Raw genomic sequence first — 56,093 nt, forward strand, 5'->3', positions numbered from 1 at the left:
CGGGCCCGCGTACACCTACGACACCGCGCTGGTCCCGGCCGGCGCGACCGTCGAGGTGACCAGCGCCGCGGCCGACGGTGGCACGACCACGACCCTCCGTGTCTCCGGCCTCCAGCCGAACCGGACCTACGGCGCGCACGCGCACACGAAGCCGTGCACGCCGGCCGCGGGCGCCGACGCGGGCCCGCACTACCAGTTCAGGCCGGACCCGGTCAGCCCGAGCGTCGACCCGGCCTTCGCCAACCCGCAGAACGAGATCTGGCTCGACGTCACGACCGACGCGAGCGGCGCCGGCGAGGCCACCAGCACGGTCCCGTGGACGTTCCCGCCGGACCGGCGCGCCGCCTCGGTGGTCCTGCACGAGAAGGCGACCGCCACCCACGCCGGGCACGCGGGCACCGCAGGCGCGCGGCCTGCCTGCGTGACCGTCGGCTTCTGACCGCGGCGGGCGGGGCCACCCGCGAGACCCGGGCCTGGGACAATCGTCGTCGTGACGATCGTGCAGGACCGGGTCCGCGGTGAGCGGACGGACACCTCCGCCCGCGGCGGACGCGTGCTGCCGCCGCTGCGGATCGGCCCGTACACCGTCGACACGCCGGTGGTGCTCGCCCCGATGGCCGGCATCACCAACCCGGGTTTCCGGCGGCTGTGCCGCGAGCAGGGCGCCGGCTACTACGTCTGCGAGATGATCACCGCGCGCGGGCTGGTCGAGAAGAACCCGCTGACGTTCCGCATGATCGCGTTCGACGACGACGAGCGGCCCCGCTCGATGCAGCTCTACGGCGTCGACCCCGAGTCGATGCGGCTCGCCGCGCGGATGGTCGTCGAGCGCGACCTCGCCGACCACATCGACATGAACTTCGGCTGCCCCGTTCCGAAGGTCACCCGGCGCGGCGGCGGTGCGGCCCTGCCGTTCAAGCGGAAGCTGTTCGAGCGGATCGTGCGGGCGGCCGTCGACGGCGCCGGGGACCGGCCGGTCACGGTCAAGATGCGGATCGGGATCGACGACGACCACCGGACCTACCTCGACGCCGCGCGGATCGCCGTCGACGCGGGCGCCGTGGCCGTGGCGCTGCACGCCCGCACCGCCGCCCAGCGTTATTCCGGCGCGGCCGACTGGAGCGCGATCGCGCGGCTGCGGGACGCGGTGCCGGCGCACGTCCCGGTGCTGGGCAACGGCGACATCTTCTCCGCCCGGGACGCGCTGGACATGGTCGCCCGCACCGGGTGCGACGGCGTCGTGGTCGGCCGCGGCTGCCTCGGCCGGCCGTGGCTGTTCGGCGACCTGGAGGCCGCCTTCGCCGGGCGCGAGCTCCCGCCCCCGCCGGACCTGGGCCAGGTCGCGGCGACGCTGCGCCGGCACGCCGTGCTGCTCTGCGAGCACATGGGCGACCACAAGGGCATCCGCGACGTCCGCAAGCACATCGCCTGGTACCTGAAGGGCTTCCCGGTCGGTCCCGAGCTGCGGCGCAGCCTCGGGATGGTCGAGTCGATCGACCACCTCGACGAGCTGCTGTCCCAGCTGGACCCGGACGAGCCGTTCCCGGCCGACGCCGACGGCCCGCGCGGTCGGCAGGGTTCACCCGGCCGGGTCGTGCTCCCCGAACACTGGCTGGACGACCCGGACGACCCGTCCGTCCCCTTCGGTGCGGACGTGGAGCACTCCGGCGGCTGAGCGGTGCCACGCACACCGCGTTCACGGGTCCCCGACCCGGGCGATCCGGACCCGCCGAACGGGTACCGCGGCCCCGCGGGCCTCAAGCGTCGCCTGTGATCCACCGATGTCCGGTGATGACGGGAGGTGGATGATGACCGACACGGTCTGGACGGTGCGTGACGTCGAGCGTGCCGCGCGTTCTGCCGGCCCCGTCGTCGCCGGCGGCGTCGAGCCCACGGACCCCGCCGCCCGCGCCGCGCTGCACACGGCCGCCGCCGAGCGGCTCGCCGAGAACCAGCGCTTCGAGCAGGCCTACCTGCACCTGCGCGAGGCCGTCCGGCTGCTGAACGGGGGCGCGGGGACGACCGTCGAGGACGAGCTCGACCGGCTGCGTCGCGAGCACGCCGAGGCCCGCGAGCAGAGCAGGCGGGACAGCCTCACCGAGTCCTACAACCGGCGCTACCTCGACGAACGCCTCGCGGACCTGCTCGACGGCACCAGCGGCCGCCGGGTCTGCCTGGCGCTTGCCGACATCGACCACTTCAAGCAGGTCAACGACACCCACGGGCACCCGTTCGGGGATCGCGTCCTGCAACGGATGGTCCACGAGCTGGAGCGCGGGCTGCCCCGCGGCGCGTTCTGCGCCCGCTACGGCGGGGAGGAGTTCGCGCTGGTGCTCCCCGACCTCGGGGCGGACGACGGCGTCGCGGCGTGCGAGGCGGCCCGCGAACGGGTGGCGGCGCACGACTGGACCGCGCTGCACCCCGACCTGCGGATGACGATCAGCATCGGGGTGGCCGACGCGGCGCCGGGCGACGGCGTCGAACCGCTGGTCGCCGAGGCCGACCTCCTGCTGTACGCGGCGAAGCAGGCCGGGCGCAACGCCGTCGCCCACCGGGCCGGTGACGGGCGCGTGCTGCTCGCCGGTGCCGCCTCCGGGCGCCGCTCGATCCCCCAGCTGGGCGCGGGACGCGGCCGCCCCGGGGCCGCGGCGCCGGTCTCGGCCGAATAGACTGCGCCCCGCGGGATCCGGTCGTTCGCGTCCCCCCGCCCTGCGCGATCCCCCGACACGCGCACGGCCACCGCGCGACCGGGAACGGACCCGCCACGAGGAGGCCCGGTGCACGACGACGATGCGCGCCGCCCGCGGCGTACCCGTCGCCGGGCCGCCGACGATGCGGTGCCGCCCGCGCCGGCGGCCCCCCGCCGCTCCGCGGAGCAGGCCCGGCCCGACACGCCACCCACCGGACCGGCGTCCGGTCCGCAGGCGCGGCCGGACGCGCCCCACAACTCCGGCCCGCACGCCCGTCCCGACGGGCTCCATGACTCCGGCTCGCAGCCGCGGCCGGCGCACCCGGGCCTCCCTGCCCCGCCGACCGGGGTGCGCCGCGTGCGCGGCGGCCGGGTGCCACGCCACCCCGGTGGTCCGGCGCCCACCGATTCGCCGCGCCCGGCCGAACCGCCGGCCCACCCGCCGGGGCCGCCCCGGCCACCGCACCACTCGGGCGAGACCGCGCGCCCGGCCGTGCCGTGGCCCCCGGCCGACGGGTCCGCCCCGGCCTGGCATCCGAACGGGCCATCGGAGCCGCCCCACCCCACCGACTCGGCCCGGCCGGCCGCACCGCGGCGCCGCGGCGAGCCCGCCGAACCCACCGGGCGCCCCGACCCGGCCGGCCGCGCGCCGACCGGCGGGCACCTCGCGCCCGCGCCACACCATCACCCCCCGACCGGCGGGCACCCCGCGCCCGGGCCACACGACCGGCCCCCGAACGGCGGCCCCCCGGCGCCGGGCCCGCACGAGCCCCGGACCGGCGGGCACCCTGCGTCCGGCCCTCACGACCCGCCCCCGACCGGCGGGCACCCCGCGCCCGCGCCGGGCGACCGGTCCCCGAACGGCGCGCGCCCGGACAACGCACCGGAGCCGGCTACGGGAATCGCCCAGGACCCGGCGCCCCGTTTCGGTCGCCGGGCAGCGAGCCGCGGTCACGCCGACTCCCGGATGACCGAGGTCGTCGGCGCGCTCGTCCCGCGCCGGCGCCGCTGCGCCGGTGAGCCCGATCCGGAACCGGCCGAGCCGGCGGCCGGCGACGCACCGGTGTCGGAGGAGGGGCCCGAGGAACCGGCCGTGGTGTCGCCCCGGCAGCGCGCGCTCCGCATCGGCGCCGTGGTGGCCGCCGTCCTCGTCCTGGCCGCGACCGCGTTCGGCTTCGCCGGGCGCTCGACCGTCCACGACGGCGTCCGGCCGGTCGCCGCGCTCGAGCCGGACTCCGACGCGATCCTCGACGCCGCCGCCCAGGCCGGGGACCGGAACGTGCTGGTGCTGGGGGTTCAGGCGGACCGCGCGGGCGTCCCCGAGCCGGCCCGGACCGACACCGCGGTCCTCGTCCACCAGCCGGCGGGCGGCGGGCAGGCCGTCAACCTGGCCGTACCCGCGACCCTCGAGGTGCCCCGGCCACCGTGCCGGCGCTGGGACCCGGTCACCGGCGCGTACGGCGAGACCGTCCCCGCCGAGTCCCGGACCGCCTTCGCCACCGCGTACGACGTCGGCGGCCCGGCCTGCGCGGTCGGCGTCGTCCAGAACCTCACCGGGATCCCGGTCAGCGGGTTCGTCGCGTTCGACCTGGCCGGCGCCCCGGGCCTGGTCACCTCGGTCGGCGGGGTCGAGGTGTGCACCGAGCGGCCCGTCGTGGACCCGGTGCTCGGCCCGGTCGTCGAGGGCTCGGGCGCGGTCCCGCTGGACGGCCCGGCCGCCCTGCGGTTCGCCTCCGCGTCCGGCACCGCCGACAGCTCGCCCGCCAACCGGGTGCAGCGCCAGCAGCGGGTGCTCGCGGCGGCGCTCGGCCGGGCCCTGTCGACGTCGTCGCTGCTCACCCCTGGCGCGCCCGGCCGCGCCGCCGACGGCCTGTCCGGCGCGGTCGTCGCGGACGGTGTCGACGCGGGCGAGATCCTCACCCTGGCCCGCGGCCTGGGCCGCGCCGGGACGGCCGGGGACGGCAGCACGCCGGTCTTCCTGCCGGTTCCGGTCGCGGACACCCCGAACACCCGCGGTCACCTCGAGCTGCAGCGCAGCGACGCCCGGGCGTTGTTCTCCGCGCTGCGCGAGCACGGACCGCTGCCCGGGTCCGCCACCGCTCCCGCCGCTCGGTCGGCGGCGGCCCCGGTCGCCGGCACCACCGTCGACCTGGTGGACGCCACCGGCCGGCCCGGCGCCGTGGACCAGGTCGCCGCGGACCTGCGCGCCCGCGGCTACGAGATCGGCGAGATCACCACCGGCCCGGTCTCGCCGCACGCCACCGTCCACTACTCCCCCGACAACACCGAGGCCGCAGGAGCCCTCGTCGGCGCGCTGCCCGGGGCCCACCCCGCCCCGGACCCGACCGGGACCGGGCGTCTGGAACTCGTCGTCGGACCCGGTGACGCGGCTCCCGTGCGGGCCGTCCCGGCCGCCGACGCGGACTGCTCCTGACCCTGCGCGCCACCCGCGCAACGCACCGCCGTCGCCCACCGTTCACAACGGGTTCATCGACTGAGGCTGCCCCGCACGGTCACCCGTTCTAGGCTCGGGGCATGCGCGACACGTACCAGGAGCAGCTCGACGAGCTGGCGTCCAGTCTGGCCGGGATGTGCGACGACGTGGCGCGCGCCATGGAGAACGCCACCCGCTCGCTGCTCGAGGCCGATCTCCAGCTCGCCGAGCAGATCATCTCCGAGGACATCAAGATCGACGACGTCCGTGCCTCGGCCGAGCACCAGGCGTTCGGGCTGCTCGCGCTGCAGGCCCCGGTGGCCACCGACCTGCGGGTCGTCGTCGCCGCCATCCACGGCGCGGGCGACATCGAGCGGATGGGCGACCTCGCGCTGCACGTCGCCCAGGCGGCGCGGCGCCGGCACCCGCAGTCGGTGGTGCCGGAGGAGATCAAGCCGTACTTCGCCGAGATGGGCCGGGTCGGTGTCGCGCTCGCGGAGAAGGCCGGCCAGGTGATCCGCACCCGGGACCTCGACGCCGCCGTCGAGCTCGAGGCCGACGACGACGCCATGGACGACCTGCACCGGCACATGTTCACGGTGCTGATGGACCGCAACTGGACCCACGGGGTGTCGGCGGCCGTCGACGTCGCGCTGCTCGCCCGCTTCTACGAGCGCTACGCCGACCACGCCGTGGCCGTCGCCCGGCGCATCGTCTATGTCGTGACCGGGCAGATGCCGGGGCCGCTCGCCGTCTGAGGCCCGGCGGTCGAGGGCCGAAGCTCGGTTCTGAGAACGCTCGCCCACCGAGCCGCGTTTGGCCGCGCGACCCGACGGGCACCCCGGCGCCATGGAGCACGCGGGCTGCGCCGTCGTCGAGGTGACCGGCACCTCCGACGTGAGCGTCGAGGACGCCATCCGGAGCGGGCTGGGGCGGGTCGGGCCCGCCCTCGAGTGGTTCGAGGTCGCCGGTGTGCGTTCGACGGTGCTGGGCTCGGCGGAGCCCTACCAGGTCGTCCTGCGCGTCGGGCTCCGGCAGGTGCTCGCCTGAGCCACCAGCACGCCGTTCACCCGCCGTTCACCACGCCCGGGCCGACGGGGCCCACCGCGCCGATCTAAGGTCGTGAGCATGCGCAGGGAAACGCTCGACGACAACCTGACGCAGCTCCAGGCGATGCTCGACGAGATGGGCCCGCTGGTCGTCTCCGCGTTCCGGCACGCGTCGACCGCGCTCCTCGAGGACCGGCGCCGGCTGGCGGAACAGGTCATCGCCCGCGACCCGATCATCGACGGGCACCGGGCCGCCGTCGAGCTGCTCGCCGTCGAGACGATGAACATCCACCAGCCGATGGTGTCGCCGCTGCGCCACGTCGTCACCGCGCTGCGCTGCTCCCAGCAGCTCGAGCGGATGGGCGACCTCGCCGCGCACATCGCCGAGACCGTCGCCCGCACCGGGGACAGGCCCGCGCTCCCGGAGCAGGCACGACCCCTGTTCGTCGAGTACGGCGCCCGGGTCTCCGCGATGGCCGAGAAGGCGGTCACCGTGCTGCGCACACACAACGTCGTCCTGGCCGCCGAGCTCGAGGCCGACGACGACCGCGTCGACGCCGTCCACCGCTCGGTGTTCGAGCTGATGTTCGGCCCCGGGTGGACGGCCGGTGTGCCGGCCGCCGTGGACGTCGCCCTGCTGGCGCGGTTCCACGAGCGCTACGCCGACCACTGCGTGCACCTCGCCGACCACGTCGCCTACGCGGTCACCGGCCGCACCCTGGACGAGGTCCCCCTATAGACGCGCGGCGGCCCCGGCACCGCTCGGGTACCGGGGCCGCCGTGCCGGGACCGATCAGCCGAACCGGCCGGACACGTAGTCCTCGGTGGCCTTCTGCGCCGGCTGGGAGAAGATCGTCTTGGTCTCGTCGAGCTCCACCAGCTTGCCGGGCTTGCCGGTGCCCTCGATGTTGAAGAAACCGGTGTAGTCGCTGACCCGCGCCGCCTGCTGCATGTTGTGGGTCACGATGACGATCGTGTAGTCGTTCTTCAGCTCGTTGATCAGATCCTCGATCGCGAGCGTGGAGATCGGGTCGAGCGCCGAGCACGGCTCGTCCATCAGGAGCACGTCCGGGCGCACCGCGATCGCCCGGGCGATGCAGAGCCGCTGCTGCTGGCCGCCGGACAGCCCGGAGCCGGGCTTGTCGAGCCGGTCCTTGACCTCGCTCCACAGGTTGGCCCCGCGCAGCGAACGCTCGACGGTGTCGTCGAGCTCGGCCTTGGACGCCTTCTTGTTGTTGAGCTTCATGCCCGCGATCACGTTGTCGTAGATCGACATCGTGGGGAACGGGTTGGGCCGCTGGAACACCATGCCGATCTGCCGGCGGACGCCGACCGGGTCGACGTTCGCGCCGTAGAGGTCCTGGCCGTCGAGCTCGATCCGGCCCTCGACCCGGGCGCCCGGGATGTTCTCGTGCATCCGGTTGATCGACCGCAGGAAGGTCGACTTGCCGCAGCCGGACGGCCCGATGAGCGCGGTGACCGTCTTCGGCTTGATGGTCATGTTGACGCCCTCGACGGCGAGGAACGACCCGTAGTAGATGTTCAGGTCCTTGGCTTCGACACTCTTGGCCATGTCCGGGGGTTCCTTATCGGGTCTTCGGGGCGAAGTATCGGGAGATCAGGCGGGCCACGACGTTGAGCACCATGACGACGAGCATCAGGACGAGCGCCGCCGTCCAGGCCCGGTCGATGAAGGGCTCACGCGGCACACCGGGCGTCGCGTACGAGTAGTAGGCGAACACCGGCAGGGTCGCCATCCGGCTGTCGAACGGGTTCAGGTTCACCCCGGTCGCGAGGCCCACGGTCACCAGCAGCGGCGCCGTCTCACCGATCACCCGCGCGATCGCGAGCGTGATGCCGGTGGCGATGCCACCGGCCGTGGTCGGGATGACGACCTTGAGGATCGTCCGCCACTTCGGCACGCCGAGCGCGAACGACGCCTCGCGCAGCTCGTTCGGGACGATCTTGAGCATCTCCTCGGTGGAGCGCACCACGATCGGGATCATCAGCACGGTCAGCGCGACCGCGCCGACGAAGCCGAACCGGACGCCCGGGCCGAGCAGCAGCGCGAACAGCGCGTAGGCGAACAGGCCGGCGACGATCGACGGGATGCCCGTCATGACGTCGACGAAGAAGGTGATCGCCCGGGCCAGCCGGGACTGGTTGCCGTACTCCACCAGGTAGATCGCGGTGAGCACGCCGACCGGGATCGACATGGCGGCCGCCAGCCCGGTGATGACCAGCGTGCCCTGGATCGCGTGCAGCGCCCCGCCGCCCTCACCGATCACGCCCCGCATGGAGTTGGTGAAGAAGGCGAGGTCGAACCGCGCCCAACCCTGGCTGAGCACGGTCCAGAGCACCGAGGCCAGCGGGATCATCGCGAGCAGGAACGCGCTGGTCACGACGACGGTGACCAGCCGGTCGGCGGCCTTGCGGGCGCCCTCGACGACCCGCGAGGTGGCGTAGGTGGCGACCGCGTACGCGACGGCGGTGAGGAACAGCCACAGCCCGACACCGAAGCCGGTGGCCGCGACGACACCGGCCATGACGACGGCCGTGCCGGCGAGGATGCCGTACGGCGCCCAGCGCGGGAGGCTGCCCTTCCGGCGCAGGACGTCCGGCGTCGTCGTGGCGGGGGCCTCCAGGCCGGTTCCGGTCACGGGGGCCTCGGTATCGATCCGGTTGCGTTCGGTTCCGGTGGACATCTCAGTTGGCTCCGGAGAAGTCGCGGCGGCGCTCGACGATGTAGCGGGCGAGCATGTTGACCAGCAGGGTGATCACGAAGAGCACCAGGCCGGACGCGATCAGCACGTTGACGGTGATCCCGGAGGCCTCCGGGAACTGCAGGGCGATGTTCGCCGCGATCGTGCCCGGGTTCTCCGAGCTGATCAGGTTGAACGTGACCGCGCCGGAGACCGAGAGGATCATCGCGACGGCCATCGTCTCGCCGAGCGCGCGGCCCAGGCCGAGCATCGCGCCGGAGATGATGCCGGAGCGGCCGAACGGGAGCACGGCCAGCCGGATCATCTCCCAGCGGGTCGCGCCGAGCGCGAGCGCCGCCTCCTCGTGCAGCTTCGGCGCCTGGAGGAACACCTCGCGGGCGACCGCCGTGATGATCGGCAGGATCATCACCGCCAGCACCAGGCCGACCACCAGCATGGTGCGGCCGGTGGTCGACGGCGGACCGGCGAACAGCGGGATCCAGCCCAGGTAGTCGGTCAGCCAGGTGCTCAGCCCGACGGACAGCGGCGCCAGCGTCCACGCGCCCCACAGGCCGTAGACGATCGACGGCACGGCGGCCAGCAGGTCGACGATGTAGCTGAGCCCCTGCGCCAGCCGGCGCGGGGCGTAGTGGCTGATGAACAGGGCCACCGCGACCGCGAGCGGCGTGGCCACCAGCAGCGCGATCACCGCGCTGAGCAGCGTGCCGAAGATCAGCGGGGCGACGTAGACGACGATCCCGCCGGGCAGCTCCGATCCGGACGCGGTGAACGCCGGGAAGGCCTCGATCAGCAGGAACGCCGCGACCCCTGCCAGGACGACGAGGATCGCGATCCCCGCCCCCTTCGCGGAGCCGGCGAAGATGCGGTCACCGAGCTGGGTGACCGGCTTCGCGGCCTGCGGCTCGGGCTTGACTCTGGTGGTGGTCACAGTGATCCCTGGAGGTGCGGACGTTCGCGGAACAGGGCTGGGCGGACACCCGGGAACCCCGGGCCGACGTCCATCATGAACATCGCCCGGGGTCCCTGGCTAGATGACGTTCGCCTCGTCGGAACCGCCTCAGCTTCCCGCCGCGATGCGGTCGATCACCGGGGTGATCTGGTTGCGGAGGTTCGGCGACAGCGGGGCGGAGCCGGCGGCCTGCGCCGCGGCCTGCTGGCCGGGCTCGCTGACCACGTACTTCAGGAACGCCTTGGTGGCGTCGGCCTGGGCCTGGTCCGGGTACTGCGGGCAGGCGAGCAGGTACGACACCAGCACGACCGGGTAGGCGCCGCCGGTGGCGGTCCGGTTGAGCTCGAAGGCGAACGAGCTGTCGCCCTGGCCCTCGACCCGCTTCGACTCCTCGAGGATCTTCGCGGCCGCCTCGGCGGTCGGCGCGACGTTCTGGTTGCCGAGCTTGACGTTGGCCTTGCTCAGCTGGCCGGCCTGCGAGGCGTCGGCGTAGCCGACGGTGCCGTTGCCGGCGCCGACCGCGCCGACCACACCGGAGGTGCCCTGCGCGGCCTCGCCGCCCGGCGCCTTCCAGTTGCCGTCGCCCTCCTCGGTCCACACGGCCGGGGCGGCCTTGTTCAGGAACTCGGTGAAGTTCTCGGTGGTGCCCGACTCGTCGGAGCGGTGCACCGGCGTCACCGGGGTGGCCGGGAGCTGCACGCCCGGGTTGTCCGCGGCGATCTTCGGGTCGTTCCAGGTCTTGATCTCGCCCTTGAAGATGCCGGCGATCGTGGCCGGGGCGAGGTTGAGGTTCTGGACGCCGTCGAGCTTGAAGACGACGGCGATCGGCGACACGTAGTTCGGGACCTCGATGACCTGGCCGCCGCAGCGCTGGCGCGCCTGGTTCAGCTGGTCGTCCTTGAGGTAGGAGTCCGACCCGGCGAACTGGACGCCGCCCTGGATGAACTGGGTCCGCCCGCCGCCGGAGCCGACCGGGTCGTAGTTGACGGTCGCGTCCGGGTTGGCCTGGCCGAAGCCGGCGATCCAGGCCTGCATCGCGGCCTGCTGGGAGCTGGCACCCGCGCCGGAGATCGTGCCGGAGACGCCGCCGCCCTCGGCACCGCCGCCGCCGCCCTCGTTCGCGGCGCCGCACCCGGCGACGAACAGCGCACAGGTCGCCGCGACAGCGGTGGCCGCCAGGCGCGCTCGGGGCGCGCGCCGAATGGTCTTCACTGCAGGTTCCTCCGTGATCGGCTCGAGCCGTTCGAGACGACAGCCCGGTGAGGCCGTCCGGCGGGAGACGCTAGGAGTCCCCGTTGGACGCAGGACCCACGGAAGATGAACGTGGGATGAACAGGACCACCGGACGGATGGATCCGCGTCACACGTTCGGCCGTGGCGTGATCACAGCGCGACCGCCCGTGACCGTCAACGGGCGTAGTTGACGTCGGCGGCGTGCACGGTGAACCCGAGCCTCTCGTAGACCCGCACCGCAGGCGCGTTGTCCGCCTCCACGTACAGCAGCACCGTTCCCAGGCCCCGGTCGCGCAGGTGGTGCAGGCCGGCGAGGGTGAGCACCCGGCCCAGGCCCCGGCCGTGCGCCGCCGGGTCGACACCGAGCACGTAGACCTCGCCGGCCGCGGGCTCGTCGGCGGTCGCGGGGTGGACCTTCGTCCAGTGGTAGCCGAGCAGGGTGCCGCCCCGGTCGGTCGCCAGGAGGAACCCGTCGGCGTCGAACCAGTCCTCCGCCTGGCGGGCGGCGAGCTCGCGACCGGTCCAGCCGCCCTGCTCCGGGTGCCAGTCGAAGGCCGCGTTGTTGACCCGCAGGAACTCCTCGTCGTCGCGGCCCGGGACGAACGCGCGCAGGGTCACCCCGTCCGGGAGCTCCACCTCCGGGAGGGGGTCGCCCAGCGGGCGCCGCATCTGCCACAGCACCCGGTCGCGCCGGTAGCCGCGCCGCTCAGCCAGTGCCTTCGCGGCGTCGAGGTCACCGTGCGCCCACACGTGCGGATCCGCGACGAGCCCCTCCAGTGCCTCGACCAGCGCGGTCCCGAGCCCGCGCCGGCGCTCGTCGGGGTGCACGGCCAGCTCGGCGTACTCGCCGTCGAGCTGGGCGTACCCGGCGACGGCCCGGGTCGCGCCCGGAGCGACCACGTGGTGCACGCCGTCGCGGGCGCCCCCGGCGCGCAGGGTGAGCAGGAACTGCTCGGAGAACGGGTCGGCGCCGTCGGCCGCGCCGGCCGCCGCCAGCAGGTCGTGCACCGCGGCGGCGGTGTCGGCGTCGAGGTCGGTCAGCACCCGGGGCTCCACGAGCCGGACCCTAGTTCGTCCGCTCAGCGCGGGGAGAGCGCGCCCGGGGTGGTCCGTCCCGGCCGGGCGGGACGGCCGGCGCCCGGCAGGCGACGGCCCGAGCGGTCGGAGTCGGCGGCGTCGGCCTCCGGGTCGGGCGGGGCGGTCAGGCCGCCGCCCCGGGGCGGCCGGACGAACTTGTAGCCGACGTTCCGCACGGTCCCGATCATCTGCTCGTGCTCGCCGCCGAGCTTGGCCCGCAGCCGCCGCACGTGGACGTCCACGGTGCGGGTGCCGCCGAAGAAGTCGTAGCCCCAGACCTCCTGCAGCAGCTGGGCCCGGGTGAACACCCGGCCCGCGTGCTGGGCGAGGTACTTGAGCAGCTCGAACTCCTTGTAGGTGAGCTCCAGGAGCCGGCCCTTGAGGCGCGCCGAGTAGGTGGCCTCGTCGATCACCAGCTCACCCAGGACGAGCGCGCCGCCGCCGGAGGCCGACTCCGCGCCGGGCCGGGAACGGAGCAGCCGCAACCGGGCGTCCACCTCGGCCGGACCGGTGTCCGGGAGCAGGATCTCGTCCACCACCCACTCCCCGGAGACCGCGACCAGGCCGCCCTCGTTGAGCACGGCGACGACCGGCACGTCGGTTCCCGTGCTGCCGAGGAGCCGGCACAGGCTGCGGGCGGCGACCAGGTCGCTGCGGGCGTCGACCAGGACGGCGTCGTGCGGGCCGGCGTCGAGCAGCGCCGCCACCTCGGGGGCCGCGGTCCGCACGTTGTGCGGGAGCAGGGACAGGGCAGGCAGCACGGCGGTCGCGTCCGGAGCCGTGGTCAGCAGGAGCAGTTCCATGGACTCCTCCTCTCGGGATACGCGGACGATACCGCCACGTCATCCCCCGGTCAGCAGGATCGCGACCCGCCTCACGCCCCGGATCTGGATCGGTCCACCCGAGGTCATGCCCGGCCGGTCCCTCCGGCGGGGCGGGGCCGCCCGCCGGGGCGGTTCGCGGGCTCACTACCGTCGGGGGTACCCGTACCTGCCCATCGGGAGGCACCGCCCGTGGACTCCCCCGCCCGTCGCGGTACCGCGTTCCGGGTCGTCGTCACCCTGCTGGCCGCCGTGGCCGTCCTCGTCCTGGCCGATCTCGGCACCGGCGCGGCCGCCGAGTCCGGGATCTCCCGTGCGATGCGCGAGCGGCTGGACCTGCCCGAGGACCCGGCGGTCCGGGTGCACGGGTTCTCGTTCCTGGCCCAGGCGGTCACCGGCCGCTACGGGGAGGTCGAGGTGTCGATGCAGCGGGTGCCGATCGGCCCGCTGCGCACCCCCGAGGTGCGGGCGACGCTGTACGGGGTGCGGGCGCCGCTGTCCGACCTCGTCGGCTCCGGGCCGGCCCGGTTCCGGGCGGCCGCCGCCGAGGGTGTGGTGCGGATCGGGCCGCTGGACGTGCGACGGCTGGTCGTCACCGCCGGTGGCCCCGCCGCCGGGGTGGAACGGCTGACCGTCGAGGAGGTCGACGCGAACGCGATCGACACCGTCGTCCGGGCCGGCGGCGACCCGGCGCTGCGCGGGCTCGACCCGCGCACGGCCGCCCGGTTCGTCGCGGAGATGCCGGTCGGCGGGGCGGACGCGCAGGTCGCGGTGCTGACCGCGCTCGTCGTCTCCGACGGGCGGCTGCGGATCGTGCCGCTCGACGTCCGGGAGCACGAGACCGACGAGCCGGTGCCGGACGCGGTGCGCGACTCCCTGCGGCACGCGATGGCCGTCGAGCTGGCGCCGGGGACGCTGCCGCTCGGCGTCACCGCGATCTCGGCGTCGGTTCCGGAGCACAATGTCCTGGAGATCGCGGGGACCGTCCGGGACCTGGACATCGGTGAGAGCACCCGTTCCGCGAGCTGAGGAGGGCGTCGTGAGCGGTACCGGCCTGGCCGTGCTGGTCGTCGTGCTGGTGCTGACGGCGGCCGTGGGCCTGCTGCTGCGCGCCCGCACCGGACGGGTAAGGGGGCCGGGACGCGCCCGCGGGGACGGGACGGGCTGGGAGCTCGCCGGCGTCGCACCGGCCGGGCGGCGGGCGTTGCTGCTGCAGCTGTCGTCGCCGGTGTGCGCACCGTGCCGGCAGACCGCGCGCGTGCTCGCCGACCTCGCCGACGGCGACCCGGGGCTGGCCCACGTGGAGATCGACGTCGCGGAGCGGGTGGACGTGGCCCGCGCGCTCGGCGTCCTGCGCACGCCCACCACCGTGGTCTTCGACGCCCGCGGGGCCGAGCTGCTGCGGGTGTCCGGGGTGCCGCGGGCCGAGGAGCTGGCCGCCGCGCTGCCCGCGGAGCGGCCCCGGATGTGACCGATCGGCCTGCGGCACGGGTGCGCGGACGGGCCCGGGTCGGCTACCCTCGCGATCGTGAACTGGCCGCTGACCCGACGCCGCACGGTTGATCTGTGCCGCCTCGCCGGCTGCCTGTGTCTGGACTCCTGACCCGCGTGTCCTGAGCCGCCGCGTCCCCGCGACGCCCGGCTGCCCCGGTCGACAACAGGAGTCCCTCCATGTCCGTCACGGACCCCGGATCCGCGCCCGGCGAGCCGCCGCTCGATCCGCGCGGGGTCCGGTTCTCCGCCGCCCTGACCAGCGTCGTCCTGGCGCTGGTGCTGCTCAGCGGCAGCGGCCTGCTCGTCACCGCGCAGGCCGTCGTGTTCGCCGTCGCGACGTTCGCCGGCATGCGGTTCGCGCCCTACGGGGTGCTGTACCGGGTGCTGCTCGCGCCGCGGCTGGAGCCGCCCGCCGAGCGGGAGGACGCCGCCCCGGTCCGCTTCTCGCAGACCGTCGGGCTGGTGGTCACCGCCGTCGCGGCGGCCGGTTACCTGACGGGCCTCACCGCGCTCGGCGTCGTCGCCACCGCGGCGGCGCTCGCGGCGGCCCTGCTCAACGCGGCCTTCGGCGTCTGCCTGGGCTGCGAGCTGTACGGGCTCCTCGCCCGCCTGCGCACCGGCCCGGCCGGGGCGCGCACCTGATCGCCCACCCACACCTATCGGGAGAGAACGAAACATGAGCCGCGAGGACGTCCTCGTCACCGCCGACTGGGCGGAAGAGAACCTGGAGACCGACGGGGTGGTGTTCCTGGAGGTCGACGAGGACACCACCGCCTACGACGGGGGCCACCTCCCCGGTGCGGTCAAGGTGAACTGGACCGACGAGCTGCAGGACCCGGTCCGTCGCGACATCGTCACCAAGGAGCAGTTCGAGCAGCTGCTGTCGGCCAAGGGCGTCGCCAACGACGACCTGGTCGTGCTCTACGGCGGCAACAACAACTGGTTCGCCGCCTACGCGTACTGGGAGTTCAAGCTCTACGGCCACGACAAGGTCGTGCTGCTCGACGGCGGCCGCAAGAAGTGGGAGCTCGACGGCCGGACCCTGACCACCGACGTCAAGGACCGCCCGGCGACCACCTACACCGCCAAGGACCCCGACACCTCGATCCGCGCGTTCCGCGACGAGGTCGTGGACGCGATCGGCGCGAAGAACCTGGTCGACGTCCGGTCGCCCGACGAGTTCTCCGGCAAGATCCTGGCCCCCGCCCACCTGCCGCAGGAGCAGTCGCAGCGCCCGGGCCACGTCCCGTCCGCGATCAACATCCCGTGGTCCAAGGCGGCCAACGAGGACGGCACGTTCAAGTCGAACGAGGAGCTGGCCGCCCTCTACAAGGAGGCCGGCTACGACGAGGGCAAGGCGACCATCGCCTACTGCCGCATCGGCGAGCGCTCGAGCCACACCTGGGTGGTGCTGCACGAGCTGCTGGGCCACTCCGACGTCAAGAACTACGACGGAAGCTGGACCGAGTACGGCTCGCTGATCGGCGTGCCGATCGAGCTGGGAGCGAAGTGACATGTGTGGAGCCCCTGACCAGTCCGTGACCCTGCCCGCGGGCACCGACCTGTCCAAGGAGACCGTGCTGGCCGGCCGCGTCGTGGCCGGCGGCGAGCCGGTCGGCGGCGCGTTCGTGCGCCTGCTGGACGGCACCGGCGAGTTCACCGCGGAGGTCGTCTCCTCGGCCTCGGGTGACTTCCGGTTCTTCGCCGCGCCGGGCACCTGGACCGTCCGCGCGCTGTCCCGCTCGGGCAACGGCCAGTCCGAGCTCGTCGCCGACGGGCCGGGCCTGCACCAGGCGGAGATCGCCGTCGCCTGAGCCCGTCCTGCCGACACCGAACGCCGCTCCGGACGAGCTGTCCGGGGCGGCGTTTCGTGTGATCGACGGTTCGGCACCCGTTCCGGACGGATCCGGCCGGGATCGGTGCCGGATCGTCGATCACACGTCGCTCGGCGGGACGCGGGCGGCGGCGTGCCGCCCCGGGAGGCTAGTACGCTGACGCGCCGTGCACTGGTTCTCCACCGGGCTGCTGATCGCCCTGTCCGCGGGAACCGCCGCCTGGGCCGGGTGGCTGCTCCGGCGCCTGTTCGTCGTCGAACCGGCCGCGGGCGGTGTCCCCGCCGACCCGGCCGCCCGCCCCGTCCCGGACGACGACGCCGACCACACCGAGGAGCCGACCGCGTGAGCAGTCCCGACGACGAGCAGCTGCGGACCACGATCACCGGGCCGGAGAACGCGGCACCGGACTCGCCGCAGCGCAACCGTCCGCAGTGGGCGGACCTGCCGGTCACCGACGACACCGCGAACCTGCGGCAGGGCCCGGACCTGCACGACTGGTGTCTCGGCGTGCTGCCCCTGGTCGGGGTGTGGCGCGGTGACGGCGAGATCGTCGACCCGGCCGTCGAGGGCGCGCGGCCCTTCGGCCAGCAGCTGACCTTCGCCCACGACGGGCGCGCGTTCCTGACCTTCGAGTCCCGGGTCTGGCTGCTCGGGCCGGACGGGGAGATCGGCGAGCTGCTCGAGCGCGAGAGCGGGTTCTGGCGCCCGCAGGAGGACGGCTCGCTGGAGGTCGTGATCGCCGACAGCAGCGGGCTGGTAGAGGTCTACTACGGACCCAAGGGCGACATGCGGTCCTGGCAGATCGAGACCGACGCCGTCGCCCGCACCGCGTCCGCCCGCGCCACCGTCGCCTCCAAGCGGCTCTACGGCCTGGTCAACCAGGGCGACCTCGCCTACGTCGACGAGCGCGCGATGGACGGCGGCGAGCTCGCCCCGTACATGTCGGCCGTGCTCCGCCGCGTCGTCGGCTGAGCGGTGGTCGACGCCGCTCCACGCCGCTGCGGGAGCCGGGCACTGCTGTTCGAGGTGGGCTCCCGGGCCGAGGTGGCGGCGATCGTCGCCGCCGTGCGGGCCGCGGAGCTGCCCGAGGTGACCGAGCTGGTCCCCGCGGCGCGGACGGTGCTGGTCGAGGTGGTGCCCGGCGTGACGCCGGACCGCGTGCGCGAGGTGGTCCGCTCGGCCGACCCGGCCGCGGGCGAGGCCGGCACCGGCACCCGGCACACCATCCCCGTGACCTACGACGGCGCGGACCTCGAGCTGGTCGCCCGCACGGCCGGCATCTCCGTCGACGAGGTCGTGGACCTGCACAGCGGCGCGGAGTACACGGTGGACTTCTGCGGGTTCGCGCCCGGCTTCGGCTACCTGTCCGGGCTGCCCGAGCCGCTGCGCCAGCCCCGGCTGGAGAGCTCGCGGACCGCGGTCCCCGCCGGCTCGGTCGGAATCGCCGACGTCTACAGCTGCGTCTACCCGCGCCGCTCCCCCGGTGGCTGGCGGCTGATCGGGCGCACCGACATCGTCCTGTTCGACCCGTCGGCCGAGCGGCCGTCCCTGTTCACCCCGGGTGACCGGGTGCGGTTCGAGGCCCGGTGAGCGGCACGCTGGAGGTGCTGCGGGCCGGGCCCCAGGCCCTGGTCACCGACCGCGGACGGCCGGGGCACGCGCACCTGGGCGTGCCGCCGTCCGGGGCGCTCGACGGGCCGGCCTACGAGCTGGGGAACCGGCTCGTCGGCAACCCGGAGGGCGCCGCCGGCCTGGAGCTGCTCGGCGGTGGCCTGCGGACCCGGGTCCACGGTGGATGCCTCGTCGCCGTGACCGGGGCGCCGGCGCCGGTGACCGTCGGGGGGCGCCCGGCGGCCTCGCACGCGGCCGTGTACGTCCCCGACGGGGCCTGCCTGGAGATCGGGCGGCCGGTCCGGGGGTTGCGGGTGTACCTGGCCGTCGCCGGTGGGCTGGACGTCGCGGCGGAGCTCGGCAGCCGCAGCACCGACCTGCTGTCCGGGCTGGGGCCCGCGCCCGTCGCCGACGGTGACGAGCTGCCGGTCGGTGCCTGGTCCGGGCCGCTGCCGGAGCCGGGCCCGGTGCCCGTCTCGGTGCCGGTCGGGCCGGTGCGGCTGCACGTCCGGCTCGGGCCCCGCGACGACTGGTTCACCGATCCGCGGGCTGCCCTCGCCGGTCCCGAGTGGACGGTGTCACCGGACGGCAACCGGATCGGGATCCGGCTCGACGGCCCGCCCCCGCCGCGGCACCCGGACACCCGGGACCGGGAGCTGCCCAGCGAGGGCATGGTCACCGGTGCGGTGCAGGCCCCGCCGGACGGCCCGCCCGTGGTGTTCCTGGCCGACCACCCGACGACCGGTGGCTACCCGGTGATCGCGGTCGTCGAGCCGGCGGACCTGCCGGCGCTCGCCCAGGCCGCGCCGGGGACGGGAGTCCGGTTCACCGTGCTGGCATGAGCGTCGGCCGCTGCGCCGTCGCTTTCGCCGCACTGCGGGCGATCCACCGCACGGGTAGGGCACGGAGCAGCGGCCCGTCCCGCCCGAACCGGGAACCCGCCGTTCCGTCTGACCCGGGACGGTCCCGTTCCCGCCGAGATGCAGCTGAGGGTTCGAAAAGATCAACAATTCGCGCTGGGGTGCATGTCGGCAGGGATGATCCGGGCACGGACCGTTCCCGTCGGGCGCAGACCGGTTCGCTGCGGTGCGGACCCGGTACCGCCCGTGCTTCGACGGGCGGCGGCGTCCCGGGTCGGGGCGCGCGGGCGCGGTGCCGGTCAGCCGCGGTCGGCGTCCTCGCCGTCCAGGATGGTCCGTACGTCGGCCGTGGGGATCCCCGACAGCCGTCCGATCTGGACCGGGTCGAGGCCGCACTCGTGCAGGTGCCGGACCGCGCCCGCCAGGTCCTCGCGACGCCGGCGGAGCGCGTCGCCGAGCTGATCGATCCGGTCCCGGGAGTCGTCGAGCCGGCGGGCGGCGTCGACGGCCCGGGCGGGGTCGGCGAGCAGCACGCCCAGCAGGCGGTCACGGACGTCGGCGACGGGCGCCGTCGCGTGTGACGGGACCACGGTCAGCGGCAGCTCCTGCTGGTCCCCGGTCGCCGGGTCCGCGCCCTCGCTCCCGCGGTACATCCGCGCCCGCTGCACCGCGCGGGCGGCGAGCGCCTGCTGGACGGCGCGGGACACCGGCTCGCGCCCCGCCGCCCACGCGGGGCTGATGGTGGGCACCCCGTCCGGCGGCGTTGCAGCCGACGGGACGTCCCCGCGCTCGGCATCGCGGGGCAGATCCTCGTGGGCGGGGACGGTGCGCTCGACCGACCAGGGCGGGAGGGGGCGGGTGGCGTCGTCCGCGGAGCCGGGTCTCGCGGCGCGGCCCGGACGCGCGGGACCGGCCTGCCCGGGAGGCTCGGCGCCCCGCGTCCCGGCCGACTCGGCACCGCCGCCCGCCGCATCGGCGCCCGCGGCATCAGTGCTCACGGCATCAGAACCCGCAGCACCAGCGCCCACAGCATCAGAGCCAGTAGCCCCAGCGCTCGCGGCATCAGCACCCGTGGCCTCGACGCCCGCGGCGTTGGAGCCCGCGGCGTTGGAGCGCCCGGCGTCCATGGGCGGGGTACCTGCGGAGCCGGCCGTCGCGGGACGGCCTCCGGTGGCCGCTGCGCCCGAGACATGACCGCCCATCGACCAGGCACCCGTGGGGTCGGCGCCCGTGACCCCGGCACCGGCAGGGTCGGTGTTCGGGGTCGCGGAGTCCGCGCCGCCCGCGGCAGCCGCGCCCGTCGCTCCGAAACCCCAGGAACCGGCATCGGCCGAACCCGCACCCGTGGCCCTCGCGTCCGTGGCATCCGCGCCCGCGGCTCCGGCGCCCCGGGAGCCGGTGCCCGCGAGCCCGGCGGCCGCGATGCCGGCCGCTGCGGCACCGGCAGCGCCGGTCCCCGCGCGCGAGCCCGCGGACCCGGACGGTTCGGTACCCGCCGGGTGCCACTCGGAGCCCCCGGGAGCGGGGCCCGCCTCCCGGCCGCGCGCCGGTCCGTTCGCGCCCGCCGCCCCTGACGCACCGGTCCCGTCGTCGTGCGGAATCGGTGCATCCGTGCGTGGTGCGGACGCGTCACCCGAGGCCGTGGTGTCACGTGACGCCTCCGCGTGCGGACGGCGCCGGTCGGTCGACGGCTCGGTCCGGGCCAGGGTCGCGTCGTCGGGTCGCTCGTCCGCCGGTGCGGCGAGGTCCTCGGTACGCGGCTCCGTGTGCGGGACGGTGTGCCTGCCCGCCGCCGGGGCGGGCGCGGGAACCGGGACGAGATGCACCGGGTGCGCGCCGGGATCGGTTCCCCGCTCGGCGACGACGTCCGCGACCGTCCGGGGCCGGGGCGGGACCGGGTCCGCCGGGCCTCCGGCGGCCTCGCCGGTCCAGTCCTCGGCGCACGGTTGCGGCCCGTCGATGGCACTCGGCGGAGCGACCGGCAGCGGATCGGGCGCCGTCGACCGGCGGGCGCGCCGCACTCCCCACAGGATCAGGATCACGAGCACGCCCGCGCCCACCACCGCCCCGAGGGCGAGGGGCGGGGCCGTGAACGAGCCGAGCTGCATGGATCCGGACCTTAGGACGGCCGCGGTCCGCGCGCGTGGAACCTCAGCTGCTGCGCGTCCCCGAGGACGGCTGTGCCGTGCTCGGCCGCCCGGTGGCGGGCGCGCCGTTCCCGGCGCCGTTCGGACCGCTCGGCCGGCCGTTCGCGGGACGGTCCGCCGGCGCGTCCGCGGACTCGGATCCGCTGGTACGGCCTGCCTGACCCTTGCCGGCCTGGCCGGAACCGTTGCGCGGGGCGTCCGGGCCGCCCTTGCCCGCGGGGCGCGCGGCCGTCGGGTTGGCGGTCGTCGGCGGGTCCGCGTCCGCCGCGGACGTCGACGACGCGTCCTTCCGGTCCCCGCCCGCCGGCTTCTGCGAACCATCCGATGGGGTGTCACCGGATCGGCGGACAGCGCCGACCGCGACGGTCCGCTCCGCGTCCTTGCCGGCACCGCGGGCGGCGTCCGTGCGGGGCACCGCGGACGTCGCGGGTTCGGCCGCCGGGTCGGACGTCGACGTCGGGCGGAACAGCTCGGCGGGTTCCGGCTCGTCGCCGCCGGGCCGGGCGGCGCTCGCCCGGTCCGGGCCCGTGCCTCCCTGCTGGCCCTGACCGCTCTGCTGTCCGGGCGCGCCCTGGCCGGCCGGCTGTCCGGGCTTACCCGGCAGGCCGGTCTGCGGCTTGCCGGCATCGCCGGGCGCGCTCGGGCGGCTCTGGCTGCCCGACCGACCCTGCGAACCCGGTGTGCCCGGGCGGTCCTGGGCGCCCGACCGATCCTGCGGACCTGGTGTGCCCGGGCGGTCCTGGGCGCCCGACCGCCCCTGGGGGCCCGGTGCGCTCGAGCGGTCCTGACCGCCCGGCTGACCCTGCTGACCCGGGCGCTCCTGGCTACCCGACACGCCGGCCTGCTGCCCCGGCTTGCCCGGCTGCCCCGGCTGGCCGGGGGCGCCCGGCCGGTTCTCGCCGCCCGGCCGGACCTGCTGACCGGACTGACCCTGGCGCGGGCCGCCCTGCTGACCCTGACCGGCCGGAGCGCCGGGTCCGGGCCGCGGCGCGGGCGACGGCCGGGGCGACGGCCGCGGACCGGCCTGCGCCGCCGCGGCACCCGGCTGCTGTCCCTGCTTGCCGGCCGCACCCTGCTGCGCCTGCTGGCCGAGGGCGCCCTGCTGGCCGGGCGCGCCCTGCTGACCGTGCTGGCTCGGCGCGCCTTGCTGACCCTGCTGGCCCGGCGCGCCCTGCGGACCGTGCTGGCCGGGCGCGCCCTGCTTGCTCTGCTGAGCAGGCATGCCCTGCTGGCCGGACGCCCCCTGGCCGCCGGACGGAGCGCCCTGCCCGCTCGCCGGCTGCATCGCGGGCCGGTCGGCCGGGCCGGGTGTCGACGCACCAGGGGCACCGCGGTCCTGCTGCCCGGACGCAGCCGGGCGCGCGCCCTGCTGGCCCACCGCGTGATCCTGATCCGGGCGGCCACCCTGGTGCGCCGGGACACCGGCGCCCTGCTGGGCGGGCCCGGGCTGCGGGCGCGGGCCGGGCCGCGACGCGGAGCCCGAGTCGTGCTGGCCGGCCCCCTGGGCCGCGGCCGCTCCGGAGGGGGACGCACCGTTCACTCCGGACTGCGGGCCCTGCGGACCATCGCCGGACCGCGCGACCTCGGCACGCAGCTCGTCGCGGCGCCGGGTCAGCTCCCCGACCTCGGCGCGCAGCTTGTCACCGTGCTCACGGGCGCGGTCGGCGTCGGCCCGGGCACGATCCACCTGCTTGCGGGCCTCGGCGGTGACACGCTCGGCGTCCGCCTTCGCCTTGGCCCGGATCTCCTCGGCCTCCTCCTCGGCCTTCTGCAGGATGGCCTGCATCCGCTCGGAGAAGGAGTCGACGCCGCCGGCCGCGGCGTCGTGCGGCGCGGGACGCGGGCCGGGCCGCGGCGGACCGTGATGCGGACCGGGGCCGGGCGCACCAGGCGGGCCCGTGAACCCGCCGGGGGGCGGTACCGGCATCGGCGGGGCCGGCCGGCTCCGCAGCGCGTCGATGTCCGCCCGCATCCGGCTCATCAGCCGCTGCATCTGGACGACGTGCTCGTCCACCTGCTTGCGGTCGTATCCGCGGAGTACGACGTCGAACCGCGGGGGCCCGCCCGGGCGGTCCGCCCCGTCTGCCGTCATCGCCTCTCCTCACAGGTCGTCCGGCATTGCGCAGGGCCACCGCACCCGGGCGCACCCGGCTCGACCCCGACGAACAGGGTAGCCGCGCCTGCGCCGTCGCGGCGAACTCCGCGGCACGCGCGGATCATCCACCGGCGTGGCGGCTCCCGTGACGGGCGATCGCATGACACGATGCGCGGCTACCGTTCTCGTGCCGTGAGGGTACCGGTCCCGACGGAATACCATCGGCCGCGTGGACTCCTCGCTGAAGGGCACGCTGCACAAGCGCGGTCTGCGGATGACCCCGCAACGCCAACTCGTGCTGGACGCGGTGCGCGAGCTGGGGCACGCGACGCCCGAGCAGGTGTGCACGCACGTCCAGGCGACCGCGCCTGCCGTCAACATCACGACCGTCTACCGGACGCTGGACCTGCTGGAGGAGCTCGGCGTCGTCCGGCACGCCCACCTCGGGCACGGTGCGCCGACCTACTCCGAGTACCGGCACCGGCACGTGCACCTCGTCTGCCACCGCTGCGGGCGGGTGGACGAGGCGCCCGTCGAGCTGCTGTCCGATGTGGCGAGACGCACGCTCGACGAGCTGGGTTTCCACCTCGACGCCACGCACGTGGCACTGTCGGGTACCTGCGCGCAGTGCGCCCGCGAGCACGACCACCCGGACGACGACGCGGCCCCCGCGGACCCGGCGGCCGCGAAGGGAGATCGGTGACCACACCCGGACCCGAGCAGCACACCGACGAGACGCCGGACCCGGACGCCGCCGTCCCGGCCCACCACGGCGACCCACCGGCCGAGCAGCGGGCGATGGCCCGCTCGTCCGCGGTCGTCGACCGGAGCCACCGCGACGTCCTCGCGGTGACCGGTGAGGAACGCCTGGCCTGGCTGCACCTGCTGCTCACCCAGCACGTCAGCGAGCTCCCCCCGGACACGGGCACCGAGGCTCTGGTGCTGGACGCGCAGGGCCGGGTGCTGCACCACATGGCCGTCGCCGCCACCGGGGACACCGTGTACCTGGACACCGAGCCGGGCGACGGGGCACCGCTGCTCGACTACCTGACGAAGATGGTGTTCTGGTCGAAGGTCGAGCCGCGCGACGCCACGGCCGAGCTCGCCGTGCTGAGCGTCGTCGGCCCGGAGGTCCCCGCCGTGCTCGAGCGGGCCGGCCTGCCGCTGCCGCCGGCACCGCACGGTGTCACCGGGCTGGACGGCGGCGGGTTCGTCCGGCGCACCCCGTGGCCGGGGCGGGACGCGGTCGACGTCGTCGTGCCCCGGGACGCCAAGGACGCCTGGTGGGAGGCGTTGACCGACGCGGGCGCCCGGGCCGCCGGGACGATCGCGTTCGAGGCACTGCGGGTCGAGTCGCGCGCGCCGCGGCTGCACCGCGACACCGATGAGCGGACCATCCCGCACGAGGTCGGCTGGATCGGGCCGGCCGTCCACCTGACCAAGGGCTGCTACCGCGGGCAGGAGACGGTGGCCCGGGTCGCCAACCTGGGCCGTCCGCCGCGCCGGATGGTGCTCCTGCACCTGGATGCCGGGGACGAGGAGCTGCCCCGCACCGGGGACCCGGTCCACCGCGACGGGCGTCCGGTCGGCCGGGTCGGCACGGTCGTGCAGCACCACGAGCTGGGCCCGGTGGCGCTGGCGCTGCTGAAGCGGTCGGTGCCGGTCGACGCGGAGCTCACCGCGGGCGTCGACGACCGGGTCTCACCCGCCTCGATCGACCCGGACTCCTACGAACCGGACCCGGAGAGCCCGCCGCCGGGCCGGGCCGCGCGGGAGCGGACCCGGGGCGGCCTGTGACTCCGGCGGTGCCGCGTCGCACGTTCCGGGGTGAGCAAGGTACGGTTATTACCACGACATTGATGAGACGAGAGGGGCCGCCGGGTCGTGTCAGCTGACCGGGCCGCCCCTTCCCTGTTGTAAGGGGGACCAGCCATGGGGCGCGGACGAGCCAAGGCCAAGCAGACGAAGGTGGCCCGCGAGCTCAAGTACAGCTCCCCCGCGATGGATCTCGACGCGCTGCAGCGTGAGATCGGGAGCGGGACGGCGGTTACTACCGACAACGGCGACGACGAGTACGGCGAGTACGCCGACCTCGCCGCCAAGTACAACGACGAGGACGACGACCCTCGCCGCTGAACCGCACACCGGCGCCCGGGCACCGGAGTTCCGACTCCGGCCGCTCGGGCGCCGCCTCGCGCGCGGCGCCGGCCTCCGCTCACCGCTGCGGGCGCCACGCCGGTCGTACCGGACGGTTCCGCCGGTCGGACGGATAGGGCAAGATCATGAACGCTGTTCCCGGCCCCGTCCCCCGTCCGAGGTGTTCACGACATGCGCGGCAACCTCTTCGCGGTCGCCGTGAACCTCGTCGTGCTCACCGTGCGGTCGGACCGGTTGCACGTGCTGCTCATCGAGCGGGGTGAGCAGCCCTTCCTCGGCGAGTGGGCGCTGCCCGGGGGCTTCGTGCGCCCCGACGAGGACCTGGTCCATACCGCCGACCGGCGGCTGGGCGAGGAGACCGGGGCCGACACCGGCGACGCCGTCGTCGGGCACCTGGAGCAGCTCGCGAGCTACGCGGCACCCGATCGCGACCCGCGCGGCCGGGTGCTCTCCGTGGGCTACCTCGCGTTCGTGCCGGACATGCCGGAACCGACCGCGGGCGGCGGGGCCGCCGCGTCGGCGTGGTGGCCCGTCGACCGGGTCCCCCCGCTCGCGTTCGACCACGACACGATCCTCGCCGACGGCGTCGAGCGGGCGAGGGCCAAGCTGGAGTACACGACGCTGGCCGCGTCGTTCTGCCCGGCCGAGTTCACCGTCACCGATCTGCGCCGCGTCTACGAGGCCGTCTGGGACACCTCGCTGGACCCGCGCAACTTCCAGCGCAAGGTGACCTCCACCGAGGGTTTCCTCGTGCCGACGGCCACCCTGGTCACGGGGGGCCGCGGCCGCCCGCCGCGGCTGTTCCGCCGCGGTGACGCCACGGCACTGCACCCGCCGATGTTGCGGGACTCGCACCGGTTGGCCGACGGCCCGGCGCGGGAACGGCTCGACCCGGCCGGCTGACCCGGCACCCACCCGCTGCGGCCGGTCACCGGCCGCCGGCGGAGACCCCGGCGGATTCAGAACCGGGGGTGTTCCCCGCGCAGCTGCACGCGGGCGCCGAGCTCGCCGGAGTCGGCTCCCTCGACGTCGCCGACCCGGCCGACCTCGCCGAGGATCCAGGCCGGGACGTGCCGGGCGGTGAGGACGGCGAGTGCCCGGTCGACGTCCTCGGGCGGCAGCACGGCGACCATGCCGACGCCCATGTTGAACGTCTTCTCCATCTCCGCCCGGTGCACCCGGCCACGGGTCTGGACCAGCTTGAAGATCGGTGCGGGCGTCCACGAACCGCGCTCGACGGTCGCGGCGAGCCCGTCGGGCAGCACCCGCTCCAGGTTCCGGGCCAGGCCACCCCCGGTGACGTGCGCGAACGTCCGCACCCCGGTCTCGGCGGCGATCGCGAGGCAGTCCTTGGCGTAGATCCGGGTCGGGACGAGCAGCTCCTCGCCGAGCGACTGGTCGAACTCCTCCAGCTCACCCTCGAGCGGCAGCCGGGCGATGTCCAGCAGCACGTGGCGGGCCAGCGAGTAGCCGTTCGAGTGCAGCCCGGACGAGGCCATCGCGACCAGGACGTCACCGGGACGCACCCGCTCCGGGCGCAGCATCTTCTCGGCGTCCACGATCCCGACCCCGGTCGCGGACAGGTCGTAGCCGGCGGCGTCCATGAGGCCCGGGTGCTCGGCGGTCTCACCGCCGAGCAGCGCGCAGCCGGCCTGCTGGCAGCCCTCCGCGACGCCACGGACCAGGGTCGCCACCTTGTCCGGCACCAGCTTGCCGACGGCGATGTAGTCCTGCAGGAATAGCGGCTCCGCACCGCAGACGACGAGGTCGTCGACGACCATCGCGACCAGGTCCTGGCCGATGGTGTCGTGCTTGTCCATCGCCTGGGCGATCGCGACCTTGGTGCCGACGCCGTCGGTGGACGCGGCGAGCACCGGCTCTGCGTACTTGGAGAACTTCGCGGCGAACAGCCCGGCGAACCCGCCGATCCCGCCCATCACCTCGGACCGGGTGGCCTTCTCGGCGAACGGGCGGAACTGCTCCACGGCCCGTTCCCCCGCGTCGATGTCCACCCCGGCCGATGCATAGCTGGCGGTGCCGGGCTCGGTCGAGGACATGGGTCGGTTCTCCAGGTGCGGTGCGGGTGGACGGCGTGTCGCGGCGGCGGTCCGGCTCAGGGCCGGCTCAGTGCCTCCCCGGCACCGTATCCGACGGCCAGCGGGCCGGGATCGCCAGATGCGGCGCCGGAGGCCGCCGGGGCGGGAGCGTCCTCGAGGAGGTGCTTGCCGAGCTTCGCCTCGTCCGGCAGCGGGATCGGGTAGTCGCCGTCGAAGCAGGCGCAGCACAGCCGCGAGCGCGGCTGCTCGGAGGCGGCGACCATCTGGTCCACCGACACGTAGCCGAGGGTGTCGGAGCCGATCGAGCGGCGGACGCCCTCGGTGTCGGCGCCGTTCGCGATCAGCTCGGCCCGGCTGGCGAAGTCGATGCCGTAGAAGCAGGGCCAGCGCACCGGCGGGCTCGCGATCCGCACGTGCACCTCGACCGCGCCGGCCTCGCGCAGCATCCGGACCAGGGCGCGCTGGGTGTTGCCCCGGACGATCGAGTCGTCGACGACCACGAGGCGCTTCCCCCGGATGACGTTGCGCAGCGGGTTCAGCTTGAGCCGGATGCCGAGCTGGCGGATCGTCTGGCTGGGCTGGATGAAGGTGCGGCCGACGTAGGCGTTCTTGACCAGGCCCTGGCCGTAGGGGATGCCGGAGCCCTGGGCGTAGCCGATCGCGGCCGGGGTGCCGGACTCCGGGACCGGGATGACCAGGTCGGCCTCGACCGGGTGCACCTCGGCCAGCCGACGGCCGATCTCGACCCGGGTGTCGTACACCGACCGGCCGGCGATGTGGGTGTCCGGGCGGGCCAGGTAGACGTACTCGAACACGCAGCCCTTCGGCTCCGGAGCGGCGAAGCGCTGGCTGCGGATGCCGTCGGCGTCGATCGCGATGAGCTCGCCGGGCTCGACCTCGCGGACGAACGAGGCGCCGACGATGTCCAGCGCCGCCGTCTCCGAGGCGACGACCCAGCCCCGCTCCAGGCGGCCCAGGACGAGCGGGCGGACGCCCTGCGGGTCGCGGGCCGCGTAGAGCGTGGTCTCGTCGGAGAAGGCCAGCGAGAACGCGCCGCGCAGCCGCGGCAGCAGCCGCAGCGCCGCCTCGTAGAGGCCGAGGTCGTCGGCGCCGGCCGCGAGCAGCTCGGTGACCAGGTCGGAGTCGGTGGTGGCACGCAGCCCGGAGCGCCGGTTGCCCTCCAGCCGGGCGACGTCCTCGCGCAGCTCGGCGGTGTTGACCAGGTTGCCGTTGTGGCCCAGCGCCACGCCGGACCCGGTCTCCGTGGTGCGGAACGTCGGCTGGGCGTTCTCCCAGGTCGTGGCGCCGGTCGTCGAGTAGCGGCAGTGCCCGACCGCCAGGTGGCCCCGCAGCGAGGACAGCGTCTGCTCGTCGAACACCTGGCTGACCAGGCCGAGATCCTTGAAGACGACCGTTCGCCTGCCGTCCGAGACGGCGATGCCGGCGGCCTCCTGGCCGCGGTGCTGCAGCGCGTAGAGGCCGTAGTACGACATCTTGGCCACGTCCTCGCCCGGGGCCCAGACACCGAAGACCCCGCACTCCTCGCGGGGGCCGGTCTCCTCGGGCCCGGACTCGGGTACGGCAGCCGCCGCGGTGGCGGGTGCAGGGCTGACGTGCTCGTTCCGGACGGAACTCAACGCGGCGCTCCTCGACTGGCGGCGTACCGGACCAATCCGTGATCGTACGCGGGCCGCGCGGGCTTCACCCAGGTCCGGGAGGGAGGTCACTCCGTGACTCGTGAGTGGTTATCAGGGTCCTGACCCTGATAACCACTCACGGGCAGCTCCGCTGCCACCTCCCCGGCCCGGGCCCCGGACACCCGGAGCGAACCGTCGGCGACGGCGTCGTCCCAGCGCGTGACGCCCCGGGCGAGCGCGAGCCAGGTGCGGGTGTCGGTCTCGACGACGTTCGGCGGGGTGCCACGGGTGTGCCGGGGCCCCTCGATGCACTGGACGGCGCCGAACGGCGGGACCCGGACCTCGACGCTGTGCCCCGGTGCCCGCCGCGCCAGCTCGGCGAGGGATTCCTTGACGGCGGCCTTGCGGGTGGCCCGGTCGGGTTCCGGGCCGCCCGCCAGCCAGTCGTGGATCGGGTCGGTCACACCGAGACGGGGCCGAACCGGGCCGGGAGGGTGCCCTCCCACGCGGTCCGCAGCTCGTCGAGGGCCAGCTCGCCGACGGCGTCGCCCAGGTGCAGCGCGGTGCCGCCGGTCTCGCCGATCCGCGCCGCGGGCACGCCGGCCTCGGCGGCCCGGGCGAGGAAGGCGTCCGCGTCCGCGACCGTGACCAGGACCCGCCCGGCGGACTCGGAGAACAGCGCGGTGAACGCGTCGCCGTGCACGGCGGCGAGGTCGATCCGGGCGCCCCGGTTCCCGGCCAGGGCGGCTTCGACCAGGCCCTGGGCCAGGCCCCCGTCGGACAGGTCGTGGCTGCCGGTGAGCACGCCGTCGCCCGCCGCCGACGCCAGCAGCCCGGCCAGGCGCCGCTCGTGCTCCAGGTCGACGGCCGGCGGGCGCCCGCCGAGGTGCCCGTGCACCTCGTGCGCCCACTCGGAGCCGCCGAACTCGGCGGCGGTCGTCCCGAGCAGGACGACCGCGTCGCCATCGGCCCCGGCGAACCCGGCCGGGACCGCCGTGGTCACGTCGTCGATCACACCGAGGACGCCGACGACCGGGGTCGGGAGGATCGCGGTCGTCCCGGTCTGGTTGTAGAAGCTGACGTTCCCGCCGGTCACCGGGGTGCCGAGCACCGCGCAGCCGTCGGCGAGCCCGCGCACGGCCTGCTGGAACTGCCACATGACGTGCGGGTCCTCCGGCGACCCGAAGTTCAGGCAGTCGGTGACGGCCAGCGGGACCGCCCCGGAGGTGGCGACGTTGCGGTAGGCCTCGGCGAGCGCCAGCTGCGCACCGGTGTACGGGTCCAGCGCGACGAACCGGGCGTTGCAGTCGGTCGCGACGGAGATCCCGCGGCCGGTCTCCTCGTCGACCTGGACGACGCCGGCGTCGGCGCCGTGCGCGGCGACCGTGTTGCCGCGCACGTAGCGGTCGTACTGGTCGGTGACCCAGGACCGGCTCGCGAGGTTCGGCGCGGCCGCCATCCGCAGCACCTCGGCCCGCAGCTCGGAGGGCGCCTCCGGGCGGGGCAGCTTCTCCGGGTCGTCCGCGTTCAGCGCGTCCTGCTTCACGTCGTCGCGGGCCACCGGGCGGCGGTAGACCGGGCCCTCGTGGGCGACGGTGCGCGGCGGGACGTCGACGACGGTCTCGCCGCCGGAGGTGATGACCAGCCGGTCGCCCTCGGTGACCTCACCGATCACCGAGGCGAGCACGTCCCACTTGCGGCAGACGTCGAGGAAGGCGTCGACGTCCTCGGGCTTCACGACGGCGCACATCCGCTCCTGCGACTCGGAGGAGAGGATCTCGGCCGCGGTCATGCCGGTGGCCCGCAGCGGGACCTCGTCGAGGTCGACCCGCATGCCGCCGTCCCCGGCGGAGGCCAGCTCGGAGGTCGCGCAGGCCAGGCCGGCGCCACCGAGGTCCTGGATGCCGACGACCAGCCCGGACCCGAACAGCTCCAGGCAGCACTCGATGAGGACCTTCTCGGTGAACGGGTCGCCCACCTGCACGCTGGGGAGCTTCTTCCGTCCGGTACCGCCGGTGGTCTCGTCGAACGTCTCGGAGGCGAGCACCGAGACGCCGCCGATGCCGTCCAGCCCGGTCGTCGCACCGAACAGGATGATCTTGTTGCCGGTCCCGGAGGCGAACGCCAGGTGCAGGTCCTCGGCCTTCAGCGCGCCCACGCAGAGCGCGTTGACCAGCGGGTTCCCCGCGTAGGAGGGGTCGAACACGACCTCGCCGGCCACGTTCGGCAGGCCCAGGCAGTTGCCGTAGCCGCCCACGCCGGCGACGACGCCGGGCAGCACCCGGGCGGTGTCGTCGGCCTCGCACGGGCCGAACCGCAGCGGGTCGCCGACCGCGATCGGGCGGGCGCCCATCGCCATGATGTCGCGGACGATGCCGCCGACGCCGGTCGCCGCACCCTGGTACGGCTCCACGTAGGACGGGTGGTTGTGCGACTCGACCTTGAACGTCACCGCCCAGCCGTCGCCGATCGAGACGACACCGGCGTTCTCCCCGATCCCGGCGAGCATCGCGGAGCGCATCTCGTCGGTGGTGGTCTCGCCGAAGTACCGCAGGTGCACCTTCGACGACTTGTACGAGCAGTGCTCGCTCCACATCACCGAGTACATCGCCAGCTCGGCGTCGGTGGGCCGGCGGCCGAGGATCTCCCGGATGCGGGCGTACTCGTCGTCCTTGAGGCCCAGTTCGCGGTAGGGCTGCGGCTGCTCCGGCGTCGCCTCGGCGTGCTTGACGGAATCGGCCTGCACCTGGGACTGCGTCACGGCGCCAGGGTAGACGGCCCGCCGCAGCGATCCCCCGCCCCCGAGACCCGGCTCACGACCTCAGGCGGTGACCTGCGCCAGTGCCGAGGTGAACAGCCCCAACCCGTCCGCGGACGGCCCGGTGAGCGCGCTCGTCGCGTGCTCCGGGTGCGGCATGAGCCCGACGACGTTCCCGGCCGGGTTGGTGATCCCGGCGATCCCCCGCGACGAGCCGTTCGGCGCGCCGTCGCGGTACCGGAACGCGACGAGACCCTCGCCCTCCAGCCGGTCCAGGGTGGCGGGGTCGGCGACGTAGCGGCCCTCCTGCGACTTCAGCGGGATCATCAGCTCGTCGCCCGCCGTGTAGTCCCGGGTCCAGGCGGTCCGTGCGTTCTCCACGGTCAGTACCAGGTCCCGGCACAGGAAGTGCATCCCGGCGTTGGCGACCAGCGCACCGGGCAGCAGGTGGGCCTCGCAGAGGATCTGGAACCCGTTGCAGATGCCGAGCACCGGCAGCCCGCGCCCGGCCGCCTCGACGACCTCGCGCATGATCGGCGCGAGCGAGGCGATCGCCCCGGCCCGCAGGTAGTCGCCGTAGGAGAACCCGCCCGGGACGACGACCGCGTCCACGCCGGCCAGGTCGTGGTCGCCGTGCCACAGCGGGACGGCGTCGGCGCCGGCGCGGCGGACCGCGCGGGCGGCGTCGACGTCGTCGAGCGTGCCGGGGAAGGTGATCACACCGACACGGCTCACAGCCGGGTCACCGTCCAGTCCTCGATCACCGGGTTCGCCAGCAGGGAGCCGGCGAGCCGGTGCAGGGTCTCGTCGTCGATCCCCTCGTCGACCTCGAGCTCGAAGTGCTTGCCCTGCCGCACCCCGCTCACCCCGGACACGCCGATCCGGCCGAGCGCCCGGGTCACGGCCTGACCCTGGACGTCGAGGATCTCGGGCTTGGGCATCACGTCCACCACCACTCTGGCCACGACGCTCAGCCTACGGTGAACCCGCACCTGGGCTCGACGTGCCGGCCCTCACCCCTGGTCGAGGACCTCGACCAGCCGCGCCGCGAACTCGGCGGGCTTGCCCGGGTAGCCGAACTCGTCGCCGGCGAAGCCGCCGTGGTGGCTCGGGAAGACGACGACGTCCTGCCCGAGCCGGGCGGCGAGCGCCCGCGTGGTCCGCGCGGTGCACGTGTCACCGGTCTCCTCGCCGACCGCGAGCACCACCCGCGTCGGTGCGGCGGCGAGCGCCCCGGCGTCGGGTACCACCCGGAGCACGGCCGCCGAGCGGTCGGACAGCAGCGGGTCGTCACGCGAGCCGTCGTCGTCGGTGGGCAGGCCGAAGGCGGCCGGGTCCGGCGGCCCGGCGGCGAAGTACTCCTCGGTGAACGGGCCGGACCACGACGTGTAGCTGATGAAGGCGGCCATCCCGGCGCCCCAGCCCTTCGTGTCGTAGACCTCGCGGACGTCGCGCCAGGCCCGCCAGGCGGCGCCGGAGTCGGGGAGCTCGCCGATCAGCGGTGGCTCGTGCGCGACCAGCACCCGGACGTCGTCCGGGTGGGCCTCGACGAGCGTCAGCGCCGTCACCGCTCCCCCGCTGCTGGCGAGCAGGTCCACCGGCCCGCCGATCGCGCCGATCAGGGCGTGCACGTCGGCGGCCTGCACGTGCGGGTCGTTGTCGGTGCGCCCGTCGCGCCGCGTGCTGCGCCCGAGACCACGCGGGTCATAGGCGACCACCCGGCGGTCCGGCAGCTGCGCGGCGAGCGCGCGGAACCCGGAGGCGTCCATCGGCTGGCCGATCGCGAGCAGCGTTGGCTCACCAGGTGCCGGGTCGGGGCCGTGGACGTCGTAGACGATGTCGGCGTCGTCGAGATGAAGGGTGCGTGTGTCCATGTCCGGTGGACCGGGCCCGCGGGGGGAACTCATCGACGCCCGGGGCGACGCGCCGACCTCACCCACCCGGACGAACGGCCGCCGACGCGGGATGCTGGTGGCATGCAGCTGACGTACGGGGCGGTCGGCACCTGATGGGGATGCGCTGGGAGCAGGTCGTCGTGGACGCCCGGGACCCGGTACGGCTGGGCCGCTGGTGGGCCGAGGCGCTGGACTGGGTGGTGGTGAACGCCTCGCCGCAGGAGTTCGAGATCCAGCCGGCCGAGGGTGTCACCCCGGGGATGGTCTTCGTGGCGGTCCCGGAGGGGAAGCGGACCAAGAACCGGATGCACATCGACCTGCGCCCGGACGGCGTGCGGGACTCGGAGGTCGCGCGGCTGCTCATGCTGGGCGCGACGAAGGTCAACATCGGGCAGCACTCGGACCAGCCGTGGACGGTGCTCGCCGACCCCGAGGGCAACGAGTTCTGCGTGCTCGGCGAGCGCCGGTCCGGCTGACCGGCCGGCTCCGTCCACAGGTGGCACCGGTTGTCCACAGGCAGACACACACTGTGGACAACCGGGCCCTTCGCCGGGTGGTCGGGGGGTCAGGCCGCGGGCGCGGCGGCCGGGAACAGGCCACGGTGGACCGCACCGGCCGCACCGGCGTTCCGGGCGGCGTCGACGGCGGCCAGCGCCGCGTCGGCCCGGTGTGGCTTACGGAGGTCCTTGGCCCGCAGCGCGATCCGCACGATGCCGCCGCGGTCGGCGATCCGGACGGCCTGCTGCTGAAGTGCACGGCCCCGGCGGCGGTCCCCCGTCGCCCTCTCGGACCCCAGCCACGGCTCCGAGCTGCGGAAGGTCAGCACCTTCGCCCGCAGCACCGGCCCGCCGGGCACGCGCAGCGAGGTCTCGTCGGCGCACAGGCCGAAGCCGTGCTCGGCGAGCGCCTCGAGGGTGCCGGCGGAGGCGACCCAGCGCGGCGCCGCGAACCCGTCCGTGGACAGCCCGGTCGCGGTGAGGACCCGCCGGGCGGCGGTCAGCCGCAGGCCCGCCTCGTGCCGGGGCAGCGCCCCGAACTCGCTCCGCCGGCCGATCCGGGGCACGGCCCCGTTCTGCCAGGACCCCACCGGGTCGGCGGTGTGGTCGTAGCCGTGCAGCAGGACGTCGTCGCCGGCGCCGACCCGGCCCGCGATCCAGCGGACCAGGTCGTCACCCCGCCGCAGCGCGTGCTCGGGCCCCTTGGGCTGCACGAGATGGGTGAGCGGCACGCCGAGGCGGTCGAGCTCGGCGGCGAACGCGACGGCCCGGGCCCGGTCGGCGTCGGTGGCGTCGGTCAGGCCGGACAGCGACACCAGCAGCGTGCTCATGCCCCCAGGGAACCCGACGGAGATGAACCCTGCGTGAGTCCCACCGGTCCCCCCGGCGACGCCCGCACGTCGGTCAGCGCGCCGTGAAGCCGCCGTCCACCTTCAGCTCGGCACCGTTGACCATGGCGGCCTCGTCCGAGGCCAGGTACACCACGGCCGCGGCGATCTCCGGCGGCTCGGCGAACCGCCGCGCCGGGATCTCCGCCCGGTGCGCGTCGCCGGCCGGGTTGTCCCACACCTTCCGCCCGAGCTCGGTGAGGACGACGGTCGGCGAGACCGCGTTCACCGTCACGCCGTGCGGGCCCCACTCGACGGCGAGCGTGCGGGTCAGCCCGTTGATCCCGGCCTTGGACGCGCAGTACGCGGCGTGCTTCTCCAGCCCGCTGCTCGCCGCCTGCGAGGCCAGGTTCACGATCCGCCCGCGGCCCTGCTCGACCATCACCCGTCCGGCCGCCTTGGCCATCAGCCAGGACCCGGTGAGGTTGACGTCCAGCGTCCGGCGCCACTCGTCGATCCCCAGGTCCAGCGCGGGCGCGAGCAGCGCGATGCCGGCCGAGTTGACCAGGACGTCCAGCCGGCCGTGCCGGTCGACGACCTCGCCGACGCAGCGCTCGGCGTCGTCCGGGTCGGCGACGTCGACCCGGTGCGCCGAGGCGCAGCCGTCCAGGCCGTCCTCCTTCAGGTCCGCCCCGGCGACCGTGGCGCCCTGCGCGGCCAGCGCGGACGCCACCTCCGCCCCGATACCGGAGGCCGCACCGGTGACCAGCGCGACCCGGCCCGTCAGATCGAACATCAGCAGTCCGTCCCCACCGGCTGTGCCACGGCGAGCGGCTCGCCGTCGCGGCTGTCGTAGTCGTTCAGCGCGGCGACCTTCGCCGCGGAGGCGCTCTGCGGGTCGAACCGGTGGTCCAGCCACTCGGACGCCAGCTTGCGCGCCAGCTCGATCCCGACGACGCGCTGCCCGAAGCACAGCACCTGGGCGTCGTTGGACTTGACCGAGCGCTCCACCGAGAACGTGTCGTGCGCGGTCACGGCCCGGATGCCGGGCACCTTGTTCGCCGAGATCGCCACGCCGAGGCCGGTGCCGCACACCAGCAGTGCCCGGTCCGCCTCGCCGTCGGCGACCTTCCGGGCCGCGGCCACGCCGATGTGCGGGTAGGCCGTGTGCCCGTCCGGGCCGACGCCGACGTCGATCACCTCGGCGACCCGGTCGTCGGCCTGCAGGTCGGCCTTGAGGCGCTCCTTGTAGTCGAACCCGGCGTCGTCGGCGCCGACCACGATGCGCAGCTTGTCGCTCACTTGCTCTCCTCCAGAACGGAACCGACGGCGGTGACCACCAGTCCCATCGAGATCGCCCCCGCGTCGGGGGTCCCCACGCTCTTGTCCGCCAGCGGCCGCGCGCGCCCGATCCGGGGCCGCAGCTCGGCGGTCTGCCGTGCCCGTGCCGTCGCGACCTCCGCGGCGGCCACCCAGGCCGGGGCGAGCCCCTCGCCCCCGCCGACCCGCCGCTCCAGCTCCTCGGCGAACGGCAGCAACGCGTCCAGCAGCGTCTTGTCGCCGAGCGCGGCCCCGCCGAGCTGCTGGATCGTCGTCGCGAACTCACGGACCCCGGCGGCCACCTCGGCGGCCGGGTACGTCTGGGCGGTGTCACCGAGCCGGCGGCCCAGTGCCTCCAGCGCCGCGCCCCACAGGACCCCGGACGTGCCGCCCGCCCGTTCCGCCCAGGCCTGCCCGGCCTGCTGGAGCAGCCAGCCACCGCCGACCTCCTCGCCGGCGCCGGCGACCCGGGCGGTGGCCGCGGTGATGCCCTTGAGCATGCCGCGGCCGTGGTCGCCGTCCCCGGCGACGGCATCGATCCGGCCGAGCTCGTGCTCGTGCTCGCGGATCGTGTCCTCGACGGCGACGAGTGCGGCCCGGACGGTGGCGGCCAGCCCGCGCGCGGCCTCGCTCGCCTCCGGGGCGGTGACGACGGCGGCGTCCTCGGCCAGCTCGTCGGCGCCCGGCGCGCGCAGCGCGGCCAGCGGGGCGGCCGCCTTGCGGTAGGCGGGCGTGTAGGCGTCGGCCCGCCAGAGCGGCTCCAGCTCGTCGTCCAGCCACATGAGGGTCAGCGAGCAGCCGCCCATGTCGAGGCTGGTCACGAGCTCGCCGACCTCCGGGTCGACGATCTCGCACCCGGCGTCGCGCAGCCGCGCCGACACGTGCCCCCAGAGCAGGAACAGCTCCTCGTACTTCGTGGTGCCGAGCCCGTTGAGGATCGTGCCGACCCGGTGCGGCGCGCCGGCCGGGGCGTTCTTCAACACCTCGGCGACCAGCAGGTCGGCGAGCTCGCGGGCCGGGAGCATCGGGACGTCCCGGATGCCGGGCTCGCCGTGGATGCCCAGCCCGAGCCCGAGGTGCCCCTCCGGGACGGTGAACAGCGGCTCGTCCTCGCCGGGCATCGTGCACCCGGAGAACGCGACGCCCAGGGTGCGGGTGGCGGCGTTCGCCGCCCGGCCCAGCCGTTCCACCTCGTCGATGCCGAGGCCCTGTGCGGCGGCCGCGCCCATCACCTTGAACACCGTGAAGTCGCCGGCGATGCCGCGGCGCTTCTCCTCGGTGTCGGCGGAGGCGACGTCGTCGGTGACGATCACGATCCGGGCGTCGATCCCCTCTGCCCGCAGCCGCTCGGCCGCGATGCCGAAGTTCATGACGTCACCGGCGTAGTTGCCGAAGCTGAAGATCACGCCCCGGCCCTGGTCGGCGGCCTTGCCCACCGAGTAGGCCTGGGCCGCCGACGGCGAGGTGAAGATGTTCCCGACGACGGCGCCGTGCGCCAGGCCGGGCCCGACCGTCCCGCAGAACGCCGGGTAGTGGCCCGACCCGCCGCCGATCACCACGGCGACCTGCGGCTGGTCGCCCCGGTGGGCGACCACACCGCCGTGCACCCCGCGGACGCGGTCGGCGTAGAGGTCGAGGAAACCGGCGAGCTGGTCGTCGGCGAACTCGGCCGGGTCGTCGAAGATCCTGGTCATGTCCCCTCCTCAGGAACCGCTGACGGGGGTGGCGGCCGGCTCGCGGGTCTCGGCCGCGTCCTGGGGGACGTCGAGGAACGAGACCATCACGAAGGCCGCGGCGTAGAGGGCGACGAAGGCCCAGACGACGCCGACGTTGCCGGTGCCCAGCGCGAGCATCAGGGCGACGACACCGGAGCCGAGGAACGCGGCGCCACCGGCGGCGGTGGTGTACATGGCCATCGCGGCGCCCTTGTGGTCGGGTGCCAGCGCCGGCATGATCGCGCCCATCGGGACGAACCCGGCGAGCAGGCAGCCGAACACGCAGCCCGCGGCGACCGAGACCCAGAACCCCCAGGTGGAGCCGGCCGGCACGGCGTGCGGCACGTACCACCACAGCAGCAGGCCGACCGCGGAGCCGAACACGCCGAACCACTGGACGGTGCGGCGCCAGCCCCACTTGTCGCCGACCCAGCCGAAGACCGCGTTGACCCCGATGTTGGTCGCGTAGACGAACACGGTCATGGTCAGCCAGCGGCTCTGTCCCCAACCGAGGTCGGTGGCGATGACCGTCGGCAGGATGATGAACATGCCGTACTGCGGTGCGGTGTTGATCAGCCGGACGAGGAAGCCCATGAGGATCTTGGGGCTGCGTGCGGTCAGCCGCAGGCCGGCGGTGACCACCTGGGCGGTCGTCTCGCCGGCCGGGGCCAGCCGGGTGTTCGCGTGCTGCTCGCGGACGCCGAACCGGGCGATCAGGTAGCCGGCTACGACCAGCGCGGTCGAGCCGACCATCGCGGCGGTCTCACCGCCGGTGGACCCGCCGAACGCGGGGATCATGCCGATCGCGAACAGCGAGCCGAGGGTGGGCAGGCCACCGGTGAACATGACGTAGAACCACCCGACGGCGACGCCGTTGCGCTCGTACGGCGTGACCACGTTGATCCACACCAGGAACGCGAACGCGAACAGCGGGTAGCCGAAGCCGCGCAGGAAGTAGGTCAGCGCGACCAGGGGGAGGCTGCCGAGCTGCAGGCTCAGCAGGAACAGCACCTCGAAGACCACCCAGATGACCACGCCGAGGGTCATCACCCGGCGCGGGCCCCACAGGTCGGCGAGCGCCCCGGAGAGGTAGCTGGCGACCAGGACGGCGAGGCTGTAGCCGCTGATGATCGTCGCGACCGTGGCCTCGGGCGACCCGAGGACCGCCTCGATGTGCGGTGAGATGAAGTTGGACTCGGTCCCGTTGCCGGTCATGAAGACCAGCACGCCGAGGAAGCCCCAGCGCAGCGTGTGCGGGATGCCGATGCGGTCGAGGAAGGTCTCGCGGACGGCTCCGTTGCTCATCGTCGGCTCCTCAGGCGTTCGGGAGGATCGAGACCTTGACCGACGCACCCGTGGTGTCGCCGACCAGGTCGAGGGCCTTCTGGAAGTCCGCGAGCGGCACCTGGTGGGTGCAGATGTCGGAGATCGGGAGCTTGCCGTCCTCCAGCATCTTGATCGCGGCGGGCCAGCAGTGCGGGCCGAGGTGGGCGCCGCGGACGTCGAGCTCCTTGTCGTCGGAGATGATCGACCAGTCGACGGTCACCTCGGAGCCGAAGACCGAGTACTCGACGAACGTGCCGAGCTTGCGCAGCAGGTTGAGGCCCTGTGCGACGGCCGGGACCGCGCCCGAGCCCTCCAGGTAGACGTCGGCGCCGTAGCCGTCGGTCAGCTCCTTGACCCGGGCGACGGCGTCCTCCCTCGCGATGTTGATCGTGAGGTCGGCGCCGGTGCGCCGGCCCAGCTCGAGCTTGTCGTCGTCGAGGTCCAGGGCGATCAGCAGCTTCGGGTTCTTGGCCCGGGCGCCGGCGATCAGGCCCAGCCCGATCGGGCCGCAGCCGGCCACGACCACGACGTCGTCGAACGAGATCGTGGCCCGCTCGACCGCGTGCAGCGCGCAGGACAGCGGCTCGGCGAACGCGGCGTGGTGCGGCTCCAGCTCCGGCGAGACCTTGTGAACCCGTGCGCGGGTCGGGACCAGCATGTACTGGGCCATCGCGCCGTTGAAGTTGCGGAAGCCGAACATGTCGTGCGGGCCGCACATCCAGTACTGGCCGCGCCGGCAGTAGCGGCACTCCTCGCACGGGACGATCTGCTCACAGGCGACACGGTCGCCGACCTCGACGCCGTGCCGGGCCAGGCCCTCGGCGTCGCCGTCGACGATCCGGCCGACGAACTCGTGCCCGGGGGTGACGCCGGTCTGGGCCCAGGCGGGGCGGTTGTCGTCGCCCCAGAACTTGGCGGCGCCGTGGTAGCACTTCAGGTCGCTCGCGCACACACCCACGGCCTCGACCTGCATCAGCAGCTCACCGGCCCCCGGCTTCGGGACGTCCACCTCCTCGAGCCGGTAGTCCTCGGGGCCGTGCACGACCACGGCCTGCATCCGGGCGGGAATCGGTGCTTCGACAGCCACGGCAGAACCTCCATTGGTGCCATGCGTACCTAGGCATGAGCGGTTGTTCTGAGCATGCGTTCCCTCGTGAACATTCGTCAACACATCGGTTCCAAGATGAACAAACGTGCACTATGGTGGGGTCGAGACGATCCTCCCGAGGGGAAGGAGGCCGGCGATGGCGCCGCGCGAGTTCACCCGCCGTGACCTGGGGCTCATGCACCGGGCCGCACGGCTGTACTACCTGGACGAGCTCAACCAGGCCGCGATCGCCGAGCGGCTGACGGTGTCGCGGCCGACCGTGTCCCGGCTGCTCGCCGAGGCCCGGCGGGTCGGGATCGTGCGGATCTCGGTCCACGACCCGGACACCCTGCGCACCGGCGGTGACGACTCGCTGCGGCTGGCCGCGGCGCTCGGGATCGACAAGGTGTGGCTGGCGCCGTTCGCGGCGGGCACCGACCTGGGCGGGACGCTGGTGGAGCCGGTCGGCGAGGCGCTGCGCGAGGCCGGGCTCACCGCCGGGGACGTGCTGCTGGTGTCGTCCGGCCGGACCGTGTGGGAGCTCAGCCACGAGGCGCTGCCCGCGGTGCCGGGCATCGAGATCGTCCCGACCGTCGGCGGCGTCGCCGAGCCGGAGGCCTGGCACCAGACCAACGAGATCACCCGGGCGGTCGCCGAGCGGATGCAGGGCCGGCCGCACTTCCTGTTCACCCAGGCCATGCCGTCACCGGCGATGAGCGCGACACTCGCCGAGGACCCCGAGTTCCGGCGGGTCACCGGGTTCTGGACCCGGGCGTCCGCCGCGCTGGTCGGCGTCGGCGCGCCGCCCGCGGGCCGCGATTCGATCTCCACCTCGGTCCCGCTGGACGACGAGGGCCTGCGCGCCGGGGTCGGTGACGTCTGCCTGAACTTCTACCGCTCCGACGGCGGCGCGATCGCGTTCCCGGGCAGCGACCGGATGGTGCGGATCTCCCCGGAGATCCTGCAGAAGGTGCCGCGGACGATCGCGGTCGCCGTCGGGTCGGAGAAGGTGCCGAGCATCCTCGGCGGGGCGAAGGCGGGCCTGTTCAACCGGCTCGTCACCGACGTCCCCACCGCGCAGGCGGTGCTGGAGGCGGCCGGTGCCGCGCGGTGACATGGCGGTGCGCGCCTCCGCCCGACCCGCGCGGAACATCGGTCGCCGTCGGTGCGGCTGCCGGCCCGCACGTTCTCGCCCTGCGCAGGACGGCAACGCGCAGGTCAACCCCGGCGCGGCGCCCGACACGCGCGTTCGTGCCCTGCGCGGGGCGCGATCGTGCTGATCGACCCCGGACCGGCGCACGAAACGCACCTTCTCGCCCCACCCAGGGCAGCGACCGCGTTGATCAACCCGGCCGGGCGCACGAGACGCACGTTCTCGCCTCGCCCAGGGCGCGACCGCGCTGATCGACCCGAGCACGGCGCTCCACCTGGACCTTCTCGCCCCGCCCATGGCGCGACCGTGCTGATCGACCCCCGCCCCGCGCGCGAGACGCACGATCTCGCCCTGCGCGGGGCGCGATCGTGCTGATCGACTCCGGTCGGGCGCACGAGATGCACGGTGATGCCCGTTCGAGGCGGAAAGGTGCTGATCGATCCGCGACCGAGGGTCGATCAGCACGAACGCGCCCCAGCCGGGGCAGGACCGTGCTGATCGACCCGGGCACAGCGCTCCACGCTCACGTTCTCGCCCTGCGCGGGGCGCGACCGCGCTGATCGACCCCGGCCCGGCGCACGAGACGCACGTTCTCGCCCTGCGCGGGGCCGGACCGTGCTGATCGACCCCTGCGCCGCACTCGAGACGCACGTTCTCGCCCCACCCATGGCACGACCGCGCTGATCGATTCCTGCACCGCGCTCGAGACGCACGTTCTCGCCCTGCGCGGGGCGCACTCGTGCTGATCAACTCCAGCCCCGCGCACGAGATGCACGTTGATGCCCCGTTCGAGGCGGAAAGGTGCTGATCGATCCGCGACCGAGGATCGATCAGCACGAACGCGCCCCACCCCGGGGGGATCGCGTTGATCGATCCGGCGCGCGCCCGGGACGCCGCCTTGCCGGTGCCCGCCGGCGTGCGGCCCGGCAGATCGTCAGGCGGTCGGGGACTCCCAGGTCTTCCCGGTGATCCGCCGGTACACCTCGGCGTACCGGTCCCGCACCACCTGCACCACGTCGTCGGGCACCTCCGGGCCGGGCGCGGTGCGGTCCCAGTCCAGCGAGGCCGACCAGTCCCGCACGTACTGCTTGTCGAAGGAGAACTGCGGGCGGCCCGGCTCGTAGGAGTCGACCGGCCAGAACCGGGACGAGTCCGGGGTGAGCACCTCGTCGCCCAGGACGATCTCACCGGTGGCGTCCCGGCCGAACTCCAGCTTGGTGTCGGCGACCAGGATCCCGCCCTGCGCGGCGGACTCGGCGCCGCGCCGGTAGACCTCGAGGGTGAGGTCCCGCAGCCGGGTGGCGACGTCCGCGCCGAGCAGGGCCACGACGTCGTCGAACGTCATGAACTCGTCGTGCTCGCCGACCGGCGCCTTGGTGGTCGGCGTGAAGATCGGCTCGGGCAGCCGGGAGCCCTCGACGAGCCCGTCGGGCAGCCGCACGCCGGAGACCGCGCCGGTGCGCTGGTACTCCTTCAGGCCGAGCCCGGTGAGGTAGCCGCGGGCGATGCACTCGACCGGCAGCATCTCCAGCGGGCGGCACCGCACCGCGCGGCCGGCGAACTCGGCCGGGACGTCGTGCGTGCCGAGCACGTGGTTCGGCACCAGGTCCGAGGTCCGCTCGAACCAGTACAGCGACAGCGCGGTGAGGATCGCGCCCTTGTCCGGGACCGGGGTCGGGAGGACGACGTCGTAGATCGACAGCCGGTCCGATGCGACGAGCAGCAGCTCGGCCGGGTCGACGGACTCGTCGAGATAGAGCTCGCGGACCTTGCCGGAGTGGACGAGCTTCACAGGATGCCCCCGGGCGTGTAGGCGGCGGCCTCCGGGTGCTTCGCCGTGATCGCGGCGATCTTCTCGTTCACCGCGGTGACCTGCCCGGACGCGGCCCCGGTGAACCGGAGCGGGTCCTCGAGGAGCCGGTCGAGGGTGCCGGCGGGCAGGCCGAGCCGCTCGTCGCCGGCCAGCCGCTGGAGGAGGTCGTTGTCGGCCTGGCCCTGTTCCCGCATGGCCAGCGCGACGGCGACCGCGTGCTCCTTGATGACCTCGTGCGCGGTCTCGCGGCCCACCCCGGCGCGGACGGCCGCCATCAGGACCGCGGTCGTCGCCAGGAACGGCAGGTAGCGGTCCAGCTCGCGGGCGATCACCGCGGGATAGGCGCCGAACTCGTCGAGCACGGTCAGCGTGGTCTCGAAGAGCCCGTCGAGGGCGAAGAACGCGTCCGGCAGCGCGACCCGGCGCACCACCGAGCAGGACACGTCGCCCTCGTTCCACTGCGCACCGGCCAGGTCGGCGGTCATCACCGACAGGCCGCGCAGGATCGTCATCAGCCCGTTGATGCGTTCCGCGGAACGCGCGTTCATCTTGTGCGGCATCGCGCTCGACCCGACCTGGCCCGGGGCGAACCCCTCGGTCGCCAGCTCGGCGCCGGCCATCAGCCGGATCGTCGTCGCCAGCGACGACGGCGCCGCGGCCAGCTGCACCAGCGCGGTGACGACGTCGTGGTCCAGCGACCGCGGGTAGACCTGGCCGACGCTGGTGAACCCGTCGGCGAACCCGAGGTGCACCGCGACCCGCCGCTCCAGCTCCTCCAGCTTGGCCGCGTCGCCGAGCAGGTCGAGCATGTCCTGCGCGGTGCCCATCGGGCCCTTGATCCCGCGCAGCGGGTACCGCGAGCGCAGGTCCTCCAGCCGGGCGTGCGCGACGAGCAGCTCGTCGGCGGCGGTGGCGAACCGCTTGCCCAGGGTGGTGGTCTGCGCGGCGACGTTGTGGCTGCGGCCGGCCATGACCAGCTCGGCGTACTCGCCGGCGCGGCGCCCGAGCCGGGCCAGCACCGCGACGGTCCGGTCGGCGACCAGCTCCAGGGACAGCCGGATCTGCAGCTGCTCGACGTTCTCGGTGAGGTCCCGGCTGGTCATGCCCTTGTGGACCTGCTCGTGGCCGGCCAGGGCGTTGAACTCCTCGATCCGGGCCTTCACGTCGTGCCGGGTGACCCGCTCGCGCGCGGCGATCGAGTCGAGGTCCACCCGCTCGACGACCGCCTCGTAGTCGGCGATCACCTGCTCGTCGACGTCGATGCCGAGGTCGCGCTGGGCGCGGAGCACCGCGATCCACAGCCGTCGCTCCAGCTGGATCTTGTATTCCGGGGACCAGAGGCGGACGAGCTCGGGACTCGCGTAGCGCGCGGCCAGCACGTTGGGAATCACGTGGCGCGATGATAATCGCAGGTCGGACGGGCGTGACGGGCAGGGAGCCCGGACTCACACCTGCTCGATCGCCTCCCGCAGGGCCGCGCGGGCGATCCCGCGGGGATCCGGCTCGGCCTCGATCAGCGCGGTGAGCACGATGCCGTCGACCAGCGCGGTCACCCGCCGCACCTCCCCCGGCCCGGGCCGGCGCCCGGCGGCGCGGGTGAGTGCCTCGGCGAGCAGGGCGTCGAACTCGACCCGCTGGTCGCGCAGCAGCCCGGCCAGGAACGGGCGGCGCCCGGACCCGATCAGCCGCTCGAACCGGCGGAGCACCGCGTCGAGCCCCTCGGTCCGCGACCGGGGACCGAGCAGCAGGTCGAGGACGATCTCGTTCGGGTCGTCGTGCACGTCGAGGCACGTGCGGGCGTCGGCCAGCTCCTCCCGGGCGAGCTGGTCCAGCGCGGCGCCCACGAGTTCCTCCAGCGAGGAGAAGTAGTACGTCGTCGCGGCCAGCGGCACGCCGGCCCGCTCGGCGACCGCGCGGTGCCGGATCGCGTCGAACCCGCCCTCGGCCAGCAGCTCGGCGGCGGCGGCGACGAGCAGGGCCCGCCGCCGCTCACCCTTCTCGGTCTGCTTCCCCGGGGCGCTCACCCGGTCATCCTGCCCCGCGCACGCACGGTCCTTCGAGTGCCGTTGCGGACTCGTCACCACGGGAGCCGCTGGTCGCGAGGCTGTCCGTGACCGTTTCGTGACCCTGCTGTGTCGGCCGGGATGCGAATGGACGAGAATCGGCGCGTGCGCCCGTCCTCCCGCAGCCGCCGAGCGTCACGCACCACGCTGCGTGCCACCGTGCCCGACGACGAGCCGATCGACCTCCGCTCGGACACCGTGACGGCGCCGACCGCGGCCATGCGCAAGGCGATGGCCGCCGCGGAGGTCGCCGACGACGTCCTCGACCGCGACCCCACCATGCGGGAGCTGGAGGAGCGGGTCGCGGGCATGCTCGGCGCCGCGGACGCGTTGTGGACCCCGACCGGGTCCATGGCGAACCTGATCGCGCTGATGAGCCACCTCGGCCGCGGCGAGTCGTTCCTCGCCCCGCAGGGCGCGCACGTCCTCGACAGCGAGCTCGGGACGGCGGCCTGGCTGGCCGGCGGGATGCCGCGGCCGCTGCCCCACGACGGCGGCCCCGGCAAGGTCACCGCCTCCGCGGTCCGGCGGGCCGCGGCCGACGACGGCTCGTACACCGCGCTGCACCCGGCGCTGCTCTGCCTGGAGAACACGCACAACGCCGCGGGCGGCACGATCACCGCGCCCGAGGAGCACGCGGCGGTCGCCGCGGCTGCGCGGGCCGCCCGGCTGGCCGTGCACCTCGACGGGGCCCGGCTGTGGAACGCCGCCGTCGCGCTCGGGGTGCCGCCCGGGGCGCTCACCGTCGGCGCGGACACCGTGTCGGTCTCCCTGAGCAAAGGGCTCGGCGCCCCGGTCGGGTCGGTCGTCGCCGGGTCGGTCGAGTTCGTCGAGCAGGCCCGGCGGCTGCGGAAGATGCTGGGCGGCGGGATCCGGCAGGGCGGGATCCTGGCCGCGGCCGGGCTCGTCGCGCTGGAGGACACCGACCGGCTCACCGAGGACCACGCGCTGGCCACGAAGCTGGCCGCCGGGATGCGGGAACGCGGCTGGCGGGTCCGGGAGCCGCAGACGAACATCGTGCTGGTGGACGTCGCCGACCTGCGCGGGACGATCGGCGCGTTCGGCGAGGCCGGTGTCAAGGCCGGTGCGGTCGGCGGGAAGCTGCGCCTGATGACCCACCGTGACGTCACCGAGAAGCACGTGACCGCGGCGCTGGACCGGATCGGCGAGGTCGGGCCGGCCAGCACCGGGTCGCCGGGCGCCCCGCCCGCGCCGTTCCCACGGCGGGACGAGGGCGCCGGCAGCGCGCTGGGCTGACTGCGTACCGGCGCTCACACTGTCGCGCCGGGTCAAGTCGATGTCGTGCGAGGTCAAGTCGGCGCGCACGATCGGGTCCACACTCGGTGACGGCCGGATGTCGTCGCGGAAGCCGGTCCGCTTCCGCCGACCATGGGAGCGGCCCGGAGCCCGCACCCGTCCGGTGCCAGCCCCGCGCGCCGCCGAACCGCAGGACCGCCATGACCAGCCCACCCCCGTCCACTCCCGACGTCCCGGACACCCCGGCCGCGGGGCTCGTCGCCGACGGCATCGCCGTCGACGGCACGCACGGCCCGCTGCTGACCCCGACCTCGCTGCACGCCGTCCCGGGGCAGGTGCTGCTCGTCGCCGGTCCGCCCGGGTCCGGGCACACCGCGCTCGCGCTGTGCCTGGCCGGGCGGATGATCCCCACCCGCGGCCGGGTCACGCTCGACGGCGACGACTCCCCCGCTCGGCTGCGGCGCGCGGTCGCCGTGGTCGACACCCCCGGGGTCAGCGAGCCGGATCCGGTGCTGCCGCTGCGCACGGTCGTCGGCGAGGAGCTGGCGATGGCCGGCCGCGGTACCCTGCCGCGTGCGGTGGTTGCCTGGCTGGCCGAGCGCGGAGCCGAGCAGTGGGCCCGGGCCCGGTTCGAGGACGTTCCCGCCCCGGTCCGGATCACTCTGACCATCGAGCTGGCCGCGGCCCGGCCCGGGGTCGAGATCCTGGTCCTGACCGCGCCGGACCGGCACGGCGGCACCCCGGTGACCTGGTGGCAGACTGCCCTGATGCACGCGGCTGCGGGCCGGACCGTGGTCGTGACCTGCACGGAGTCGTCCGCTGCGCTGCTCGGCGTCCCGGCAGTCCGGCTCGGGGCCGGCCACCCGGAGCGGACCCGATGAGCGCGCTCCGGATGGCGATCAGCGAGCTGCGGCGGATCACCGCGGGCCGCCTCCCGGTCCTGGCGGTGCTGGCGCTGCTCCTGATCCCGATGCTGTACGCGGGCTTCTACCTCTACGCCAACGGCGATCCGTACTCCCGCCTGGACCGGGTCCCGGCCGCACTCGTCGTCGAGGACGCCGGGGGCACCGACGCCGGGGGCCGGCCGCAGAACGTCGGCGAGCAGGTCGCGACGGAGCTCGAGGAGTCCGGCTCGTTCGACTTCCACCGGGTCGACGCCGCCGAGGCCGACCGCGGTGTCCGCGACAACGACTACACCTTCGCCCTCACGCTCCCGCGCGACTTCACCGCGGCACTGCGGTCCTCCGCCGACTTCGCCCCGCGCCCGGGTGTGCTCGTGCTGACCACGAACGACGCCAACAACTACCTGGTCCGCACGATCGCCGACACCCTCACCGGCCGGGTCAGGGAGTCGGTCGCCCGCCAGGTCGGGACCGAGGCCGCGGACACCTTCCTCACCGGCTTCTCCACGATCCACACCAGGACCCAGGAGGCCGCGAACGGGGCCGGCCGGCTCGCCGACGGGGCCCACCAGGCGCACGACGGTGCCGCGCAGCTCGCCGGCGGGGCCGACCGGCTGGCCTCCGGGCAGCGCCGGCTCCTGGGCGGCGCGGAGCAGCTGGCCGCCGGCGCCGGGGAGCTCTCGTCCGGGGCGGGCACGCTCGCGCACGGGGCGGGGACGGCCGCAGCCGGGGCCGACCGCCTCGGCTCCGGCGCCGGCGAGCTCGCGACAGGCCTCGGCACGCTGCGGGACGCGACCGCGCAGCTGCCCGAGCAGTCCCGCCGGCTGGCCGACGGCGCCCGGCAGGTCGCCGACGGCAACGCCCGGCTTGCCGCCGCCGGTGACCGGCTCGCGGAGGAGAGCGCCCGGCTGGCGTCGCAGCTCGACGCCGCCGACGGCGCGGTGGCGGCCGGGCTGCGGGCGCGCGGGTTCACCGAGGACCAGGTGCAGGACGCCCTGAGCGTGCTGGCCGAGGCGAAGCAGCCGCTGACCCGGGGCAACGCCCGCGTGCAGGAGGCGACCGGGCAGCTCGACCGGCTCGGCTCGGGGGCGGACCAGGTCGCCGACGGCGCCGAGCGGCTCGCCGCGTCCGCCCCGCAGCTGTCCGGCGGGATCGCGCGCGCCGCCGACGGCGCCGGAGCGCTGCGGGACGGCGCCTCCGAGCTGGCCGGCGGCGTCCGCAAGCTCTCCGACGGCGCCACCCGGCTCTCGACCGGGGCGACCGCGCTGAGGTCCGGGGCCGACCAGCTGGTCGACGGCGAGCGCACCGCGGTCGACGGCACCGACCGGCTCGCCGACGGCGCGCACCGGCTCGACGGGGGCACGGGCGAGCTGGCCGCCGGCGCCGCGCAGCTGCGGGACGGCCTGAACTCCGGGCTCGGCCAGATCCCGAACCCGGCCCCGGACGTCCGGGAGGCCACGGCGCGGACCATCGGCGACCCGGTCGCCACCCGCGACGTCGCGCACTCGCAGGCCGACACCTACGGCGCGGGCCTCGCCCCGTTCTTCATGGCGCTGGCCACCTGGATCGGCGGCTACGTGCTGTTCCTGCTGCTGCAGCCGCTGTCCCGGCGGGCGATCGCGGCCGGGCAGAACCCGCTGCGGGTGGCGCTCGGCGGCTGGATCCCGGCGGCCCTGCTCGGGATGCTGCAGGTGCTGGGGATGTTCGCGATCGTCGTGTTCGGGCTGGGGATCACCCCGGTGCACGCGGTCGCGACGCTGGGGTTCCTGTGCCTGGTGTCGCTGACGTTCACCGCGATCGTGCACGCGCTGAACGCGTGGTTGGGGAGCGTCGGGCAGTTCCTCGGGCTGGTGCTCATGGTGCTGCAGCTGGTCTCGGCGGGCGGGACGTTCCCGTGGCAGACCATCCCGGAGCCGCTGTACCCGATACACCACGTGATGCCGATGGGCTACGCCGTCGACGCGCTGCGGCACCTGATGTACGGCGGCGAGCTGACCGGCGTCGTCGGGACGGCCGTGCCGGTGCTGCTCGCGTGGCTGCTGGGGGCGGTCACGGTCGCGACCCTGGCCGCCCGCAGGCAGCGGGTGTGGACGCCGGCGGCGGTGAAGCCCGAACTGGTCCTCTGATCGATCGGGCTCAGGGACGGCCGCAGGCGGCCCGGATCCGGCGCGCCCGGGTGTCGGCCCGCACCGCGCGGGCCAGTCCCTCCAGGATCATCCGTCGTTCGGAGGGCCGCCGCCGCTCCCAGGCCGCGGCGGCCGCCGGGTCGGCGTCGAGGGCGGCCTGCAGGTCGTCCGGGACGATCCCGGCCTGCGCGTCGGCCAGGAGCAGCCACCGGCCGTCCGCCTTGGCCCGTTCGACGGCGGCGAGCCCGGCCGGCGCCATCCGGCCCTGGGCCGTGAGCGTCGCGACCAGCTCCCGGTTCACCGTGCTCCAGGCGCTGCGCGGCGAGCGGGGGGTGAACCGCTGCCGGCGGGAGGTGTCGTCGTGGCGCTGGTTGAGGCCGTCGATCCAGCCGACGCACAGCGCCTCCTCGAGCGCCTGCCGGTGGGTGAGGCCGGGCCGCCCGGACCGGGCCAGCGGCAGGACCAGCCAGGCCTCGGTCGCGGTCGCGGCGTGCGCGTCCAGCCACGCCCGCCACTCGGCGGGCGTGGCCGCCTCGACGAGCGTGCTCACGCCGCGGGCTCCGCCGTGTGCAGGGCCAGCCAGTGCGGGTTGTGCATGATGCCCAGGATATTGCCGAACGGGTCGACGACCGAGGCCGTGACGAAGCCGGCGCCGTCGCCGTGCTCGGTGACCGGCTGGTATTCGGTCGCGCCGAGCTCGAGCAGGCGCTCGAGGGTGCCGTGCAGGTCGTCGACGTGCCAGTGCAGGACGGCGCCGCCCGGGCCGGCGGCCGCACCCGGCGGCGCCCAGCGGCGGTCGATGATGCCGATCTCGTCGGCGTCGTCGCCGATCCGGAACTCGACGTAGGCGGGCTGCGCGGCCGGGTAGGCGTAGTACGGCTGGACGCCGAACACCTGCGCGTACCAGTCGCGGGCGGCCACCAGGTCGTCGGCGTAGAGGTTGAGGGTGGCGAATCCACGGAACACGGCGGGCCTCCGGGGCGGGAATGGATGTGACCGATGAACTTAGTTTGACGGTCACACTGTGACCTGTCAAGCCTGTTTGCTGGTAACATCCCCGGCGTGACGCACCCCGACACCGATCCGCTGACCCCGGCCCGGACGCTGGTCAACACCTGGTACGGCCACCTCGCCGGCGGCGGCGACGAGTACCTCGCGACGCCGACCGACCTCGCCCGCTGGTGCCGCTCCACCGGCGTCGACGTCGCCGACGACGAGGTGACCGGTGCCGACCTGGAGCTGGCCCACGCGGTGCGCGAAGGCGTCCGAGCCCTGCTCGCCCGGCACAACGACGCCGCGTGCCCGCAGGACGGCGACGCCCTCGACCGGCTGCGGGCGGTCGCCCCCGGACTGGAGCTGCGGGTCTCGCCCGGGCCGCCGCCGTCGCTGGTCCCGGCCGTGGCCGGTGCCCGGGGCGCGCTCGCGCTGGCGCTGGCCGCGCCGGTGCTGGCCGGCGGGAAGGCCTGGTCCCGGCTCAAGGTGTGCCGGGAGCCGCGCTGCCGGACGGCGTTCCACGACCGATCCCGCAACGGCTCCGGCGTGTGGTGCTCGATGGCGGCCTGCGGGGCGGCCAGCAAGCAGCGCGCGTTCGTCGAGCGCCGGCGCGCTCAGACCCAGGCCCGCAGGCGGGCCAGCGCCTCCTCGATGCCCTCGGAGGTCCCCGCGCACGAGAACCGGATGTAGCTCCCGCCGTCGACCGGGTCGAAGTCGGCGCCCGGCGCCACCGCGATCCCGGTCTCGGCGAGCAGCCGGTAGGTCAGCGCCATCGAGTCCTCACCGGGCCGCAGCAGGTGCGCGACGTCGGCGTAGACGTAGAACGCGCCGTCGGCCGGGGCGAGCCGGTCGATCCCGAGCGCGGGCAGGCCGCGCAGCAGCAGGTCGCGGTTGCGGCCGTAGCGGACGACGTGCGCGTCCGCCTCGGCGTAGCTCGCCTCGTCGAACGCGGCCAGCGCGGCGTGCTGCGGCAGCGCGGGCGGGCACACGGTGAAGTTCCCGGCCAGACCCTCGACGGTGCGGCGCAGCCGTGGCGGGCACACCAGCCAGCCGAGCCGCCAGCCGGTCATCGAGAAGTACTTGGAGAACGAGTTCACCAGCACCGCCTCGCGGGAGGTCTCCCACGCCGACGTCGTCTCCGGGCTGCCCGGGAACGTGATGCCGTGGTAGATCTCGTCGCTGACCAGCTGGATCCCGCGCTCCTCGCAGTGGGCGGCGAGCGCGGCCAGCTCGGCCGGCTCGAGCACGGTGCCGGTGGGGTTCGCCGGGCTGGCCAGGATCAGGCCCTTCACCGGCTCGTCGAGCTCCTCCAGCATCTGCACGGTCGGCTGGAACCGGGTCTGCGGGCCGCACGGCAGCTCGACGACCTCGCAGCCCAGCGCGGACAGGATGTTCCGGTAGCAGGGGTAGCCGGGCCGGGCCATCGCGACCCGGTCACCGGCGTCGAACGCGGCCAGGAACGCCAGCAGGAACCCCCCGGACGAGCCCGTGGTCAGCACGACGTCGCCCGGGTCCACCGCCAGGTCCCGGGTGCGCCGGTAGTGCCGCGCGACGGCCTCGCGCAGCTCGGCGATGCCCGGGGCGACCGTGTAACCGAGCACCTCGGAGTGCAGGGCCGCGACGGCTGCGGCGCGGACCGGCTCGGGGGCCGGGGTGGACGGCTGGCCGGCCGAGAGGTTGACCAGGTCGCCGTGCGTCCGGGCCCGCTCGGCGGCGGCCGCCCACACGTCCATGACGTGGAACGGGGCGACGGCGGCGCGGGCCGCGACGGTGAGCTGGGCGGTGGTCGGTCCGGTCACGGCCCCGAGCGTAGGCGGCCGGGCCGGGGTGCCCGGCCGGGAGCCCGGAACCGGACGCGCGGAGCGTGCCGGTTCACCACGCGCACGGCCGCGGCGCCCCGTCAGGCCCGGGCGACCGGGATGCTGATCTCCCCGCGCTCCGCCCTGAGCGCGATGTCGGTGCGGTGGTGCGAGCCGGCGAGGCGGACCGGCTCCAGCCGCGCGTAGGCCTCGGCGCGGGCCGCGGCCAGGTCGGGCCCGGTCCCGACGACCGAGAGCACCCGGCCGCCCGAGGAGACGACCGCGCCGTCGTCGCGGCGCCGGGTGCCCGCGTGCAGGACGCCCTCGCCGTCCGCTCCGGTGATCACGTCTCCGAGCCGGGGGGTGGCCGGGTAGCCCTCGGCGGCGACCACGACCGTGACCGCGGAGCCGTCGGCCCACTCCAGCGGCGGCTGCTCGGCGAGCGTGCCGGTCGCCGTCGCGTGCAGCAACCGGGCCAGCGGCGTGCGCAGCAGCGCGAGCACGGCCTGGGTCTCGGGGTCGCCGAACCGGCAGTTGAACTCGATCACCGCGGGCCCCTGGGAGGTGAGGGCGAGGCCGGCGTAGAGCAGCCCGGTGAAGGGGGCTCCGCGCGCCACCAGCTCGGCGGCGACCGGGCGGACGATCCGCTCGACCAGCTCGCCGGTCAGCTCCTCGCCGGCCCAGGGCAGCGGGCAGTAGGCGCCCATGCCGCCGGTGTTCGGCCCGGTGTCGCCGTCACCGACCCGCTTGAAGTCCTGGGCCGGCAGCAGCGGCACCACCGTCGTCCCGTCGACCAGGCAGAACAGCGACGCCTCCGGCCCGTCCAGGAAGGACTCCAGCAGCGCCGGGTGGCCCGCGTCGAGCAGGCTCAGCGCGTGCGCCCGGGCGACCTCGACGTCGGAGGAGACGACGACGCCCTTGCCGGCGGCCAGGCCGTCGTCCTTCACCACGTACGGCGGGGTGAACACGCTCAGCGCGGTGTCCAGGTGGGCGGGGTTGTCCACCACGACCGAGGACGCCGTCGGCACCCCGGCGGAGCTCATCACCGACTTGGCGAACGCCTTGGACCCCTCGATCCGGGCGGCCTCGCGCCCGGGCCCGAAGCACGGGATGCCGGCCGCCCGCACCGCGTCCGCGGCCCCGTTGACCAGCGGCACCTCCGGCCCGATGACGACCAGGTCCGCCCGCCACTCCCGGGCGAGGGCCACGAGGGCGTCGTTGTCGGACACGTCGAGCCCGAGCTGCTCGGCGACGGCTGCCGTCCCCGCGTTGCCGGGGGCGCAGGCCAGGGCCGTCACCCCCGGGTCCTGCGCCAGGGACACCGTGATGGCGTGCTCGCGCGCGCCGCTACCCACGACCAGGATTCGCACGGTCGTCGAGCGTATCCGTGCACGTCCGGGGCCGGGGCACCGCCCGTCCGTCGCCGGCCCGGCCACCACCCGTCCGGGTCACGGCGCCCGTCACACCGGGTCGGCGGCCGCCGCCAGATGTGCCCGCAGCAGCGCCGTGACCTGCACCGGCCGCTCCTGCTGCGGGAAGTGCCCGGTCGCCGGCAGCGCGTGGTGGGTGAACCCTGCCCCGACGAAGCGACGGGCCCGCCGCATCGTCGCGTCGAGCACGCACGGGTCCCCGGCGCCGTGCACCTGCAGCACCGGGACACCGACCGGACCGGCGACCGCGCGGGCGAACCGGCGGCCGTCGGTGCGGAACTGCGAGCGCATCGCCCACCGGTAGTACTCGAGGCTGCAGTGCGCGACGGTGGAGATGCGGATGGCCCGGCGGTTGCGGGCGACGGTGTCGGCGAAGTCCGGCGTGGACGTCCACTCCGGCCCCGCCCAGGCCCGCATGATCCGTTCGACGCGCGCGCCGCCGTCGGCCCGCAGCGACCGCTCGGGCAGCCGCGGCAGCTGGAACCCGGCCATGTAGCGGCTGGCCCGGCCCTGGCCGAGGGGGTCGCGCAGCAACGCGTCGCGCATCGTCGTGGGGTGCGGGGCGCCCAGCGCGGTCAGCGACATCACCAGCCGCGGGTGCAGCGCCGCCGTGCTCCACGCGATCGCGGCCCCCCAGTCGTGCCCGACGACGTGGGCCCGCCGCTCCCCCAGCGCCCGGATCAGACCGGCGCAGTCGCCGGCGAGGGTCCACAGGTCGTACCCGCGGGGCGGCTTGTCGGTGTCGCCGTAACCGCGCAGGTCCGGGGCGACGGCGTGGAACCCGGCGTCGCCCAGGGCGAGCAACTGGTGCCGCCAGGTCCACCAGAACTCGGGGAAGCCGTGCAGCAGCACGACGAGCGGGCCGCCCGGGGGACCGTGCTCGACGACGTGGATGCGGATGCCGTTGGCCGACACCGCACGGTGCGTCCAGCGGCCGGGGACCCGGACGACCGACGGGTCCGGCACGGCCACCGGGAGTTCTAGGCGGAGGGGCGGTCGGTGAGCTCGCGGACGTTGTCGCCCTTGCCGCGCTGCGACAGCACCTGGGCGGAGTCCTTCAGGGAGTCGATGGTCCGCTCCGGCTTGCGGATCTTGCGCACCCGCAGGTAGCCGAGCAGGCCGAAGAGCCCGGCCACGAGCAGCATGATCAGGAACGTGATCCCGAAGCCGGCCGCGCGGTTGAGCCACAGCGACAGGAACTCGGCGAGGGTGAAGAACAGGTAGAACAGGCTGAAGAGCCCGATCACCGCGGCGATCACGAAGAAGACGCTGCCCTGCACGCCCTTCTTGACCTCGGCGGTGACCTCGGCCTTCGCCAGCTCCACCTCGGACCGGACCAGGGTGGACAGGTGCGTGGTGACGTCCTTGGCCAGCGCGCCGAGCGAGGCGTCGCGCGGCCCCGGCTCCGGTGTGAGCGGGATCGAGGGCAGGACCGGCGGAACCTCCGCGTTGCCGGACTGGCTGTTGCTGGCCACGGTCATCCCTCCTGCACCCTCGCCTTCCCGGGACGCTGTCCCCCGGACGGCCGTCGATCGATGAGTCGCCATCGTGCCACGTGGACCCCGTGCCCGCTCGGCTGCGCCACGCCGTCCCGTCCCCGGTGGACGGCCCTCACTCGTCCGGACGGCCACGCATCTTCTTGATCTGTCCCCGCCTGGCCTTGGCGTCGAGCCGCCTGCGCTGCGACCCCGCGGTCGGCCGGGTCGCCCGGCGGGTGCGGGGCCCGGGCGCCGTCGCCTCGCCGAGGACCGCCGCGAGCCGGCGGCGCGCCGCCTCCCGGTTGCGCAGCTGGCTGCGGTGCTCGGCGGCGGTGATCGTCAGGACGCCGTCGACCAACCGGGCCCGCAGCCGTTCCAGGGCCCGTGCGCGCAGCTCCGGCGGGATGCTCGGCGAACGCGCGACGTCGAACGACAGCTCGGCCCGCGAGTCGGTGGTGTTGACCCCCTGGCCGCCCGGGCCGGACGCGCGGGAGAACCGCCACCGCAGCTCCCGCTCCGGCACGACGAACCCCCGCCGCACCGGCACCCCGTCGCCGTCCATCCCCCGCATTGTGGACGCCGACGGCCCCCGGGACCCGCCCGGCGGGCTCCGGGGGCCGTCGCGCAGGCCTTCCTACTCCTCCTTGGAGTCCTTCATGCCGGTGGAGATCAGGTCCATGACCGACGAGTCGGCCAGCGTCGAGACGTCGCCGACCTCCCGGTTCTCCGCCACGTCACGCAGCAGCCGCCGCATGATCTTGCCGGAGCGGGTCTTCGGCAGCTCCT

Annotated in this window: 59 protein-coding genes (2 of these 59 running past the window's edge); 27 read left to right on the forward strand and 32 right to left on the reverse strand. The window is 74.9% G+C overall.

All coding sequences use genetic code 11. The features are described 5' to 3' along the window. The 7 genes from H7X46_RS23740 to phoU (H7X46_RS23770) all read left to right on the forward strand — a co-directional run. Positions 1-439, forward strand: partial view of a superoxide dismutase family protein gene (locus H7X46_RS23740; RefSeq protein WP_186361472.1) — the 3' portion only. Its footprint begins 149 nt before the window's first position; 439 of the gene's 588 nt are visible here — the last part of the coding sequence; its start codon lies off the left edge, out of view; its stop codon occupies positions 437-439. 117 nt (positions 440-556) lie between these two features. Beyond that, positions 557-1,675, forward strand: a complete 1,119-nt coding sequence (gene dusB, locus H7X46_RS23745; RefSeq protein ID WP_186362863.1) for a tRNA dihydrouridine synthase DusB — start codon at positions 557-559, stop codon at positions 1,673-1,675. 133 nt (positions 1,676-1,808) lie between these two features. Beyond that, a complete protein-coding gene (locus H7X46_RS23750) occupies positions 1,809-2,669 on the forward strand; it encodes a GGDEF domain-containing protein (RefSeq protein WP_186361473.1) in 861 nt (286 codons plus the stop codon). A 987-nt stretch (positions 2,670-3,656) separates the two neighbouring features. Continuing rightward, complete coding sequence (locus H7X46_RS23755) at positions 3,657-5,123, forward strand: LCP family protein (protein ID WP_186361474.1); 1,467 nt, start codon at positions 3,657-3,659, stop codon at positions 5,121-5,123. A gap of 101 nt (positions 5,124-5,224) precedes the next feature. After that, on the forward strand, positions 5,225-5,881 hold the full coding sequence (phoU, locus tag H7X46_RS23760) for a phosphate signaling complex protein PhoU (protein ID WP_186361475.1): 657 nt from the start codon (positions 5,225-5,227) through the stop codon (positions 5,879-5,881). 58 nt (positions 5,882-5,939) lie between these two features. Further along, positions 5,940-6,173, forward strand: a complete 234-nt coding sequence (locus tag H7X46_RS23765) for a dodecin family protein (RefSeq protein WP_222131406.1) — start codon at positions 5,940-5,942, stop codon at positions 6,171-6,173. 78 nt (positions 6,174-6,251) lie between these two features. Beyond that, the gene (gene phoU / locus H7X46_RS23770; RefSeq protein ID WP_186361476.1) at positions 6,252-6,911 is read left to right on the forward strand and encodes a phosphate signaling complex protein PhoU; all 660 of its coding nucleotides are present in this window, start codon (positions 6,252-6,254) and stop codon (positions 6,909-6,911) included. Positions 6,912-6,965: 54 nt separating this feature from the next. Here the strand turns inward: phoU (H7X46_RS23770) and pstB are convergent, their stop codons facing one another. The 6 genes from pstB to H7X46_RS23800 form a co-directional block, all read right to left on the reverse strand. After that, positions 6,966-7,745, reverse strand: a complete 780-nt coding sequence (gene pstB, locus H7X46_RS23775; protein WP_186361477.1) for a phosphate ABC transporter ATP-binding protein PstB — start codon at positions 7,743-7,745, stop codon at positions 6,966-6,968. Between the two features lie 13 nt (positions 7,746-7,758). Beyond that, the gene (gene pstA, locus H7X46_RS23780; RefSeq protein WP_186361478.1) at positions 7,759-8,877 is read right to left on the reverse strand and encodes a phosphate ABC transporter permease PstA; all 1,119 of its coding nucleotides are present in this window, start codon (positions 8,875-8,877) and stop codon (positions 7,759-7,761) included. A 1-nt stretch (position 8,878) separates the two neighbouring features. Continuing rightward, complete coding sequence (gene pstC, locus H7X46_RS23785; RefSeq protein WP_186361479.1) at positions 8,879-9,823, reverse strand: phosphate ABC transporter permease subunit PstC; 945 nt, start codon at positions 9,821-9,823, stop codon at positions 8,879-8,881. Between the two features lie 129 nt (positions 9,824-9,952). Then, positions 9,953-11,047 carry a phosphate ABC transporter substrate-binding protein PstS gene (gene pstS / locus H7X46_RS23790; RefSeq protein ID WP_370589085.1) on the reverse strand — a complete coding sequence of 365 codons (1,095 nt, stop codon included), beginning with the start codon at positions 11,045-11,047 and terminating at the stop codon, positions 9,953-9,955. Positions 11,048-11,251: 204 nt separating this feature from the next. Next, positions 11,252-12,133, reverse strand: coding sequence for a mycothiol synthase (mshD, locus tag H7X46_RS23795; RefSeq protein WP_186361481.1), 882 nt, complete (start codon positions 12,131-12,133; stop codon positions 11,252-11,254). A gap of 23 nt (positions 12,134-12,156) precedes the next feature. Then, complete coding sequence (locus tag H7X46_RS23800; protein WP_186361482.1) at positions 12,157-12,957, reverse strand: response regulator transcription factor; 801 nt, start codon at positions 12,955-12,957, stop codon at positions 12,157-12,159. Positions 12,958-13,167: 210 nt separating this feature from the next. Between H7X46_RS23800 and H7X46_RS23805 the strand changes: the two genes are divergently transcribed. The 10 genes from H7X46_RS23805 (at position 13,168) to H7X46_RS23845 (ending at position 18,757) form a co-directional block, all read left to right on the forward strand. Further along, complete coding sequence (locus tag H7X46_RS23805; protein WP_186361483.1) at positions 13,168-14,004, forward strand: DUF2993 domain-containing protein; 837 nt, start codon at positions 13,168-13,170, stop codon at positions 14,002-14,004. 10 nt (positions 14,005-14,014) lie between these two features. After that, a complete protein-coding gene (locus H7X46_RS23810) occupies positions 14,015-14,446 on the forward strand; it encodes a thioredoxin family protein (protein ID WP_186361484.1) in 432 nt (143 codons plus the stop codon). A 57-nt stretch (positions 14,447-14,503) separates the two neighbouring features. Further along, positions 14,504-14,578 (forward strand): putative leader peptide, encoded by a 75-nt coding sequence (locus H7X46_RS30920; RefSeq protein WP_350662235.1) that lies wholly within the window; start codon positions 14,504-14,506, stop codon positions 14,576-14,578. A 68-nt stretch (positions 14,579-14,646) separates the two neighbouring features. Then, positions 14,647-15,111 carry a DUF4395 domain-containing protein gene (locus tag H7X46_RS23815; RefSeq protein ID WP_186361485.1) on the forward strand — a complete coding sequence of 155 codons (465 nt, stop codon included), beginning with the start codon at positions 14,647-14,649 and terminating at the stop codon, positions 15,109-15,111. Between the two features lie 34 nt (positions 15,112-15,145). Continuing rightward, complete coding sequence (locus H7X46_RS23820; RefSeq protein WP_186361486.1) at positions 15,146-15,982, forward strand: sulfurtransferase; 837 nt, start codon at positions 15,146-15,148, stop codon at positions 15,980-15,982. A gap of 1 nt (position 15,983) precedes the next feature. After that, positions 15,984-16,283, forward strand: coding sequence for a DUF1416 domain-containing protein (locus H7X46_RS23825; RefSeq protein ID WP_186361487.1), 300 nt, complete (start codon positions 15,984-15,986; stop codon positions 16,281-16,283). Between the two features lie 187 nt (positions 16,284-16,470). After that, complete coding sequence (locus tag H7X46_RS23830; RefSeq protein ID WP_186361488.1) at positions 16,471-16,650, forward strand: hypothetical protein; 180 nt, start codon at positions 16,471-16,473, stop codon at positions 16,648-16,650. Further along, positions 16,647-17,276, forward strand: coding sequence for an FABP family protein (locus tag H7X46_RS23835; protein ID WP_370588927.1), 630 nt, complete (start codon positions 16,647-16,649; stop codon positions 17,274-17,276). The genes H7X46_RS23830 and H7X46_RS23835 overlap by 4 nt, the downstream gene beginning before the upstream one ends. Before the next feature lie 3 nt (positions 17,277-17,279). Next, positions 17,280-17,894: an allophanate hydrolase subunit 1 gene (locus H7X46_RS23840; protein ID WP_186361489.1), complete on the forward strand. Its 615-nt coding sequence runs from the start codon at positions 17,280-17,282 to the stop codon at positions 17,892-17,894. Then, positions 17,891-18,757 (forward strand): biotin-dependent carboxyltransferase family protein, encoded by an 867-nt coding sequence (locus H7X46_RS23845; RefSeq protein ID WP_186361490.1) that lies wholly within the window; start codon positions 17,891-17,893, stop codon positions 18,755-18,757. Before H7X46_RS23840 ends, H7X46_RS23845 begins: the two co-directional genes overlap by 4 nt. Positions 18,758-19,074: 317 nt before the next feature. Here the strand turns inward: H7X46_RS23845 and H7X46_RS23850 are convergent, their stop codons facing one another. Both H7X46_RS23850 and H7X46_RS29180 read right to left on the reverse strand, forming a co-directional pair. After that, positions 19,075-19,773, reverse strand: coding sequence for a hypothetical protein (locus H7X46_RS23850; protein ID WP_186361491.1), 699 nt, complete (start codon positions 19,771-19,773; stop codon positions 19,075-19,077). A 1,153-nt stretch (positions 19,774-20,926) separates the two neighbouring features. After that, the gene (locus tag H7X46_RS29180; protein ID WP_222131408.1) at positions 20,927-23,014 is read right to left on the reverse strand and encodes a hypothetical protein; all 2,088 of its coding nucleotides are present in this window, start codon (positions 23,012-23,014) and stop codon (positions 20,927-20,929) included. A 232-nt stretch (positions 23,015-23,246) separates the two neighbouring features. On the opposite strand from H7X46_RS29180, the gene H7X46_RS23860 reads away from it, so the two are divergent. From H7X46_RS23860 to H7X46_RS23875, 4 genes are all read left to right on the forward strand, one after another. Further along, positions 23,247-23,720, forward strand: a complete 474-nt coding sequence (locus H7X46_RS23860) for a Fur family transcriptional regulator (protein ID WP_370588928.1) — start codon at positions 23,247-23,249, stop codon at positions 23,718-23,720. Next, on the forward strand, positions 23,717-24,814 hold the full coding sequence (locus H7X46_RS23865; protein WP_186361492.1) for a folate-binding protein YgfZ: 1,098 nt from the start codon (positions 23,717-23,719) through the stop codon (positions 24,812-24,814). Before H7X46_RS23860 ends, H7X46_RS23865 begins: the two co-directional genes overlap by 4 nt. A 135-nt stretch (positions 24,815-24,949) precedes the next feature. After that, on the forward strand, positions 24,950-25,153 hold the full coding sequence (locus H7X46_RS23870; RefSeq protein WP_186361493.1) for a DUF3073 domain-containing protein: 204 nt from the start codon (positions 24,950-24,952) through the stop codon (positions 25,151-25,153). Between the two features lie 192 nt (positions 25,154-25,345). Next, a complete protein-coding gene (locus H7X46_RS23875) occupies positions 25,346-26,077 on the forward strand; it encodes an NUDIX domain-containing protein (RefSeq protein WP_186361494.1) in 732 nt (243 codons plus the stop codon). 56 nt (positions 26,078-26,133) lie between these two features. Here the strand turns inward: H7X46_RS23875 and purM are convergent, their stop codons facing one another. From purM to H7X46_RS23910, 7 genes are all read right to left on the reverse strand, one after another. Then, positions 26,134-27,231 (reverse strand): phosphoribosylformylglycinamidine cyclo-ligase, encoded by a 1,098-nt coding sequence (gene purM / locus H7X46_RS23880; RefSeq protein ID WP_186361495.1) that lies wholly within the window; start codon positions 27,229-27,231, stop codon positions 26,134-26,136. Positions 27,232-27,287: 56 nt separating this feature from the next. Then, positions 27,288-28,868 carry an amidophosphoribosyltransferase gene (gene purF / locus H7X46_RS23885; protein WP_186361496.1) on the reverse strand — a complete coding sequence of 527 codons (1,581 nt, stop codon included), beginning with the start codon at positions 28,866-28,868 and terminating at the stop codon, positions 27,288-27,290. Between the two features lie 86 nt (positions 28,869-28,954). Then, complete coding sequence (locus H7X46_RS23890; protein WP_186361497.1) at positions 28,955-29,332, reverse strand: sterol carrier family protein; 378 nt, start codon at positions 29,330-29,332, stop codon at positions 28,955-28,957. Continuing rightward, the gene (purL, locus tag H7X46_RS23895) at positions 29,329-31,629 is read right to left on the reverse strand and encodes a phosphoribosylformylglycinamidine synthase subunit PurL (protein ID WP_186361498.1); all 2,301 of its coding nucleotides are present in this window, start codon (positions 31,627-31,629) and stop codon (positions 29,329-29,331) included. Before purL ends, H7X46_RS23890 begins: the two co-directional genes overlap by 4 nt. A 60-nt stretch (positions 31,630-31,689) precedes the next feature. After that, positions 31,690-32,361 (reverse strand): phosphoribosylformylglycinamidine synthase subunit PurQ, encoded by a 672-nt coding sequence (gene purQ / locus H7X46_RS23900; RefSeq protein ID WP_186361499.1) that lies wholly within the window; start codon positions 32,359-32,361, stop codon positions 31,690-31,692. Then, positions 32,358-32,591: a phosphoribosylformylglycinamidine synthase subunit PurS gene (gene purS, locus H7X46_RS23905; protein ID WP_186361500.1), complete on the reverse strand. Its 234-nt coding sequence runs from the start codon at positions 32,589-32,591 to the stop codon at positions 32,358-32,360. The genes purQ and purS overlap by 4 nt, the downstream gene beginning before the upstream one ends. Before the next feature lie 48 nt (positions 32,592-32,639). Beyond that, a complete protein-coding gene (locus H7X46_RS23910) occupies positions 32,640-33,500 on the reverse strand; it encodes an alpha/beta fold hydrolase (protein WP_186361501.1) in 861 nt (286 codons plus the stop codon). Between the two features lie 134 nt (positions 33,501-33,634). Here H7X46_RS23910 and H7X46_RS23915 point away from each other — a divergent pair, with 134 nt between their 5' ends. Continuing rightward, complete coding sequence (locus H7X46_RS23915; RefSeq protein ID WP_186361502.1) at positions 33,635-33,997, forward strand: VOC family protein; 363 nt, start codon at positions 33,635-33,637, stop codon at positions 33,995-33,997. Between the two features lie 89 nt (positions 33,998-34,086). On the opposite strand, the gene H7X46_RS23920 is transcribed toward H7X46_RS23915, so the two are convergent. From H7X46_RS23920 to H7X46_RS23945, 6 genes are all read right to left on the reverse strand, one after another. Further along, on the reverse strand, positions 34,087-34,848 hold the full coding sequence (locus H7X46_RS23920; RefSeq protein WP_186361503.1) for a DUF2334 domain-containing protein: 762 nt from the start codon (positions 34,846-34,848) through the stop codon (positions 34,087-34,089). 73 nt (positions 34,849-34,921) lie between these two features. Further along, entirely contained in the window at positions 34,922-35,641 is a 720-nt protein-coding gene (locus tag H7X46_RS23925; RefSeq protein ID WP_186361504.1) for a GolD/DthD family dehydrogenase, read from the reverse strand. Next, positions 35,641-36,147, reverse strand: coding sequence for a ribose-5-phosphate isomerase (locus H7X46_RS23930; protein ID WP_186361505.1), 507 nt, complete (start codon positions 36,145-36,147; stop codon positions 35,641-35,643). Before H7X46_RS23930 ends, H7X46_RS23925 begins: the two co-directional genes overlap by 1 nt. After that, positions 36,144-37,859, reverse strand: a complete 1,716-nt coding sequence (locus tag H7X46_RS23935) for a dihydroxyacetone kinase family protein (protein WP_186361506.1) — start codon at positions 37,857-37,859, stop codon at positions 36,144-36,146. The genes H7X46_RS23930 and H7X46_RS23935 overlap by 4 nt, the downstream gene beginning before the upstream one ends. A gap of 9 nt (positions 37,860-37,868) precedes the next feature. Then, a complete protein-coding gene (locus H7X46_RS23940) occupies positions 37,869-39,185 on the reverse strand; it encodes an MFS transporter (protein ID WP_186361507.1) in 1,317 nt (438 codons plus the stop codon). Between the two features lie 10 nt (positions 39,186-39,195). Next, positions 39,196-40,293: an alcohol dehydrogenase catalytic domain-containing protein gene (locus tag H7X46_RS23945; RefSeq protein ID WP_370588930.1), complete on the reverse strand. Its 1,098-nt coding sequence runs from the start codon at positions 40,291-40,293 to the stop codon at positions 39,196-39,198. Between the two features lie 157 nt (positions 40,294-40,450). Here H7X46_RS23945 and H7X46_RS23950 point away from each other — a divergent pair, with 157 nt between their 5' ends. Then, positions 40,451-41,407: a sugar-binding transcriptional regulator gene (locus tag H7X46_RS23950; RefSeq protein ID WP_186361508.1), complete on the forward strand. Its 957-nt coding sequence runs from the start codon at positions 40,451-40,453 to the stop codon at positions 41,405-41,407. A 973-nt stretch (positions 41,408-42,380) separates the two neighbouring features. Here H7X46_RS23950 and H7X46_RS23955 read toward each other — a convergent pair. From H7X46_RS23955 to H7X46_RS23965, 3 genes are read right to left on the reverse strand one after another with little or no spacing between them, the layout of a single operon-like run. Further along, on the reverse strand, positions 42,381-43,238 hold the full coding sequence (locus tag H7X46_RS23955; RefSeq protein ID WP_186361509.1) for a phosphoribosylaminoimidazolesuccinocarboxamide synthase: 858 nt from the start codon (positions 43,236-43,238) through the stop codon (positions 42,381-42,383). Continuing rightward, a complete protein-coding gene (gene purB / locus H7X46_RS23960) occupies positions 43,235-44,650 on the reverse strand; it encodes an adenylosuccinate lyase (protein WP_370588931.1) in 1,416 nt (471 codons plus the stop codon). Before purB ends, H7X46_RS23955 begins: the two co-directional genes overlap by 4 nt. A 54-nt stretch (positions 44,651-44,704) precedes the next feature. Beyond that, positions 44,705-45,283 (reverse strand): TetR family transcriptional regulator, encoded by a 579-nt coding sequence (locus H7X46_RS23965; RefSeq protein WP_186361510.1) that lies wholly within the window; start codon positions 45,281-45,283, stop codon positions 44,705-44,707. A gap of 126 nt (positions 45,284-45,409) precedes the next feature. Here H7X46_RS23965 and H7X46_RS23970 point away from each other — a divergent pair, with 126 nt between their 5' ends. The 3 genes from H7X46_RS23970 (at position 45,410) to H7X46_RS23980 (ending at position 49,607) form a co-directional block, all read left to right on the forward strand. Further along, positions 45,410-46,579, forward strand: a complete 1,170-nt coding sequence (locus H7X46_RS23970) for a low specificity L-threonine aldolase (protein WP_186361511.1) — start codon at positions 45,410-45,412, stop codon at positions 46,577-46,579. A 200-nt stretch (positions 46,580-46,779) separates the two neighbouring features. Continuing rightward, positions 46,780-47,460: an ATP-binding cassette domain-containing protein gene (locus H7X46_RS23975; protein WP_186361512.1), complete on the forward strand. Its 681-nt coding sequence runs from the start codon at positions 46,780-46,782 to the stop codon at positions 47,458-47,460. After that, positions 47,457-49,607, forward strand: a complete 2,151-nt coding sequence (locus H7X46_RS23980) for a YhgE/Pip domain-containing protein (RefSeq protein ID WP_186361513.1) — start codon at positions 47,457-47,459, stop codon at positions 49,605-49,607. Before H7X46_RS23975 ends, H7X46_RS23980 begins: the two co-directional genes overlap by 4 nt. Before the next feature lie 10 nt (positions 49,608-49,617). Here H7X46_RS23980 and H7X46_RS23985 read toward each other — a convergent pair whose 3' ends face one another. Together H7X46_RS23985 and H7X46_RS23990 are read right to left on the reverse strand one after the other, a co-directional pair. Beyond that, positions 49,618-50,157, reverse strand: a complete 540-nt coding sequence (locus tag H7X46_RS23985) for a YdeI/OmpD-associated family protein (RefSeq protein WP_186361514.1) — start codon at positions 50,155-50,157, stop codon at positions 49,618-49,620. Then, positions 50,154-50,573 (reverse strand): VOC family protein, encoded by a 420-nt coding sequence (locus tag H7X46_RS23990; RefSeq protein ID WP_186361515.1) that lies wholly within the window; start codon positions 50,571-50,573, stop codon positions 50,154-50,156. The genes H7X46_RS23985 and H7X46_RS23990 overlap by 4 nt, the downstream gene beginning before the upstream one ends. Positions 50,574-50,669: 96 nt before the next feature. Between H7X46_RS23990 and H7X46_RS23995 the strand changes: the two genes are divergently transcribed. Beyond that, positions 50,670-51,290: a CGNR zinc finger domain-containing protein gene (locus H7X46_RS23995; RefSeq protein ID WP_222131409.1), complete on the forward strand. Its 621-nt coding sequence runs from the start codon at positions 50,670-50,672 to the stop codon at positions 51,288-51,290. On the opposite strand, the gene H7X46_RS24000 is transcribed toward H7X46_RS23995, so the two are convergent. From H7X46_RS24000 to acs, 6 genes are all read right to left on the reverse strand, one after another. Continuing rightward, a complete protein-coding gene (locus H7X46_RS24000; RefSeq protein ID WP_186361516.1) occupies positions 51,215-52,399 on the reverse strand; it encodes a pyridoxal phosphate-dependent aminotransferase in 1,185 nt (394 codons plus the stop codon). The genes H7X46_RS23995 and H7X46_RS24000 overlap by 76 nt on opposite strands. 101 nt (positions 52,400-52,500) lie before the next feature. After that, the gene (gene purD / locus H7X46_RS24005) at positions 52,501-53,769 is read right to left on the reverse strand and encodes a phosphoribosylamine--glycine ligase (RefSeq protein ID WP_186361517.1); all 1,269 of its coding nucleotides are present in this window, start codon (positions 53,767-53,769) and stop codon (positions 52,501-52,503) included. A 90-nt stretch (positions 53,770-53,859) separates the two neighbouring features. Further along, a complete protein-coding gene (locus tag H7X46_RS24010; RefSeq protein WP_186361518.1) occupies positions 53,860-54,801 on the reverse strand; it encodes an alpha/beta fold hydrolase in 942 nt (313 codons plus the stop codon). 8 nt (positions 54,802-54,809) lie between these two features. Further along, positions 54,810-55,310, reverse strand: coding sequence for a phage holin family protein (locus tag H7X46_RS24015; RefSeq protein ID WP_186361519.1), 501 nt, complete (start codon positions 55,308-55,310; stop codon positions 54,810-54,812). Between the two features lie 130 nt (positions 55,311-55,440). Next, entirely contained in the window at positions 55,441-55,869 is a 429-nt protein-coding gene (gene arfB / locus H7X46_RS24020) for an alternative ribosome rescue aminoacyl-tRNA hydrolase ArfB (protein WP_186361520.1), read from the reverse strand. A gap of 72 nt (positions 55,870-55,941) precedes the next feature. Beyond that, positions 55,942-56,093: the end of an acetate--CoA ligase gene (gene acs / locus H7X46_RS24025; RefSeq protein WP_186361521.1), read on the reverse strand. It continues 1,825 nt past the right edge of the window; the window shows 152 of its 1,977 coding nt (coding positions 1,826-1,977); the start codon falls outside the window, past its right edge — the gene reads right to left on this strand; the stop codon is at positions 55,942-55,944.

The organism is Pseudonocardia sp. C8, from assembly GCF_014267175.1.
In the GTDB taxonomy this organism is placed as follows: domain Bacteria; phylum Actinomycetota; class Actinomycetes; order Mycobacteriales; family Pseudonocardiaceae; genus Pseudonocardia.

Bases quoted from the DNA above. Each gene is read 5' to 3' on its own strand.
- purM (WP_186361495.1), bottom strand. From the start codon at position 27,231: ATGTCCTCGACCGAGCCCGGCACCGCCAGCTATGCATCGGCCGGGGTG.
- H7X46_RS23915 (WP_186361502.1), top strand. From the start codon at position 33,635: ATGGGGATGCGCTGGGAGCAGGTCGTCGTGGACGCCCGGGACCCGGTA.
- H7X46_RS24015 (WP_186361519.1), bottom strand. From the start codon at position 55,310: ATGACCGTGGCCAGCAACAGCCAGTCCGGCAACGCGGAGGTTCCGCCG.
- H7X46_RS23925 (WP_186361504.1), bottom strand. From the start codon at position 35,641: ATGTTCGATCTGACGGGCCGGGTCGCGCTGGTCACCGGTGCGGCCTCC.
- H7X46_RS23820 (WP_186361486.1), top strand. From the start codon at position 15,146: ATGAGCCGCGAGGACGTCCTCGTCACCGCCGACTGGGCGGAAGAGAAC.
- H7X46_RS23920 (WP_186361503.1), bottom strand. From the start codon at position 34,848: ATGAGCACGCTGCTGGTGTCGCTGTCCGGCCTGACCGACGCCACCGAC.
- pstA (WP_186361478.1), bottom strand. From the start codon at position 8,877: ATGTCCACCGGAACCGAACGCAACCGGATCGATACCGAGGCCCCCGTG.
- H7X46_RS23800 (WP_186361482.1), bottom strand. From the start codon at position 12,957: ATGGAACTGCTCCTGCTGACCACGGCTCCGGACGCGACCGCCGTGCTG.
- phoU (WP_186361475.1), top strand. From the start codon at position 5,225: ATGCGCGACACGTACCAGGAGCAGCTCGACGAGCTGGCGTCCAGTCTG.
- H7X46_RS23940 (WP_186361507.1), bottom strand. From the start codon at position 39,185: ATGAGCAACGGAGCCGTCCGCGAGACCTTCCTCGACCGCATCGGCATC.
- H7X46_RS23870 (WP_186361493.1), top strand. From the start codon at position 24,950: ATGGGGCGCGGACGAGCCAAGGCCAAGCAGACGAAGGTGGCCCGCGAG.
- H7X46_RS23755 (WP_186361474.1), top strand. From the start codon at position 3,657: ATGACCGAGGTCGTCGGCGCGCTCGTCCCGCGCCGGCGCCGCTGCGCC.
- arfB (WP_186361520.1), bottom strand. From the start codon at position 55,869: ATGGACGGCGACGGGGTGCCGGTGCGGCGGGGGTTCGTCGTGCCGGAG.
- H7X46_RS23815 (WP_186361485.1), top strand. From the start codon at position 14,647: ATGTCCGTCACGGACCCCGGATCCGCGCCCGGCGAGCCGCCGCTCGAT.
- H7X46_RS23975 (WP_186361512.1), top strand. From the start codon at position 46,780: ATGACCAGCCCACCCCCGTCCACTCCCGACGTCCCGGACACCCCGGCC.
- H7X46_RS29180 (WP_222131408.1), bottom strand. From the start codon at position 23,014: ATGACGGCAGACGGGGCGGACCGCCCGGGCGGGCCCCCGCGGTTCGAC.
- H7X46_RS23970 (WP_186361511.1), top strand. From the start codon at position 45,410: ATGGACGAGAATCGGCGCGTGCGCCCGTCCTCCCGCAGCCGCCGAGCG.
- H7X46_RS23910 (WP_186361501.1), bottom strand. From the start codon at position 33,500: ATGGACACACGCACCCTTCATCTCGACGACGCCGACATCGTCTACGAC.
- H7X46_RS23980 (WP_186361513.1), top strand. From the start codon at position 47,457: ATGAGCGCGCTCCGGATGGCGATCAGCGAGCTGCGGCGGATCACCGCG.
- H7X46_RS23935 (WP_186361506.1), bottom strand. From the start codon at position 37,859: ATGACCAGGATCTTCGACGACCCGGCCGAGTTCGCCGACGACCAGCTC.
- H7X46_RS23950 (WP_186361508.1), top strand. From the start codon at position 40,451: ATGGCGCCGCGCGAGTTCACCCGCCGTGACCTGGGGCTCATGCACCGG.
- phoU (WP_186361476.1), top strand. From the start codon at position 6,252: ATGCGCAGGGAAACGCTCGACGACAACCTGACGCAGCTCCAGGCGATG.
- pstB (WP_186361477.1), bottom strand. From the start codon at position 7,745: ATGGCCAAGAGTGTCGAAGCCAAGGACCTGAACATCTACTACGGGTCG.
- H7X46_RS23825 (WP_186361487.1), top strand. From the start codon at position 15,984: ATGTGTGGAGCCCCTGACCAGTCCGTGACCCTGCCCGCGGGCACCGAC.
- H7X46_RS23875 (WP_186361494.1), top strand. From the start codon at position 25,346: ATGCGCGGCAACCTCTTCGCGGTCGCCGTGAACCTCGTCGTGCTCACC.
- H7X46_RS23750 (WP_186361473.1), top strand. From the start codon at position 1,809: ATGACCGACACGGTCTGGACGGTGCGTGACGTCGAGCGTGCCGCGCGT.